The 56,886-nt window shown below is 61.1% G+C and carries 52 protein-coding genes (1 of these 52 only partly in view); 27 read left to right on the top strand and 25 right to left on the bottom strand.

The genetic code is table 11. From position 1 onward, the window contains the following. The 3 genes from ACYP2A_RS14170 to ACYP2A_RS14160 all read left to right on the top strand — a co-directional run. A protein-coding gene (locus ACYP2A_RS14170) for an acetyl-CoA carboxylase biotin carboxylase subunit (protein WP_459745814.1) crosses the window boundary here: on the top strand, positions 1-198 show its final stretch. It extends 1,218 nt beyond the left edge of the window; only the last 198 of its 1,416 coding nucleotides appear in the window; its start codon lies off the left edge, out of view; it ends in the stop codon at positions 196-198. 101 nt (positions 199-299) lie between these two features. Then, positions 300-2,108: a sodium-extruding oxaloacetate decarboxylase subunit alpha gene (oadA, locus tag ACYP2A_RS14165; protein WP_459745812.1), complete on the top strand. Its 1,809-nt coding sequence runs from the start codon at positions 300-302 to the stop codon at positions 2,106-2,108. 426 nt (positions 2,109-2,534) lie between these two features. Further along, entirely contained in the window at positions 2,535-2,813 is a 279-nt protein-coding gene (locus tag ACYP2A_RS14160; RefSeq protein WP_459745811.1) for a helix-turn-helix transcriptional regulator, read from the top strand. Positions 2,814-2,828: 15 nt separating this feature from the next. Here ACYP2A_RS14160 and ACYP2A_RS14155 read toward each other — a convergent pair whose 3' ends face one another. Genes ACYP2A_RS14155 through ACYP2A_RS14145 form a run of 3 tightly spaced genes read right to left on the bottom strand, consistent with a single transcriptional unit; the run spans position 2,829 to position 4,621 of the window. Then, positions 2,829-3,506 (bottom strand): GNAT family N-acetyltransferase, encoded by a 678-nt coding sequence (locus ACYP2A_RS14155; RefSeq protein WP_459745810.1) that lies wholly within the window; start codon positions 3,504-3,506, stop codon positions 2,829-2,831. Between the two features lie 34 nt (positions 3,507-3,540). After that, a complete protein-coding gene (locus tag ACYP2A_RS14150; RefSeq protein WP_459745808.1) occupies positions 3,541-3,987 on the bottom strand; it encodes an N-acetyltransferase family protein in 447 nt (148 codons plus the stop codon). A 10-nt stretch (positions 3,988-3,997) separates the two neighbouring features. Beyond that, on the bottom strand, positions 3,998-4,621 hold the full coding sequence (locus tag ACYP2A_RS14145; RefSeq protein ID WP_459745806.1) for an FMN-binding negative transcriptional regulator: 624 nt from the start codon (positions 4,619-4,621) through the stop codon (positions 3,998-4,000). A gap of 92 nt (positions 4,622-4,713) precedes the next feature. Here ACYP2A_RS14145 and pdxR point away from each other — a divergent pair, with 92 nt between their 5' ends. The 5 genes from pdxR to ACYP2A_RS14120 all read left to right on the top strand — a co-directional run bounded on the left by pdxR (position 4,714) and on the right by ACYP2A_RS14120 (position 10,946). Continuing rightward, positions 4,714-6,252 (top strand): MocR-like pyridoxine biosynthesis transcription factor PdxR, encoded by a 1,539-nt coding sequence (pdxR, locus tag ACYP2A_RS14140; protein ID WP_459745804.1) that lies wholly within the window; start codon positions 4,714-4,716, stop codon positions 6,250-6,252. Between the two features lie 349 nt (positions 6,253-6,601). After that, positions 6,602-7,813, top strand: coding sequence for a YeeE/YedE family protein (locus ACYP2A_RS14135; protein ID WP_459745801.1), 1,212 nt, complete (start codon positions 6,602-6,604; stop codon positions 7,811-7,813). A gap of 110 nt (positions 7,814-7,923) precedes the next feature. Further along, positions 7,924-8,796: a bestrophin family protein gene (locus ACYP2A_RS14130; RefSeq protein WP_459745800.1), complete on the top strand. Its 873-nt coding sequence runs from the start codon at positions 7,924-7,926 to the stop codon at positions 8,794-8,796. Positions 8,797-8,913: 117 nt separating this feature from the next. Then, the gene (locus ACYP2A_RS14125; protein WP_459745799.1) at positions 8,914-9,825 is read left to right on the top strand and encodes a hypothetical protein; all 912 of its coding nucleotides are present in this window, start codon (positions 8,914-8,916) and stop codon (positions 9,823-9,825) included. Further along, positions 9,825-10,946, top strand: a complete 1,122-nt coding sequence (locus tag ACYP2A_RS14120; RefSeq protein WP_459745798.1) for a DUF2314 domain-containing protein — start codon at positions 9,825-9,827, stop codon at positions 10,944-10,946. Before ACYP2A_RS14125 ends, ACYP2A_RS14120 begins: the two co-directional genes overlap by 1 nt. 4 nt (positions 10,947-10,950) lie before the next feature. Here the strand turns inward: ACYP2A_RS14120 and ACYP2A_RS14115 are convergent, their stop codons facing one another. The 3 genes from ACYP2A_RS14115 to aspA form a co-directional block, all read right to left on the bottom strand. After that, entirely contained in the window at positions 10,951-11,952 is a 1,002-nt protein-coding gene (locus tag ACYP2A_RS14115; RefSeq protein ID WP_459745796.1) for an asparaginase, read from the bottom strand. 19 nt (positions 11,953-11,971) lie between these two features. Next, a complete protein-coding gene (locus ACYP2A_RS14110) occupies positions 11,972-13,423 on the bottom strand; it encodes an alanine/glycine:cation symporter family protein (RefSeq protein WP_459746255.1) in 1,452 nt (483 codons plus the stop codon). Positions 13,424-13,718: 295 nt separating this feature from the next. Continuing rightward, complete coding sequence (gene aspA, locus ACYP2A_RS14105; RefSeq protein WP_459745794.1) at positions 13,719-15,143, bottom strand: aspartate ammonia-lyase; 1,425 nt, start codon at positions 15,141-15,143, stop codon at positions 13,719-13,721. A gap of 164 nt (positions 15,144-15,307) precedes the next feature. Between aspA and ACYP2A_RS14100 the strand changes: the two genes are divergently transcribed. Next, the gene (locus ACYP2A_RS14100; RefSeq protein ID WP_459745792.1) at positions 15,308-16,225 is read left to right on the top strand and encodes a LysR substrate-binding domain-containing protein; all 918 of its coding nucleotides are present in this window, start codon (positions 15,308-15,310) and stop codon (positions 16,223-16,225) included. Here ACYP2A_RS14100 and ACYP2A_RS14095 read toward each other — a convergent pair. Continuing rightward, a complete protein-coding gene (locus ACYP2A_RS14095) occupies positions 16,222-16,890 on the bottom strand; it encodes a zinc metalloprotease (protein WP_459745789.1) in 669 nt (222 codons plus the stop codon). The two genes, ACYP2A_RS14100 and ACYP2A_RS14095, sit on opposite strands and share 4 nt — an antisense overlap. 309 nt (positions 16,891-17,199) lie before the next feature. Between ACYP2A_RS14095 and purE the strand changes: the two genes are divergently transcribed. The 4 genes from purE to ACYP2A_RS14075 all read left to right on the top strand — a co-directional run bounded on the left by purE (position 17,200) and on the right by ACYP2A_RS14075 (position 19,754). Further along, positions 17,200-17,691, top strand: coding sequence for a 5-(carboxyamino)imidazole ribonucleotide mutase (gene purE / locus ACYP2A_RS14090; RefSeq protein WP_459745786.1), 492 nt, complete (start codon positions 17,200-17,202; stop codon positions 17,689-17,691). A gap of 9 nt (positions 17,692-17,700) precedes the next feature. Further along, positions 17,701-18,783, top strand: coding sequence for a 5-(carboxyamino)imidazole ribonucleotide synthase (locus tag ACYP2A_RS14085; RefSeq protein WP_459745783.1), 1,083 nt, complete (start codon positions 17,701-17,703; stop codon positions 18,781-18,783). A gap of 109 nt (positions 18,784-18,892) precedes the next feature. Next, a complete protein-coding gene (locus ACYP2A_RS14080; protein ID WP_459745780.1) occupies positions 18,893-19,141 on the top strand; it encodes a GlsB/YeaQ/YmgE family stress response membrane protein in 249 nt (82 codons plus the stop codon). 79 nt (positions 19,142-19,220) lie between these two features. Further along, the gene (locus tag ACYP2A_RS14075; RefSeq protein WP_459745777.1) at positions 19,221-19,754 is read left to right on the top strand and encodes a DUF3299 domain-containing protein; all 534 of its coding nucleotides are present in this window, start codon (positions 19,221-19,223) and stop codon (positions 19,752-19,754) included. 21 nt (positions 19,755-19,775) lie between these two features. Here ACYP2A_RS14075 and ACYP2A_RS14070 read toward each other — a convergent pair whose 3' ends face one another. Next, entirely contained in the window at positions 19,776-20,681 is a 906-nt protein-coding gene (locus ACYP2A_RS14070; protein WP_459745776.1) for a D-hexose-6-phosphate mutarotase, read from the bottom strand. 232 nt (positions 20,682-20,913) lie between these two features. Then, positions 20,914-21,312 carry an acyl-CoA thioesterase gene (locus ACYP2A_RS14065; protein ID WP_459745774.1) on the bottom strand — a complete coding sequence of 133 codons (399 nt, stop codon included), beginning with the start codon at positions 21,310-21,312 and terminating at the stop codon, positions 20,914-20,916. Between the two features lie 359 nt (positions 21,313-21,671). Here ACYP2A_RS14065 and ACYP2A_RS14060 point away from each other — a divergent pair, with 359 nt between their 5' ends. The 9 genes from ACYP2A_RS14060 to ACYP2A_RS14020 all read left to right on the top strand — a co-directional run bounded on the left by ACYP2A_RS14060 (position 21,672) and on the right by ACYP2A_RS14020 (position 37,289). After that, complete coding sequence (locus tag ACYP2A_RS14060) at positions 21,672-22,961, top strand: MFS transporter (RefSeq protein ID WP_459745773.1); 1,290 nt, start codon at positions 21,672-21,674, stop codon at positions 22,959-22,961. Positions 22,962-23,119: 158 nt separating this feature from the next. Beyond that, a complete protein-coding gene (locus ACYP2A_RS14055) occupies positions 23,120-24,106 on the top strand; it encodes a phosphate ABC transporter substrate-binding protein PstS family protein (protein ID WP_459745771.1) in 987 nt (328 codons plus the stop codon). 78 nt (positions 24,107-24,184) lie between these two features. Then, entirely contained in the window at positions 24,185-26,446 is a 2,262-nt protein-coding gene (locus tag ACYP2A_RS14050) for an ABC transporter permease subunit (protein ID WP_459745769.1), read from the top strand. Positions 26,447-26,544: 98 nt separating this feature from the next. After that, positions 26,545-28,161 (top strand): phosphate ABC transporter permease PstA, encoded by a 1,617-nt coding sequence (pstA, locus tag ACYP2A_RS14045; RefSeq protein ID WP_459746253.1) that lies wholly within the window; start codon positions 26,545-26,547, stop codon positions 28,159-28,161. Between the two features lie 35 nt (positions 28,162-28,196). Further along, positions 28,197-29,003 (top strand): phosphate ABC transporter ATP-binding protein PstB, encoded by an 807-nt coding sequence (gene pstB, locus ACYP2A_RS14040; protein ID WP_459745767.1) that lies wholly within the window; start codon positions 28,197-28,199, stop codon positions 29,001-29,003. A gap of 70 nt (positions 29,004-29,073) precedes the next feature. Continuing rightward, positions 29,074-29,835, top strand: a complete 762-nt coding sequence (gene phoU, locus ACYP2A_RS14035; protein WP_459745765.1) for a phosphate signaling complex protein PhoU — start codon at positions 29,074-29,076, stop codon at positions 29,833-29,835. A 264-nt stretch (positions 29,836-30,099) separates the two neighbouring features. Next, positions 30,100-30,975 (top strand): response regulator, encoded by an 876-nt coding sequence (locus ACYP2A_RS14030; protein ID WP_459745763.1) that lies wholly within the window; start codon positions 30,100-30,102, stop codon positions 30,973-30,975. A 124-nt stretch (positions 30,976-31,099) separates the two neighbouring features. Further along, positions 31,100-36,268, top strand: a complete 5,169-nt coding sequence (locus ACYP2A_RS14025; RefSeq protein ID WP_459745761.1) for a deaminase domain-containing protein — start codon at positions 31,100-31,102, stop codon at positions 36,266-36,268. Between the two features lie 118 nt (positions 36,269-36,386). Continuing rightward, complete coding sequence (locus ACYP2A_RS14020) at positions 36,387-37,289, top strand: peptidoglycan DD-metalloendopeptidase family protein (RefSeq protein ID WP_459745758.1); 903 nt, start codon at positions 36,387-36,389, stop codon at positions 37,287-37,289. A 101-nt stretch (positions 37,290-37,390) separates the two neighbouring features. Here the strand turns inward: ACYP2A_RS14020 and ACYP2A_RS14015 are convergent, their stop codons facing one another. From ACYP2A_RS14015 to ACYP2A_RS13995, 5 genes are all read right to left on the bottom strand, one after another. Further along, positions 37,391-38,731: a hemolysin family protein gene (locus ACYP2A_RS14015; protein WP_459745757.1), complete on the bottom strand. Its 1,341-nt coding sequence runs from the start codon at positions 38,729-38,731 to the stop codon at positions 37,391-37,393. A 110-nt stretch (positions 38,732-38,841) separates the two neighbouring features. Further along, on the bottom strand, positions 38,842-40,164 hold the full coding sequence (phoR, locus tag ACYP2A_RS14010; RefSeq protein ID WP_459745756.1) for a phosphate regulon sensor histidine kinase PhoR: 1,323 nt from the start codon (positions 40,162-40,164) through the stop codon (positions 38,842-38,844). 49 nt (positions 40,165-40,213) lie between these two features. Then, entirely contained in the window at positions 40,214-40,903 is a 690-nt protein-coding gene (gene phoB, locus ACYP2A_RS14005; RefSeq protein ID WP_056840848.1) for a phosphate regulon transcriptional regulator PhoB, read from the bottom strand. 91 nt (positions 40,904-40,994) lie between these two features. Next, positions 40,995-41,885 carry a 4-hydroxybenzoate octaprenyltransferase gene (gene ubiA, locus ACYP2A_RS14000; protein WP_459745754.1) on the bottom strand — a complete coding sequence of 297 codons (891 nt, stop codon included), beginning with the start codon at positions 41,883-41,885 and terminating at the stop codon, positions 40,995-40,997. After that, the gene (locus ACYP2A_RS13995; RefSeq protein WP_459745752.1) at positions 41,885-42,445 is read right to left on the bottom strand and encodes a chorismate--pyruvate lyase family protein; all 561 of its coding nucleotides are present in this window, start codon (positions 42,443-42,445) and stop codon (positions 41,885-41,887) included. Before ACYP2A_RS13995 ends, ubiA begins: the two co-directional genes overlap by 1 nt. 291 nt (positions 42,446-42,736) lie before the next feature. Here ACYP2A_RS13995 and ACYP2A_RS13990 point away from each other — a divergent pair, with 291 nt between their 5' ends. The 3 genes from ACYP2A_RS13990 to ACYP2A_RS13980 all read left to right on the top strand — a co-directional run bounded on the left by ACYP2A_RS13990 (position 42,737) and on the right by ACYP2A_RS13980 (position 44,221). Next, the gene (locus ACYP2A_RS13990) at positions 42,737-43,012 is read left to right on the top strand and encodes an HU family DNA-binding protein (RefSeq protein WP_459745749.1); all 276 of its coding nucleotides are present in this window, start codon (positions 42,737-42,739) and stop codon (positions 43,010-43,012) included. A 235-nt stretch (positions 43,013-43,247) separates the two neighbouring features. Then, a complete protein-coding gene (locus ACYP2A_RS13985; protein WP_459745748.1) occupies positions 43,248-43,688 on the top strand; it encodes a hypothetical protein in 441 nt (146 codons plus the stop codon). A gap of 152 nt (positions 43,689-43,840) precedes the next feature. Beyond that, complete coding sequence (locus ACYP2A_RS13980) at positions 43,841-44,221, top strand: helicase (protein WP_459745747.1); 381 nt, start codon at positions 43,841-43,843, stop codon at positions 44,219-44,221. On the opposite strand, the gene ACYP2A_RS13975 is transcribed toward ACYP2A_RS13980, so the two are convergent. From ACYP2A_RS13975 to ACYP2A_RS13930, 10 genes are all read right to left on the bottom strand, one after another. After that, positions 44,222-46,183, bottom strand: a complete 1,962-nt coding sequence (locus tag ACYP2A_RS13975) for a DUF7844 domain-containing protein (protein ID WP_459745746.1) — start codon at positions 46,181-46,183, stop codon at positions 44,222-44,224. Next, positions 46,180-46,500, bottom strand: a complete 321-nt coding sequence (locus tag ACYP2A_RS13970; RefSeq protein WP_459745744.1) for a DUF2388 domain-containing protein — start codon at positions 46,498-46,500, stop codon at positions 46,180-46,182. Before ACYP2A_RS13970 ends, ACYP2A_RS13975 begins: the two co-directional genes overlap by 4 nt. A gap of 30 nt (positions 46,501-46,530) precedes the next feature. Further along, a complete protein-coding gene (locus tag ACYP2A_RS13965) occupies positions 46,531-46,836 on the bottom strand; it encodes a DUF2388 domain-containing protein (RefSeq protein ID WP_459745743.1) in 306 nt (101 codons plus the stop codon). An 89-nt stretch (positions 46,837-46,925) separates the two neighbouring features. Beyond that, positions 46,926-47,243 carry a DUF2388 domain-containing protein gene (locus tag ACYP2A_RS13960; protein WP_459745742.1) on the bottom strand — a complete coding sequence of 106 codons (318 nt, stop codon included), beginning with the start codon at positions 47,241-47,243 and terminating at the stop codon, positions 46,926-46,928. Positions 47,244-47,584: 341 nt separating this feature from the next. After that, positions 47,585-47,797: a DUF1127 domain-containing protein gene (locus ACYP2A_RS13955; RefSeq protein ID WP_459745741.1), complete on the bottom strand. Its 213-nt coding sequence runs from the start codon at positions 47,795-47,797 to the stop codon at positions 47,585-47,587. A gap of 320 nt (positions 47,798-48,117) precedes the next feature. Beyond that, positions 48,118-49,611, bottom strand: coding sequence for an acetyl-CoA hydrolase/transferase family protein (locus tag ACYP2A_RS13950; protein ID WP_459745740.1), 1,494 nt, complete (start codon positions 49,609-49,611; stop codon positions 48,118-48,120). A gap of 181 nt (positions 49,612-49,792) precedes the next feature. Beyond that, positions 49,793-51,238: an NAD(P)(+) transhydrogenase (Re/Si-specific) subunit beta gene (locus ACYP2A_RS13945; RefSeq protein ID WP_459745739.1), complete on the bottom strand. Its 1,446-nt coding sequence runs from the start codon at positions 51,236-51,238 to the stop codon at positions 49,793-49,795. Then, a complete protein-coding gene (locus ACYP2A_RS13940) occupies positions 51,235-51,552 on the bottom strand; it encodes an NAD(P) transhydrogenase subunit alpha part 2 (protein ID WP_459745738.1) in 318 nt (105 codons plus the stop codon). The genes ACYP2A_RS13945 and ACYP2A_RS13940 overlap by 4 nt, the downstream gene beginning before the upstream one ends. Positions 51,553-51,563: 11 nt before the next feature. Next, positions 51,564-52,685: a Re/Si-specific NAD(P)(+) transhydrogenase subunit alpha gene (locus ACYP2A_RS13935; protein ID WP_459745736.1), complete on the bottom strand. Its 1,122-nt coding sequence runs from the start codon at positions 52,683-52,685 to the stop codon at positions 51,564-51,566. A gap of 373 nt (positions 52,686-53,058) precedes the next feature. Continuing rightward, positions 53,059-53,976, bottom strand: coding sequence for a LysR family transcriptional regulator (locus ACYP2A_RS13930; protein ID WP_459745735.1), 918 nt, complete (start codon positions 53,974-53,976; stop codon positions 53,059-53,061). Positions 53,977-54,133: 157 nt separating this feature from the next. On the opposite strand from ACYP2A_RS13930, the gene ACYP2A_RS13925 reads away from it, so the two are divergent. Together ACYP2A_RS13925 and ACYP2A_RS13920 are read left to right on the top strand one after the other, a co-directional pair. Continuing rightward, a complete protein-coding gene (locus tag ACYP2A_RS13925) occupies positions 54,134-55,315 on the top strand; it encodes an acyl-CoA dehydrogenase (protein WP_459745734.1) in 1,182 nt (393 codons plus the stop codon). Positions 55,316-55,338: 23 nt separating this feature from the next. Beyond that, positions 55,339-56,559 (top strand): CaiB/BaiF CoA transferase family protein, encoded by a 1,221-nt coding sequence (locus ACYP2A_RS13920; RefSeq protein ID WP_459745733.1) that lies wholly within the window; start codon positions 55,339-55,341, stop codon positions 56,557-56,559. Between the two features lie 85 nt (positions 56,560-56,644). Here the strand turns inward: ACYP2A_RS13920 and ACYP2A_RS13915 are convergent. Beyond that, positions 56,645-56,886 (bottom strand): hypothetical protein (locus ACYP2A_RS13915; RefSeq protein WP_459745732.1); only part of this gene is annotated, 242 nt, incomplete at its 5' end.

The raw sequence follows: 56,886 nt of genomic DNA, 5'->3' as shown, positions 1-56,886 counted from the left end.
GACATGCGCTTGCAGGGTGTGAAGACCACCGCCGCCTATTACCAGGAAATTTTGCGCAACCCTGAATTCCGTACTGGCCAGTTCAACACCAGCTTCGTCGAAGCGCACCCGGAACTGACCAACTACTCGATCAAGCGCAAACCCGAAGAGCTGGCCCTGGCCATCGCCGCCGCCATCGCCGCCCACGCCGGTCTATGAATGAGCAGCTGCAAGTTGTGAGCTGCAAGCTGCAAGTAAAAGCCATGCGCGCTGTTACTTGTGGCTTGTAGCTGAAAACTTGCCGCTATGAGGAGATATAAATGACAAAGAAAATCTTCGTTACTGACACCATTCTGCGTGACGCTCATCAGTCGCTGCTGGCGACCCGCATGCGCACCGACGACATGCTGCCGATCTGCGACAAGCTCGACAAGGTCGGCTACTGGTCGCTGGAAGTGTGGGGCGGCGCGACTTTCGATGCCTGCGTGCGCTTTCTCAAGGAGGACCCATGGGAGCGCCTGCGCAAGCTGCGCGCCGCGTTGCCCAACACCCGCCTGCAAATGCTCTTGCGCGGCCAGAACCTGCTCGGCTACCGGCATTACAGCGATGACGTGGTCAGGGCGTTCGTCGCCAAGGCGGCGGTCAACGGTATCGACGTGTTCCGTATTTTCGACGCCATGAACGACGTGCGTAACCTGCGCGTGGCCATCGAGGCGGTCAAGGCGTCGGGCAAACACGCCCAGGGCACCATCGCCTACACTACCAGCCCCGTGCACACCATCGACGCCTTCGTGAAGCAGGCCAAACAGATGGAAGCCATGGGCTGCGACTCGGTGGCGATCAAGGACATGGCCGGCCTGCTGACCCCCTACGCCACCGGCGAGCTGGTCAAGGCACTGAAGGACGAGCAATCGCTGCCGATCTTCATTCACTCTCACGACACCGCAGGCCTGGCCGCGATGTGCCAGCTCAAGGCGGTCGAGAACGGCGCCGAACACATCGACACCGCGATCTCCAGCTTCGCCTGGGGCACCAGCCATCCGGGCACCGAGTCGATGGTTGCCGCCCTTAAAGGCAGCGAATTCGATACCGGCCTTGACCTTGAGCTGTTGCAGGAGATCGGCCTGTACTTCTATGCCGTGCGCAAGAAGTACCACCAGTTCGAAAGCGAATTCACCGCCGTCGACACCCGGGTGCAGGTCAACCAGGTGCCAGGCGGGATGATCTCCAACCTCGCCAACCAGCTGAAAGAGCAGGGCGCGCTGAGCCGCATGAGCGAAGTGCTGGCCGAGATTCCGCGGGTGCGCAAAGACCTCGGCTACCCGCCGCTGGTGACTCCGACCTCGCAGATCGTCGGCACCCAGGCGTTCTTCAACGTGCTGGCCGGCGAGCGCTACAAGACCATCACCAACGAGGTGAAGCTGTACCTGCAAGGCGGCTACGGCAAGGCGCCGGGCGAAGTCGACGAGAAACTGCGTCGTCAGGCCATCGGCAACGAAGAACTGATCGACGTGCGTCCCGCCGACCTGCTCAAGCCGGAAATGACCAAGCTGCGTGCCGACATCGGCGCCTTGGCCAAGTCTGAAGAAGACGTGCTGACGTTCGCCATGTTCCCGGACATTGGTCGCAAGTTCCTCGAAGAGCGCGCCGCCGGCACCCTGGCGCCCGAAGCCCTGCTGCCGATTCCCGAAGCCGGCGGTGTGGCGCGTGCCGGTGGCGAAGGCGTGCCGACCGAGTTCGTCATCGACGTGCACGGCGAGACCTATCGCGTCGATATCACCGGTGTCGGCGTCAAGGCCGAAGGCAAGCGTCACTTCTACCTGTCGATCGACGGCATGCCGGAAGAAGTGGTGTTCGAGCCGCTCAACGAATTCGTCAGCGGCGGCGGCAGCAAGCGCGGCCAGGCCAGCGCGCCGGGCCATGTCAGCACCACCATGCCGGGCAACATCGTCGATGTGCTGGTCAAGGAAGGCGACACGGTCAAGGTCGGCCAGGCGGTATTGATCACCGAAGCCATGAAGATGGAAACCGAAGTCCAGGCCTCGATTGCCGGCAAGATCGTCGCGATTCATGTGGCCAAGGGCGACCGGGTCAACCCGGGCGAAATCCTGATCGAGATCGAAGGCTGACAGCCACGCACAGATTCAACGGTTAACCTCATTGGGGAGCGAATAGCTCCCCTTTTTTATTTTCTTTGGCTGACCTGTAGGAGTGAGCGAAGCTCGCGAATGCTACTTGTAAGAGGCAGCTCTGCTGGCGATTGAGCGCGAAGCGCTCACAGAAATTTCTGAAACGCTGACATTTTACGACTGCTAGTGCAGCCGATCGCGATGGTCCGGCATTCCGGCAGAGACGGATCGCCGCCCGCTCCCTCCTACATCCAATGTTTGCTGCGCGACAGCGCGGCGCCATGGCGGCGGGTGATCTCCTACGGATTCGATGTCAGACAAAATCTGCATTAAAGTGCACTTTATGTGACTGGCATGCTATTAAAAGTGCATTAAAGTGCAGATCAAGCTTCAGCTTTTCTTTAATGGCCACCACTGGACCCTGTTATGACGCTGTCCATCGATGCCCGCATTCTGCTGATCGAAAGCGTCCAGCAAGGCATTGCCGACGGCAGCCTGCAACTGGGCGAAGCGGTAAAACGCCTGCGCGTGGAGGGCGCGAAGATGCACCAGAGCGACTATGCGCGGCTGTGCAAAATCTCGGTTCGCACGCTGATCCAGATCGAGCAGGGCGAGGGCAATCCGACGCTCAAATCGCTGAATGCGCTGTTTCGGCCGTTCGGGCTGCAGATGGGCGTGGTCAGGCGTCAGCGAGAAATAAGCTGACGCCCGAACCCGCTATCAAGCATCGCTGCGCAAGGCTTCGAGGGTCTTGAGCTGCTGGCCATCGGCAAAGTTATCCACCGACAGCCAGTGTTCGAAGGCCTGTTGCAGGGCCGGCCATTCGCTGTCGAGGATCGAGAACCAGGCGGTGTCGCGGTTAACGCCCTTGATCACCATGTGCTGGCGGAAGGTGCCCTCGAAGCTGAAGCCGAAGCGCTCGGCGGCGCGGACCGAACGGGCGTTGTTGGCGTTGCACTTCCATTCCAGGCGGCGGTTGCCCAGGGCAAAGGACTCGCGGGCCAGCAGGTAAATGGCCTCGGTGCTCTTGGGCGTGCGTTGCATCGCGGCGCCAAAGGTGACGTGGCCGATCTCGATGCGGCCCTGGGCAGGCACGATGGACATCAGGCTGAGAACACCTTCGACCTTGCCGCTGGCCCGGTCGATGACGCTGTAGAACCATGGGTCAGTGTCGGCGGCATGACGTTGCAGCCAGGCATCGAAGTCGCTGCGCGCCTCGAAAGGGCCGTAAGGCAGATAGTCCCAGAGCTTGCGGTCCGAGGCCGGGCCTTCGAGCACGTCCCAGAGGTCGTCGCCATGGCGTGCCGGGTCGAGTTTTTCCAGACGGATAAAGCGGCCTTCCAGTGGCTTGACGGTCGGCAGACTTGCGGGCTGCCAGTTCAACAGGGCATCGGACATGAGCGGGCGTTCCTGAAAATGAGAAGGGACGGGATCAAAACGTCTTGCGAAACTGGATGAAACCACCGCGCTCGGCAACCCGCTCGTACAGCTTGATGGCCGTGGCGTTGGTTTCGTGGGTCAGCCAGTGGACCTTCTGGCTGCCTTGTTCCTGGGCGCGGGCGTAGACGTATTCGATCAACTGGCGGCCAACGCCGCCGCCGCGTTGCTGCGGGTCGACGAACAGGTCCTGCAAATAGCAGGCATCGCCGATGCTCCAGTTGGAGCGATGAAAGATGAAGTTGACCATGCCGATGGCCGTGTCGCCTTGCCAGGCCAGCGCCGAATGGGTCGGTTCCTGGGGATCGAGCAGGCGCTGCCAGGTCGAGGTGGTGACGTCGTCGGCCAGTTCGGTCTGGTAAAAGTGCAGGTAAGCCTGCCACAGCGCCAGCCAGGCGGCGTGGTCGTTGGCGCTGACGGGGCGGATCAGGATATCGGTCATAAAGGGGCCTTCAGCTCATCAACTGAGCGATACGTTGATTGTGTGGATCGGGGCTGGCCGCCAGGCCTTCGCGCACACCGTCGATGTCGGCGGCGCTGCGGTTCTGGCTGAGCTTGCGCTTGCCTTGAAGGCGATCGATGGGCAGAGCAAAACCGACGATGGCGCCGAGCATCTTGTCGATGTAGTCGGCCGGTGCATCGTCGATGGACCAGGGCTTGTCGCGGCCCGCTTCATGGCGTTCGCTCAGGGCACCGAGCAATGCGCGCAAGGGCGCCGCCTCGGTGATCAGTTGCGGGCGGCCCCAGGCGTGCACCGACAGGTAGTTCCAGGTCGGCACCGCTTTGCCGTGCTCGGCCTTGCTGGGGTAGAACGACGGGCTGACGTAGGCATCTTCGCCGGCAAATACCAGCAGCACTTCAGCATCGCCTGCCAGTTCGCGCCATTGCGGATTGGCCTTGGCCAGGTGGCCATACAACGTGCCGTGCGGGCCTTGATCGCGGCGCAACAGCAGCGGCAGGTGGGTGGCTATCAGGCCTGACTCGCCGTGGGTGACCAGCAGGGCCAGGCGGCAGTGCTCGATTTGCTGCCATTGGCTGTGCAGGTCTTCGTCTTTGAAGGCGGCGGGTACATACATGCGAATTCTCCCCTTGGCGGATGAGCGAATCCTAGGCAGGCTATTGGTTCTTGGTAAGAGCCATTAACGTGTCTTTTGATGGGACCAATCCGGTGAGCCATAACCCTTCGGTATTTCCTTTCGACCCGGCCGGTATTCAACTCGACCGCCGTCAGGGTTTGAGCCGCCAGTTGTATCAATGGCTGCGCGAGCGGATTCTCGACGGGCGACTGGCCAGCGGCACGCGCTTGCCGGCCAGTCGCGATCTGGCGGCGGCATTGAGTATTTCTCGTAACAGCGTGATGCGCGCTTTCGATCAGTTATATGCCGAGGGCTTTACCGAAGGACGGGTGGGCGACGGTACCTATGTGGCGCGTCTGCCCAGCCCGGCAAAACAGTTATCCACTCAGTTGTCCACAGGGTTATCAACAAGGTTATCGACAGGTTTATCCACAAAAGAGCTAAAAAAACCGTCATTGGTGCCCGAAAAAGTTATCCACAGTACGGCGCTCGATCTCCTGCAAACCCATCATTTACCGCCGCCAAAACACGGCGAACCGCGTGCGTTTCGCGTCGGTGTACCGGCGTTCGATCTGTTTCCCTTCGCAACGTGGGGCAAGTTGTACGCGGCTTTCTGGCGAAAACCCGACCTGCAACAGCTTGGTTATGGGGCGCCTGCCGGCGACGGTCGCTTGCGTGAGCTGATTGCGCTGTACTTGCGTTCTTCACGCGGGTTGTCGTGTACGGCTGAGCAAATTGTGATCACCAGTGGCGCGCAGCAAGCCATCAGCCTTTGTGCACAATTGCTGCTCGACGTCGGTGATGCGGTGGCAGTGGAGAATCCGGGCTATCGCGCCGCCGCCAATGCCTTTGCGATTGCCGGGGCACGTTTGCAGGGCATGCCGGTAGATAACGAGGGCATGTGCTGCGCGCAACTGGAGGCCACCGGCTGCACGCTGGCCTATGTCACGCCCTCGCACCAATACCCCACCGGGGTGGTGATGAGCCTGGCGCGACGGCTTGAATTACTGGCCTGGGCGCACCGCACCCACGGCTGGATCGTCGAGGACGATTACGACGGCGAGTACCGCTACAGCGGCGCGCCGCTGGCACCGTTGGCCGCCCTCGACAGTCAGGGGCGGGTGCTGTATGTCGGCACCTTCGGCAAGATTGCCTTTCCGGCGTTGCGTCTGGGGTATCTGGTGCTGCCGCAGGTGCTGGTCGAGCCGTTCGGTCAGCGGCGGGCGCTGGACATGCGCCATTCCGAGGCCGTGACCCAGACGGTCATGGCGCAATTTATCGCCCAAGGGCATTTTCAGCGGCATATCCGCCGCATGCGCCGCGCTGCCCTGAGCCGCCGCGATGCGTTGCTGGCGGGCTGGCCGCAAGCGCTGCCCGGTTGCGCGCCGATGCCTTGCCCGGTGGCGGGGTTGCATGTGGCGGTCAAGGTCGACAGCCTGGCCCGCGAACAGGAACTGGTGGCCCAGGCCGAGGCGGTCGGGGTCGAGATCAACCCGCTGAGCGATTACTGGCTGCCGGACTCGACCACGCCTGTGGATAAACGCGCCGGTCTGGTGTTGGGCTTTGCCGCGGTTCCGGAGGCGGAGATTGCGGATGCGTTGGCGCGACTGCACAAGGCGTGGATGCTGTAGGAGCGGCCGGGCGGCGATCCGCTTTAGCCGCGAAGGGGCAGACTGTGAATAAGTGGCGTGTCTTTCCCGGCTGAAGCCGGTCCTACGGGCTAATGCCGATTAGTTAAGGGCAGCACGCATCTGTAGGAGGCAGCTCTGCTGGCGATGAGGGCAGTAAAATCGGCACATCTGCTGCGTCTGTACCGCAGCAATCGCCAGCAGAGCTGCCTCCCACAAGTGCGTGCCGAAGCCTAACTGATCGGCATTAGTCCTACGGGCGTGGCAATTGTCGTAAAAACGTTAATTTCGGGCCGAACAACCACGGCGTCTTTATACTCGGCGACCTTTCTTTGCTGGCCTGGAAACATCCATGAATCATTCGCTTTCGGCCACGCCCGGTCGCCGGCTTGGCGCGCCACTGACGGCGCTGTTTCTACTGCTGATGGGCGCGCAGTTTCTGCAGCTTGCCGTCGGCGTGCGTCAGGTGCTGCTGTTGCTGGTCGGCGCGGCGCTCGGGGTGACGCTGTATCACGCAGCGTTCGGTTTCACCTCGGCCTGGCGGGTGTTTATCCTGCAGCGGCGTGGCGCCGGGCTGCGTGCGCAGATGGTCATGCTGGCCGTGGCGGTGGTGCTGTTTTTCCCGACCCTGGCGGCCGGCACGCTGTTTGGCCAGCCGGTCAACGGCCTGGTGGCGCCGGCCGGGGTGTCGGTGATTGTTGGCGCGTTCATTTTCGGCATTGGTATGCAACTGGGCGGCGGTTGTGCGTCCGGTACGCTGTTTACCGCCGGCGGCGGCAATGCGCGAATGCTGGTGACCCTGGTGTTCTTCATTCTCGGCTCGCTGATCGCCACCCACCATGTGCACTGGTGGTTCTCGCTGCCGTCCATACCGGCCACCTCCATGGTCAAGAGCCTGGGGTGGGTGCCGGCGCTGCTGCTTAACCTGACGATTTTTGCCCTGATCGCCTGGCTGTCGGTGCACCTTGAAAAGCGCCGGCATGGCCAGCTCGAAGGTGCGTTTGTCAGCGAGCATCGCGGCTGGCAGCGCTTGCTGCGCGGTCCCTGGCTGCTGGTCTGGGGCGCGGTGGCCCTGGCGTTGCTGAACTACGCGACCCTGGCGCTGGCCGGTCGGCCGTGGGGTATCACTTCGGCCTTTGCCTTGTGGGGCGCGAAGATCGCCACCGGCGTGGGGCTGGATGTCGCCAGCTGGCCGTTCTGGCAAAGCGCCGGCAATGCCAAGGCGCTGGCTGCGCCGGTGTGGCAGGACATCACCAGCGTGATGGACATCGGCATCATGATCGGCGCGTTGCTGGCGGCGGGCCTTGCCGGGCGCTTTGCGCCGAACCTGAACATTCCACGGCGCTCGCTGGTGGCGGCGGTGATCGGCGGCCTGCTGCTTGGCTATGGTTCGCGGCTGGCGTATGGCTGCAACATCGGCGCCTATTTCAGCGGTATTGCATCGGGCAGCCTGCATGGCTGGCTGTGGCTGATCGCGGCCTATATGGGCAACTGCATCGGCGTTGCGCTGCGGCCGTTTTTCTTTCCCGGCGAACGCCCGCAGTCGACACTCAGCGGCTGCTGAAACGAACCAACCCGCCATTTTGCATTCAAAGTCTCTTGCAATCGTGAGGGGCTTTGACTGACGCCCCGCGCACTTATCGATAAGCGGGGTGGCCTTTGCAAAAAATGATCATGGGAAAACTCAGGTTTGTCGGCCAGACCTTTGGCTATGTCGGCTGGTCGCTGTTCTGGCTGTTGATCTGGGACGTGATTGTCACCGTCGATTTCATGCTGTTTCTCGATTACAAATATTCGTTCCCGGCCATGCCGCTGACCCTCTTGGGTTCGGCGCTGGTGGTGCTGACCAGCTTTCGCAACTCCAGTGCCTATAACCGCTGGTGGGAAGCACGAACGCTATGGGGCGCGCTGGTCAACAGTTCGCGCAGCTTCGCCCGTCAGGTATTGACCCTGATCGAGGACGACGATGGCCCCAACCCGGTCAAGGCCATATTGCTGCACCGGCATGTGGCGTATGTAAAGTGCCTGTCGGCGCACCTCAAGGGCGGCATGTGCGGCGAAGACGTGCAAAAGCTGATCTCGCCAGAAGAGTTCGAACGCCGCCACGAGACCAACAACTTTCCCAATGACCTGCTGAGTGTCTCGGCGATGCTGATCGCCCGGGAATATCAGGCCGGACGCCTGGACAGCATCCGCCTGGCGCGCATCGAGTCGACGCTGGTCGACATCTCCAACTGCCAGGGCGGCATGGAGCGTATCGCCAACACGCCGTTGCCGTACCCGTACGTGGTCTTTCCACGGCTGTTCATCACCCTGTTCTGTCTGATCGTGCCGATCGGCCTGGTCGAAACCCTGGAATGGTTCACGCCGCTGGCCTCGACCGTGGTCGGCTTCATGCTGCTGGCCATCGAAAAGATCGGTACCGACCTGCAAAGCCCGTTTCGTGCCAGCGAGCATGAGATTCAGATGAAGGCCCTGTGCGAGAACATCGAGCGCAACCTTGATTCGATGAAGCGCGGTGTGGAGGTCGAAAGTCGTATCAACTGAAGGACGCGGTTGAGACACGGGTCACAAACCTGCGGCGCAGAGGCTTTCACGGTGAACCAAGCGAAATCCCGAGGCTCTCAAAGGCCTTCAAGTGTTCTTACAAGGAAGCAAAACATCATGCAGCCGTCGTCCTCTGCGTTGTCCCCGGGTCAATTGATCGCCACTTACAAACACGGCAAGGGATTTCTGATTTTTACCCTGGGCTTCGGCATCTTCATGCTGGGCCTGGCCGCGTTTGTCCTGTACCTGCAAACCATCCTGCCCGTGGCCGATACGGGCCCGGTGGTCATCGAGTCGGCTGGCCGACGCGGTATGACGATGCAGTTTTCCAGCCACAACATGATGATCTACTGCGCCAGCGCCTTTCTGGCGTTCGTGGCGGTGTGCCTGTTTGCCATCTACGCCTCGCAACGCAAGCTTCGCGCGCCGGTGTACGAGGTGTACGAGCACGGCATCGCGCAGATCACCGGTGCGCAGAAGGACTATGTGCCTTATGTCGAAATCGAAGACCTGTACCTGTTCGGCTCGGGGCAGACCGCGACCAGCGGCCTGGTGACCAACGTCGCGTGGCGCCGCAATGCCAGCGAACCGTTTCGCCGGGTAACGGCATCGCTCAAGGGCTTCGAAGATTTCCAGCATCAGGTACGCGAGCTGTACCTGAACGCCCGCTTGCCAGTGGTGCTCGACACCTTGCAAGCCGGCCAGAAGGTGACGTTCAACGCCATCGGCACCGGCCAGCTGTGGATCAAGCGCATCACCGGCAACTTCCTCAAGGTCACCACCCAGCCGATCTACCTGACCCGCGATGACCTTGAAGTTCAGGGCCGCAAGGTGCCGGTGTCAGTGCTGCGCAGCGTCGACCTCAACAGCTGGACCGAGAAGGTCGTGATCAGGGACGAGGCCGGCAAGCCGCTGTTTTCGGCGGTGGCCACGGCGATCATGAGCCATGACCTGTTCCTCAACACCCTCAATGTGCTGCTGCATGCTGAACACCCACAGCCTGCGTCTGGCGAGCCGGTGCTGGCCTGATGACCGAGCAGCTTATTTATACGCAGCCCGAAAGCGCTGACTTTGCCGCGGCCGTGGCCAGCGCCCAGGCGACCTTCAAGTTTCTCTGGCGCGAGATTTCCTGGGAGCGGCGGCGCATCGTTCCCGGTCTCGATATGGCGGCGGTCAAGGTGTCGTTTGCGGTCGATATAAACGACCCGTCGACGCCGTCGGTGGAGAACATGTGGGTGACTGACATTGATTTCGATGGTCAGAACCTGCACGGCGTACTGATGAACGAGCCGCAATGGGTCGGCTCGCTGCGTGCCGGCGACCCGGTCACGGTGCCGGTGGCGGACTTGAATGACTGGATCTACGTGACCTGCGGCCGGGTGTATGGCGGCTTCACCATCGACGCCTTGCGCGCAGGTATGGGGGCTGCCGAACGTGACGAGCACGACCAGGCCTGGGGGCTGGATTTCGGCGAGGTCGGGCGTATCGCGCTGGTGGCACAAGACCCGCCGGTATTGTTGGGGCGCAACCTCGACAGCCCGGCCGATCAGGCGGCGCTGGCGACGCTGGAACGCAGCGAGCACCCGATGAGCGTTAACGCGCTGGACAAGATCAAGGAAGGCCTGCGCCAGGACCCGAAGCTGGTCAACGATTTCGATGATGACGGCTGGACACTGCTGCACCGTGAAGTGCTGGCCGGCAATTTCGAGTTCGTTCGTGCGCTGGCCAAACAGGGCGCCGATATCAAGGCACCCAACCGCAACGGCCATACGCCGTTGATGCTGGCAAGGATGGCCGGCTGGCCACGCTTGATCGATGCGCTGCAAGAGGGTTTTCCGCTGTGGCCGATTGGCCTGGCGCTGGTGTTGGCTGCGCTGGGCTGGCTGTATTTTCTGGTGTGGCAGCCGTTGCAGAGCTTCTGGGGCGGCCAGCGAGGCGTCAGTATCGACGGCCCGATGCCGTTTGTGGGCGCGGTGCTGTTATTGGGAATGGGCCTGGTGTCGTGCACCGGGCCCTGGTATTTCCATCTGCGCGAGCGCACCCCGCTGTTGGGTAAATCGCGTGCGCTGGATCTGGGAGCGATGCTGCTGGGGCTGTTGCTGGCGTTTGTGCTGCACGACCAGTTGCAGGCCTACGTGCGCGGCTTCTGAGCGCTTAACGCAGTTCGCCGCACAGGTCGAGTTCGACCAGGCGGCGGACTTCGTCCACTGGCAAGCCGCTGCCCAGCAGGGCCTGCAACTTGCCCAGTACCGCTTCGCGGGTCATGCCGCCGCCAGACACCACGCCCACACCGCGTAGACGGCTGCCGGCTTCGTATACATCCAGCTCGACACCGCCTTCATGGCATTGGGTAATGGCGACCACGACAATCCCTTGTTCCTGCGCCCGCGCCAGGCTGGCGAGGAAGGCCGGGTTGTCGCTGGGACCGGTGCCGCTGCCGAAGCATTCCAGCACCAGGCCCTGCACGCCGCTGTCGATCACGCCATCCAGTTGGGCGATGCCCAGCCCCGGAAACAACGGCACGATGGCAATCGATGCTTCGGTTTTAGCCTGGCGGTAGTGCAGCGCCTCTGGCAAATCCCCCACCGGCGCGCCGCCACGCGAGCGTTGCAGGGCGGCGAACGGGTGACGGCCGAAGCTGCGAATCTTGGCGCAACGGGTCGGCTGCAGTTGTTCACCATGAAAGTACAGGTGCACACCGGCTGGCAGACCGCCGCCCAGTGCCTGCAAGGCGCCGTTGACGTTTTCCCAGGCATCACTGTCAGGCACACCGGCCGGCAGCATGGAACCGGTAAACACCACCGGCGCATTCAGGCCCAGCAACTGGAAGCTTAACGCTGCTGCGCTATAGGCCAGGGTGTCGGTGCCATGCAGCACCAGCACCGCATCGCAGCCTTCATCCACTGCTTCGATAACGGCTTCACGCAAGCGCAGCCAGTAGGCGGGGGTCATGTTGGCGCTGTCGATCAGCGGCGCCATCTCGCGAAAGCGCCATTGCGGGACGACAAGCTCCGGCAGTTCAGCCAGTTGGGCGGCCATCCGCGCCTCGAAGCCCGAGGCCGGTGCCAGGCCGTTGGCACTGGCCTGCATGCCGATAGTGCCGCCGGTGTAAAGAACCATCACGCGCAGAGCGGGTTGATGAATGTCAGGCGTCATGGTTCTTCTTCCTTACTGATTAACGGGCGCTTGGGACAGGGTCAGCGGTTTCGCCGGTCTTGACCTGCGGGGTCTGGCTCGGGTTGGCCGGCCAGGCGTTGCGGTCCAGGTCCAGGTCCGGGAACTTGCTGGAGTCGAACACCGGGGTCTTGATACCGGCCTTACGCTGGTCATCGTAATCGCGCAGGATGCGCATGGCGACCTTGAACAGCAGGGCCAGGGCGATCAGGTTGACGAACGCCAGCAGGGTCATGGTGATGTCGGCGAAGGCGAACACGGTGTTGAGGTTGACCATCGAGCCCCACAGGATCAGCACCAGCACGAGTATGCGATACGCAACGATGGCCTTGATCTTTTCACCGACCAGAAAGCGCAGGCTGTTTTCACCCAGGTAGTAGTTGTAGAGGATCGAGGTGAATACGAACAACGCCAGCGCCACGCTGATGAAGATCCGGCCCCAGTCACCGACCACGGCTGCCAGCGAGTTTTGCGCCAGGACGATGCCGTTGCCGCTGTAGCCAACGTCATAGATACCCGACAGCAGGATCAGCAACGCGGTGCAGGTGCAGATCACGAAGGTGTCGAGGAACACGCTGAAGGCCTGAACCACACCCTGAGAAACCGGGTGCTCGACCTGCGCCACGGCGGCCACGTTTGGCGCGCTGCCCAGGCCAGCTTCGTTGGCGAACACACCGCGTTTCACGCCCATGACGATAGCGCTGCCGATCAGGCCGCCAAACACCGGGTCAAGGCCGAAGGCGCTCTTGACGATAGTCATCAGCATGCCGGGAACGTGTTCGATCTGCAGGGCGATGACGTAAATGGTCACGGCGATGTAGATCAGGGTCTTGACCGGTACCAGCAGGTCGGAGATGGCCGCGATGCGCTTGATACCACCGATGAAGCCCAGGCCCAGCAGGATGGCCAGGCAGATGCCGGTGACCGTGTGGTCGATGCCGAAGGCGCCATTGAGCGAGTCGGTAACCGCGTGCGATTGCAGGCCGTTGAAGGCGAAGCCGAAGGTCACCAGCAGCAGAACCGCCATGATCTTGCCCAGCCAGCGTTTGCCCAGGCCATGCTGGATGTAATACGACGGGCCGCCACGGTACTGGCCTTCGGAGTCCTTGCGCTTGTACAGCTGGGCAAGGGAACACTCGATGAAGCTGCTGGACATGCCCACCAGTGCGGTGACCCACATCCAGAACACAGCGCCCGGACCACCCAGGGTCACGGCCAGGCCGACGCCTGCGATGTTACCCGCACCGACACGGCCGGCGAGGCTGAGCATCAGGGCCTGAAACGAACTCAGTTGACCGGAGCTGCTGCGCAGGCTGTCGCGGAACACCGCGAACATGTGGAGGAAGTGACGGAACTGCACGAAGCGCGAGCGGACAGTGAAGTACCCACCAAGGCCAACGATCAGTACGATCAGTACTTTTCCGGAAAGGAAGTCGTTGGTGACTTCCAGCACGTGGTTCATGAATTCCAGCATCTTATTATTTCCTCGCTACTTTTTGAGGGGGCGCACTATACCGGTGCAAATAGTCAACGTCTGTAGCCGCTTTCTTGTGTATCTAAAAATTCATCTGCGGCCCTGGGACGAATGCTTTCGTAAGGGGTGTACGAAAGCGCTGTGCCGAAATTTGGTTTCCTCCTTGAAAGTCGGTATTCGGCGTTTAAAAAAAGGGCCTGGAGCAACCGCTCCAGACCCTCAAAGGAAGAGGGGTGTCTAGGCCCTCAGCCTGGTGATCGATGTACGCACAGCCTCAAGCCTTCAGCGGCGCCAGGCGCGGTGCAATCATGTTCTCGGGGCGCAGGATGTCGGCCAGGACTTCGTCGTCCAGCAGGCCTTCTTCACGCACCAGCTCCAGCACGCCGCGGCCTGTTTCCAGGGCAATACGGGCGATACGTGTGGAGTTTTCGTAGCCGATGTACGGGTTCAGCGCGGTGACCAGACCGATCGAGTGCTCGACCAGCTCGCGGCAGCGTTGCTCGTTGGCGGTGATGCCGACGATGCAGTGCTCGCGCAGCATGTCCATGGCGCGTTGCAGCAGGCGGATCGAGTCGAAGATCTTGTAAGCGATCAGCGGCTCCATCACGTTCAGTTGCAACTGGCCGCCTTCAGCAGCGATGGTCAGTGCCAGGTCGTTGCCGATGATGGCGAAGGCCACCTGGTTGACGGCCTCCGGGATCACCGGGTTGACCTTGCCCGGCATGATCGAGCTGCCTGGCTGACGCGGCGGCAGGTTGATTTCGTTGATGCCGGTGCGTGGGCCGCTGGACAGCAGGCGCAGGTCGTTACAGATTTTCGACAGCTTGACCGCGGTACGCTTGAGCATGCCGGAGAACAGCACGAAGGCGCCCATGTCGGAGGTCGCTTCGATCAGGTCGGCCGCCGGCACCAGCGGCTGGCCGCTGATGGTCGCCAGGCGCTGCACGGCCAGGTTCTGGTAGCGCGGGTCGGCGTTGATGCCGGTGCCGATGGCGGTTCCGCCCAGGTTGACTTCGGTCAGCAGCTCCGGTGCCAGGCTGCGCAGACGGTTGAGGTCTTCGGTCAGGGTGGTGGCGAAGGCGTGGAATTCCTGGCCCAGGGTCATCGGCACCGCGTCTTGCAACTGGGTACGGCCCATTTTCAGGACGTGGCTGAACTCTTCGCTCTTGGCGCTGAACGCATTGATCAGGCTGTCGAGGCTGGCCAGCAGGGCGTCATGACCGAGCAACAGACCCAGGCGGATGGCCGTTGGGTAGGCGTCGTTGGTCGACTGCGCCATGTTCACGTCGTTGTTGGGGTGCAGGTACTTGTACTCGCCTTTTTCATGGCCCATGGCTTCCAGGGCAATGTTGGCGATGACCTCGTTGGCATTCATGTTGGTCGAGGTGCCGGCACCGCCCTGAATCATGTCGACCACGAACTGATCGTGGAAATCGCCACGCACCAGGCGGGCGCAGGCTTCACTGATAGCGGCGTGCTTGGCTTCGTTGAGATGGCCCAGCTCGTGGTTGGCATCGGCTGCCGCCTGCTTGACCATGGCCAGGGCCACGACCAGTTTCGGATAGTGCGAAAGAGGAACGCCGGAGAGGTGAAAGTTGTTCACCGCACGCAGTGTCTGGATTCCGTAGTAGGCATTGGCCGGTACTTCAAGAACACCCAGCAGGTCTTTTTCGATACGCGATGATGCAGGCGAGGACATGATAGAACTCATCTCAGGAAAGGCATGAATGATGCCGGAACACCGCGATAGTGGGCCTCTGCGCGATTCTTGACTAATGCTGTTACACACTGCCCCATGCAACAACGGCATAATGTCGTGTGACTCGACTATGCATGTGACCCAAAGAGTGTCCGGAGGATGCGATGAACCTGGAAAGCAAATGGCTGGAGGATTTCAGCGCACTGGCCGCGACCCGCAGTTTTTCCCAGGCGGCCGAACGTCGTTTCGTCACCCAGCCGGCCTTCAGCCGGCGGATTCGCAGCCTTGAGGCAGCCTTGGGGCTGGTGTTGGTCAACCGTTCGCGCACCCCTATCGAGCTGACTGCCGCCGGGCAGTTGTTTCTGGTCACCGCGCGAACGGTGGTCGAGCAACTGGGCGAGGTGGTGCGCCATCTGCACCATCTGGAAGGCGGGCAGGGCGAGGTGATTCAAGTGGCGGCAGCGCATTCGCTGGCGCTGGGCTTCTTTCCGCGCTGGATCGCGCACTTGCGCAACGACGGGCTGAACATCGCCACCCGCCTGGTTGCCACCAACGTCGGTGAGGCGGTGCATGCCCTTCGCGAAGGCGGCTGCGACCTGATGCTGGCCTTCTACGATCCCGATGCGGCGTTGCAGATGGACGCCGAAATCTTCCCGTCGCTGCACCTGGCGCACAGCGAGATGCTGCCGGTGTGCGCCGCCGACGAGCAGGGCCAGCCGCTTTATGACCTGGAAAATGGCAGCAGCCTGCCGTTGCTGGCCTACAGCGCCGGCGCCTTTCTGGGGCGCTCGGTGAACCTGTTGCTGCGCCAGAGCAACCTGCGCTTTACCACGGTGTACGAGACCGCCATGGCCGAAAGTCTCAAGTGCATGGCCATGGAAGGTCTGGGTGTGGCCTGGGTGCCGCGCCTGAGCATGCGCGCCGAACTTGAGCGCGGTGAGCTGGTGGTCTGTGGCGGACCGCAGTGGCATGTACCGCTGGAGATCCGCCTGTACCGCTGCGCACTGGTGCGCAAGGCCAATGTGCGGCTGCTGTGGCGCAAGCTCGAGGGCGGGATGGTCCAGCCCGCCGGGCAGGCTTAAGGTGCGGCGTTACCATTCAAATACTCATGAATGGCCTGCCGGTTCTTGTCGCTGAACACGAAGCAGTTGGCGAACAACGCTGAATGTTCGGGGTACATCAACGTTCGGCAAGGCGGGAAGGAAAGCAGGCGGGTTTCGGCATTCTCGTGGGTGGCGCCCAGCATGTGGCCGATTTCATGGCCGATGGTGTTGTAGGCCCTGATCGAGGCAATGGCGATGCCTCTGTTGCTGTACGCCACTCCCATGACCTCCGGGGTCACGTTGTGGCGGGTGATCAGCAGGTATTTGTGGTATTTGGTCGACAGCGGCAGATTGCGGGCCTCGATGTAATCCAGCACACGGTTTTGCCACTCGCGCATGGTCTGCGCGTCATCCCCTTGTCGATAGCCGAAGTCGGTCATGCCCGGTGTGTTGACTACCCGGATCACATTGACCCGACGACCGGTAACCTGAGTCAACTCCTTGAGAAACCATTCCAGGTAGTCCGGCCCAAGGTCAGCGACTTCTCTGGGGTCCAGCTGGTCATGAATGAAAAGGGTCAGAAAAATCGGCGCGGGGGCGCCGGCATCGACGCTGTCGGGGTCAGGTTCCGGGGGCGCTGCCAGCGCGGTGGCGCACAAGAGCAGGGCAAGGCACAGCAGCAGGATCAATCCTTTGATGTTCATGGTTCATGATTCCATTCGTCGAACGTGAGAAATGCCAGACAGAAGGTCCGGCTTCACGACGCAACTAATCGCATTGCCGGGCAAAATGTCAGTGCCCAAAGCCTGCAGGATCACTTGCCGATGTCGATGCGTTTTGTAGGGCGATGCCCGGTACAAAACGGGGTGCTTTTGTTCTTGCACTTTGCGCTATACTGCGCGGCCTTTGGCCGGCCCGACCGGTCATTTTTCGTACAACAAGCCACGCCGGTCGCCCTGCGTGGCTTGTTGTTTTTAGACGCGCCTGCGGGCGCCCGATGAAGAGGCACGACGATGAGTGCACTGGTTGGCGTGATCATGGGCTCCAAGTCCGATTGGTCCACCCTTAGCCACACCGCCGATATGCTGGAAAAGCTCGGCATTCCTTTCGAAGTCAAGGTGGTGTCTGCGCACCGTACGCCGGACTTGCTGTTCCAGTACGCCGAAGAGGCTGAGGGCCGCGGCATCGAAGTGATCATCGCCGGCGCTGGCGGCGCTGCCCACTTGCCAGGCATGTGCGCGGCCAAGACGCACCTGCCGGTGCTGGGCGTGCCGGTGCAGTCCTCGATGCTGTCGGGCGTCGATTCGTTGCTGTCGATCGTGCAGATGCCCGCCGGTATTCCGGTCGCGACCCTGGCCATCGGCCGGGCCGGCGCCATCAACGCCGCCTTGCTGTCGGCCAGCATCCTGGGCGCCAAGCACCCGCAGTTCCATGCCGCGCTCAAGCAGTTCCGTACCGAGCAGACAGAAACCGTCCTGGACAATCCGGACCCGCGCAACGCCTGAGGTGTTTCCATGAAGATCGGTGTTATCGGTGGCGGCCAGCTGGGCCGCATGTTGGCACTGGCGGGCACTCCGCTGGGGATGAGCTTCGCCTTTCTCGACCCGGCGCCGGATGCGTGTGCGGCGTCTTTGGGCGAGCACTTGCGTGCCGATTACGGCGATCTGGATCACCTGCGCCAACTGGCCGACGAAGTCGACCTGGTGACGTTCGAGTTCGAAAGCGTGCCGGCTGAAACCGTGGCTTTTCTGTCACAGTTCGTGCCCGTCTACCCGAGTGCCGAGTCGCTGCGCATCGCGCGTGACCGCTGGTTCGAGAAAAGCATGTTCAAGGACCTGGGCATCCCGACGCCTGAGTTCGCCGACATTCAGTCGCAGGCCGACCTGGACGCTGCCGTGACCCGTATCGGCCTGCCGGCAGTGCTCAAGACCCGTACCCTGGGCTACGACGGCAAGGGCCAGAAGGTTCTGCGCAGCCAGGCCGATGTGACCGGCACCTTTGCCGAACTGGGCAGCGTGCCGTGCCTGCTGGAAGGTTTCGTGCCGTTCACCGGTGAAGTGTCGCTGATCGCCGTACGCGGTCGCGACGGTGAGGCGCGCTTCTATCCGCTGGTGCACAACACCCACGACAACGGCATTTTGCGTCTGTCGATTGCCAGTACCGATCATCCGTTGCAAGCGCTGGCCCAGGATTACGCCGGGCGGGTGCTCAAGCAACTCGATTATGTGGGCGTGCTGGCGTTCGAGTTCTTCGAAGTCGACGGTGGCCTGAAAGCCAACGAGATCGCGCCACGGGTGCACAACTCCGGGCACTGGACCACCGAAGGCGCCGAGTGCAGCCAGTTCGAGAACCACCTGCGTGCCGTGGCCGGCCTGCCGCTGGGCTCTACCGCCAAGGTGGGCGAGAGCGCGATGATCAACTTCATCGGTGAAGTGCCGGCGGTCGAAGCGGTGCTGGCGGTGGACGATTGCCATCTGCACCACTATGGCAAGGCGTTCAAGGCCGGCCGCAAGGTGGGTCACGCCACCGTGCGCAGCGCCGACCTGGCGACCCTTGATCGTCAGGTCAAAAAGGTTCAGGCGCTGGTCAAGTCCTGAGCCCCACCGGTCGTTCCCCGGAACCATCTGCTTCCCCCATCCTCAGATAGCGGTAAGCCAATGCCGTTATCGGGGTTGGCGTGTGCAACTCATGAAGAGGGAAAGCGTTATGGGGATTCTCGGGACTATTTTTATCGGTTTGATCGTGGGCCTGCTGGCGCGCTTTCTGAAACCGGGCGATGACAGCATGGGCTGGATCATGACCATCGTGCTGGGTATCGCAGGCTCTCTGGCCGCCACCTACGGCGGTCAGGCATTGGGCATCTACCGGGCAGGCGAGGGCGCAGGCTTTTTCGGCGCACTGGTCGGCGCGATCATTCTGTTGGTGATCTACGGTTTCATTAAAAAGAAATCATGAAACCTGCGTTCCGGCCCCCTGCATTCGCGAATGCAGAGGGCTAGAATGCGCGGCTTCCATCCTCTTGCCGAGCCCTTCGATGCGCCGCTTCCTGTTGCTGACCCTGCTGCTGGTATCCACGCTGGCTCGCGCCGAACTCCCTGAAACCGACTGGCTGGAGCTGATGCCAGCATCGGATCAGCGTGCACTGGAGGCGATGCCGGAGATCGAGCACGATTCGCCCGAAACCCAGGGCACCTTCGACAGCAAGGGCGGGCTCAAGCAGAGCAAGGGCTTGCCGGCGGTGATGTATTCGGCCAAGACCGTGGCTGCCATGAACGGCAAGACCATTCGTCTGGGCGGCTACCCGGTGCCACTGGAAACCGACGCCAAGGGCCACAGCACGCTGTTTTTCCTGGTACCGTATCCGGGCGCCTGCATCCACGTACCGCCACCGCCGCCCAACCAACTGGTGCTGGTGCGCTACCCCAAAGGCCTGAAGCTGGACGACATCTACACGCCGTTGTGGGTCGTTGGCACCCTCAAGGTCGAGAAGATCAGTAACGATCTGGCCGATGCCGCGTATGCCATGGATGCGTCGAAGGTCCGCGTCGTAGTCGACTCGGACCTTTAGGGCACCCTTTGAACTCTCAAGTTAAGCCGGGAGCGGTTCGCTCCAGAGGCTGACGCTCAGGACATGCATGTCGTCGGGCGCCAGCGTCACCACGTCGCTCATCACATTCGCGGTTTCAACGCACAGCATGCGCTGCCAGCCATCGTCGGCCATGTCGGGCAGGGCTTTGGCGCGGGCTTCCCACGGGTTCCAGACCACGGCAGAGTTCGAGCCGCTGGTTTGAATCAGAATGCGGCGGTTGAAGTCCGGGTCGTTGATGGCCAGTACATTCGGGGTATCGAGGTAGATGCGGTCGGTTTCGCCGGTAAAGGTCAGGTCGCCCGATTGCTCGCGCTCTTGCCAGTTGTCGAGGGTTTCGATGTAGCGCAGGCCGTCGACGCCTTGCAGGCTGACGTTGCGTACATCGCTGACCCTGAAATAAGTGTGCAGTGCCTGGCTGAGGGTGACGGTTTCAGTGCCGCTGTTATAGCTGACCAGGCTGACGCTCAGCGCCTGGTCCATGCGGATGCTGAGTTTCAGGGCGACGTTGTGCGGCCAGCCGGGCAACTGGCCTTCGGCCTGGGGCAGGATGAATTCGATCAGCAAGGCATCGCCATCTTCGCCGATACCCAGCAATTGCCAGTCCAGGATGCGCACTTCGCCGTGGGCGTTGGCGGGATCGCTGCTGTCGCGCATCGCCTGCACACTGTCGGGGTTACGCGCCAGATTGCCGAACCATGGCCAGCACACCGGGATGCCGGCGCGGATCGGCGTGCCGTGCTTGAACACCGCACCATCGTTGAGCCAGACCAGCGGCTCCTGGCCATCGACCTGATAGCTGAGAATGTGTGCGCCCTGCTGGGCCACCAGCAGTTCGGCGGCGCCATGGCGGATGCGCCAGCAGTTCAGCTCATCGAAAGTAACGGATTCAACTTGGGGCGTCGGCATGGGAAGCTCTCTCAAGGGCAATAAAGCCATCGAGTTTAGCGCCAACTGGGCACCTCTAAAAACTACCTGCGTTGTCATCGCTGCGTTAAAAACAGGCTCGGGCGCGAGTCCGATCAAAATGCTCATTTACAATCCGTAAACTCCGCTTTCTCGCCTGTTTTTTCCTGGCGCTGACTGCCTCGCCTACGTTTTTAGAGGCACCCAACTGCCGCCGCTGTGACCGCCGATCGTATCAGCGCCGTGGCACCGAGCGGGTGCGACCGTTGACGTCGATGGCCACGAAGACGAACGCAGCCTCGGTGACCTTGCGCCATTCGCTGGTCAACGGGTCGTCGCTCCAGACTTCGACCTGCATCTTGATCGAGGTGCGGCCCACTTCCAGGGTGCGGGTATAAAAGGTCAGCTGTTCGCCAACCGCCACCGGCACCAGGAATGCCATACGGTCGATGGCCACGGTTGCCACACGTCCGCCGGCAATCTTGCTGGCCATGGCCGTGCCCGCCAGGTCCATCTGCGAGACCAGCCAGCCACCATAGATATCGCCGAAGCCGTTGGTTTCACGTGGCAATGCCGTGATTTGCAATGCCAGGTCGCCCTGCGGGGTTGGATCTTCTTGTTCAAGCTCGATCATGCCTGGGGTGCCTCTGACCCATGACTCTCATAAGTAGCTAAAGGGAAATTCTGCCAAAACCACGTACTAGACACGTTTTGGCGCAATATCCCCAGCGTGCGGGGAGTATATCGGTCGTTACCCTGTGCGACGACCGCTGAGTCCGATTTGTAACAGCCATCTCGGCTTACAATGAGTTTTTTGCAACATTTTGCTATCTTGCTCCACCCGTACCGGTAACAAGACTACTCGTACAGGCAATTTTGATGCCCATCCGCACCGATTGCCCCGGACTTTCGCTTCTGCGCGCCACCGCATCGCAGCCAGCGTTGCCGTCGCTTGCCCCTCATAGATAGAAAGTACCCGAGAGAAGCCTTGTCATGTCCTCTGTAACTTCGAATTCCGCGCAGCCACAGCGCCCCCTCACTCGTAGCGACTATAAAACCCTGTCGCTGTCGGCCCTGGGTGGCGCCCTGGAATTCTACGACTTCATCATTTTCGTGTTCTTCGCCGCCGTGGTCGGCAAGCTGTTCTTCCCGCCCGACATGCCCGAGTGGCTGCGCCTGATGCAGACCTTCGGCATTTTTGCCGCCGGTTACCTGGCACGGCCGCTGGGCGGCATCGTCATGGCTCACTTCGGCGACCTGCTGGGCCGCAAGAAGATGTTTACCCTGAGCATCATCATGATGGCCGTCCCGACGCTGATCATGGGTCTGCTGCCGACCTATGCACAGATTGGCCTCTGGGCGCCGATGCTGCTGCTGTTGATGCGCGTGATTCAAGGCGCGGCCATTGGTGGTGAAGTGCCGGGCGCCTGGGTGTTCGTGGCCGAGCACGTGCCGTCCCGTTATGTGGGTTACGCCTGCGGTACCCTGACCGCCGGCCTGACGGCGGGCATTTTGCTCGGTTCGCTGGTTGCGACACTGATCAACAGCATTTACTCCGCCACCGAGGTCTCGGACTACGCCTGGCGAATTCCGTTCCTGCTGGGCGGTGTTTTCGGCCTGATGGGCGTGTACCTGCGCCGCATGTTGCACGAAACCCCGGTATTCGCCGAATTGCAGCAGCGCAAGGCGCTGGCTGCCGAAGTGCCGCTCAAGACCGTGCTGCGTGAGCATCGCGGCTCGGTGGCGTTGTCGATGTTGCTGACCTGGCTGCTGTCGGCAGGCATCGTCGTGGTGATTCTGATGACCCCGACCTTCCTGCAGACCGGCTACGGCTTCCCGGCCGCCACAGCGCTGAAGGCCAATAGCCTGGCGATCGTGTTCCTGAGTATCGGCTGCGTGGTGGCCGGCATGCTGGCCGATCGCTTCGGTGCGGGCTGGGTGTTCATTGTCGGCAGCACCGGCCTGCTGGTCAGTTCGTGGACCTTCTACCACATGCTGGGCGCGCATCCCGAGTTGCTGTTCCCGCTGTATGCCGTCACCGGCGCCTTTGTCGGCACCATCGGTGCGGTGCCGTATGTGATGGTCAAGGCCTTCCCGCCGGTGGTGCGCTTCTCGGGGCTGTCGTTCTCTTACAACCTGGCGTACGCGATCTTTGGTGGCCTGACGCCGATGATCGTGACCCTGCTGGTCAAGCAGAGCCCGATGGGGCCATCGTGGTATGTCGCGGCCCTCAGTGTGCTGGGCATCGGCCTGGGTGTTTTCCTGCTCACCAGGAAGCGCTGATCGCCCCCCGATGCTGCACCTGTAGGGTATTTCTGAAAAAGGCCGTCATCTGTCAAGGTGGTGGCCTTTTTCATCTTATTGTCATAATCAGTTCATACAGTAGTCATCCGTCCTGTAGGCAGGGCGTGATTGGTGGGCATTTGCCGGGAGCGCGGGGCATGACACTCAAGCATTGCATCGCAGCCCTGGCGCTTGCGGTGGCCAGCATTGGCGCGACTCAGGCCGTAGCGGCCGTCGACCCGTCGATTGCACCGTATGCCCGTATCAGCGGTGTTTCCGGGACGCTGTCGAGCATTGGTTCCGACACCCTGGCCAACCTGATGACCTTGTGGGCCGAGGCCTACAAGCGTGAATACCCTGGCGTGAACATCCAGATTCAGGCCGCAGGCTCCTCTACCGCGCCGCCGGCACTGACCGAAGGCACGGCAAGCCTGGGGCCGATGAGCCGCCGCATGAAAGACGGCGAGGTCGCGGCTTTCGAGCAAAAGTACGGCTACAAGCCGACGCCGGTACCGGTGGCGGTCGATGCCCTGGCAGTGTTTGTGCACAAGGACAACCCGATAAAGGGCCTGACCCTGCAACAGGTCGATGCGATTTTCTCGGCAACCCGGCTGTGCGGCGCCAAGAGCGAAGCGTTGAAGTGGGGCGATGTGGGGGTGACGGGCAATCTGGCCGGCAAGCAGATCCAGTTGTTCGGGCGCAATTCGGTGTCCGGTACCTACGGTTACTTCAAGGAAGAAGCGTTGTGCAAAGGCGACTTCAGGGCCAGCGTCAACGAACAGCCGGGTTCGGCTTCGGTGGTCAGCGCCATCAGCAGTTCGCTCAATGGCATCGGTTATTCGGGGATCGGTTACAAGACTTCCAGCGTCAAGCCGGTCGCGCTGGCCCGCGTGGCGGGCAGCGGTTTTGTCGAGGAGACCGAGGCCAATACGCTCAATGGCAGCTATCCGCTGTCGCGCTTTCTGTACGTCTATGTCAACAAGGCCCCCAACACGCCGCTGGCGCCGCTGGAAGCCGAGTTTCTGAAGCTGATCCTGTCGCGGCAAGGGCAGGAAGTGGTGATCAAGGATGGCTATATCCCGCTGCCTGAGCACGTGGTGATAAAGGCACTGGCTGATCTGGGGCTGCAAGCACCGGGCAGATAGCAATTCATTGCTGTCAAAATTCTGCAATCTTTCTGTCATGCGACGCGCAGGCGCAAAGAACAAGTCGAACAGGATCAGATGAATCGTAGTTCAGCTCCCGAAGGCATTGACTTCAACACCCCCGCGATGCAGCGCAAGCGCCGTCTGCGGGCGCTCAAGGACCGTCTGACCGGCTGGTATGTCGCGGTCGGCGGCCTTGCCGTGCTGGCAGCCATTACCCTGATATTTTTCTATCTGGCCTGGGTGGTCGCGCCCTTGTTCAAAGGCGCCAGCCTTGAGGTGGCCAAGCCCTTGCAGCCGGCCTGGCTACAGGATGCCGGGCAGCCGCTGATGATCAGCATCGAGGAGCAGAACCAGATCGGCATGCGTATTTCCGATCTGGGCCAGGTGATCTTTTTCGATGCCACCGATGGTACCGAGCTGAAGCGGGTCGACCTGCCGCTGCCGCCTGGGGTGAATGTCACCTCCTTCGGCAAGGACCAGCCCGGCACGCCGCTGGTTGCGGTGGGTCTGTCCAATGGTCAGGTGCTGGTATTTCGCCACGCTTATCAGATTACCTGGCCCGATAATCAGAAGCTGATTACCCCGGCCATTGCCTGGCCCTATGGCCAGGCACCGTTCGTACTGGACGAGCAAGGTCAGCCCATCACCCATGTCACGGTCAGCGTCAACGCTAATCACCTGCGCCTGGCCGGCTCCAGCGGCACGCAGTTGCATGTGCAGGCGCTGGAAATCGGCGAGAACCCGCTGACCGGCGAGGCGACCCGTGAGCAGAGCCGCATCGAGCTGCCGCAGTTGTCCGCTGAAGTCAAAGCGCTGTATATCGACCCGCGCCAGCAATGGCTGTACGTGATCAATGGCCGGGCTCAGGCCGATGTGTTCAGCCTGCTGGATCGCACCCTGAATGGCCGTTACAAGCTGCTGGAAAATGCCAACGCCGAAATCACCGCCAGCACTCAATTGACTGGCGGCGTGTCGTTGCTGTTCGGCGACTCGCGCGGGGGCATCAGCCAGTGGTTCATGGCCCGCGATACCGACGAAGAGCCGCGCTTCATGCGCATTCGCGACTTCCACCTGGATGCCGCGCCCATCGTCCAGATCAGGGCCGAGCAACGCCGCAAGGGCTTTGTCGCCCTGGACAGCAGCGGTCGGCTGGGGGTGTTTCACAGCACTGCGCAGCGCACGCTGCTGATCGAAAAGGTGGTCGACACTGCGGGTCTTGCCACCTTGTCGCCCCGCGCCAACCGCGTGCTGATCGAAGCCGGTGGCAAGCTGCAACCGATCAGCCTCGACAACCCGCACCCGGAAATTTCCTGGAGCGCGCTGTGGGACAAGGTCTGGTACGAAGGCTACGACGAGCCCCGGCATGTCTGGCAGTCGACTGCCTCCAACAGCGACTACGAACCCAAGCTGAGCCTGGCGCCGCTGACCTACGGCACGCTCAAGGCGGCTTTTTATGCCATGTTGCTGGCCGCGCCGCTGGCCATTGCCGCTGCTATTTACACTGCTTACTTCATGGCACCGGGCATGCGCCGCAAGGTCAAGCCGGTCATCGAACTGATGGAAGCCATGCCTACGGTGATCCTCGGCTTTTTCGCCGGGCTGTTTCTGGCGCCTTACCTTGAAGCGCACTTGCCCGGTATCTTCAGCCTGTTGCTGCTGACCCCGCTGGGCATTCTGCTGGCGGGTTTTGTCTGGTACCGGCTGCCTGACGGGCTGCGCCTGCGGGTACCCGATGGCTGGGAAAGCGCGCTGCTGATTCCGGTGGTGCTGCTGGTCGGCTGGGGCTCGCTGGCCGTCAGCCCGCACCTGGAAGGCTGGTTGTTCGGCGGCGACATGAGCGCCTGGCTCAACGATGAGCTGGGCATCACCTACGACCAGCGCAATGCGCTGGTGGTCGGACTGGCCATGGGCTTTGCGGTGATCCCCAACATCTATTCGATTGCTGAAGACGCCATTTTCAGTGTGCCGCGCAGCCTGAGCCTGGGTTCGCTGGCGCTGGGCGCAACACCTTGGCAGACCCTGACCCGCGTGGTGTTGCTGACCGCCAGCCCCGGCCTGTTTTCGGCGCTGATGATCGGCATGGGCCGCGCGGTGGGTGAAACCATGATCGTGCTGATGGCCACCGGCAACACGCCGATCATGAACATGAACCTGTTCGAGGGCATGCGCACCCTGGCGGCCAACGTCGCCGTGGAAATGCCGGAGTCCGAAGTCGGTGGCAGCCACTACCGCGTGCTGTTTCTGGCAGCGCTGGTGTTGTTGATGTTCACGTTCGTGATGAACACCCTTGCGGAGCTGATTCGTCAGCGCCTGCGCAAGAAATACTCGTCGCTTTGAGGTCCTGAGTGAAATTGAATCCTCTTAAAGGCAGCCTCGAACGCCCACGCAAGGGTTCGCTCAAGGGCTGGATCAGAAGCGGCGCGCCCGGTGTATGGATGAGCGCGGGTGCGGTGTCCATCGCCGTTATCCTCACCATCGGCCTGCTGACCTTGCTGGCGGTGCGCGGCCTGGGACATTTCTGGCCGGCCGATCTGGTGCGTGCGCAATACAGCGTGCCGGGCGAAGCGCCCCACGTGCTGATCGGCGAGCGTGTCGAGCAAGAGCGGGTGCCGCGTGCTCGTGTGCTGGGCGCCGGAGTGCCAGTGGAGGCCGAAGGTTCGCTGTTCATGAGCCGCGAGCTGTTCAAGGTCGGCAACCGTGACCTGACCCGCAGCGATTTCACCTGGGTGGTCAGCGAGTGGTTGACCCAGCGTGACACGCCAGCCGAGTTGATGACCCTGGAGCGCCGCGAGTGGGGCAACTTCTATGGTTACCTGGTCAACGTCAAGGAAAGTGGCCGGGTACTGGCCAACGGCGAGGCGGGCTGGCCGCAGCTGCGTGAGCGGCTTGAGCGCGTGCAAGGGTTGAGCTCCGAGCTGCATCGCCTGGAAAAGAAAGACATCGTGGCCATCAACAACGGTTTCGAGCGCCTGCGCCTGGACACCCGGCAACTGGAAATCGACGGTCGTCTGGATGCCGTTGCGCAGGCCGACATAGCGGTCGAGCGCGCCGAACTGCAAGCCCGTTACAGCGAGGCCGAGACGCGCCTGGCCGAGCTGCGCCAGGCCATTTCACGCGACAGCCTGACCGCCCGTGATGCCGAGGGCCGACAGGTCGAGATCAATCTGGGCAAGGTGGTGCACGCCTATCAGCCCAATGCCATGGGCGTGGTGGCCAAGTCAGGCTTCTATTTCCAGAAGCTTTGGGAGTTTTTAAGCGAGGACCCGCGTGAAGCCAACACCGAAGGCGGGATTTTTCCGGCTATTTTCGGCACGGTGATGATGACCCTGATCATGGCCGTGATCGTCACCCCGTTCGGTGTGCTGGCGGCGGTTTATCTGAGTGAATACGCCCGTCAGGGCGTGGTGACCCGTTTGATCCGCATTGCCGTGAATAACCTGGCCGGGGTACCGGCCATCGTTTATGGCGTGTTTGGCCTGGGCTTTTTTGTGTATGTATTGGGTGGCTCGCTGGACCGGCTGTTTTTTCCTGAAGCGTTACCGGCGCCGACCTTTGGCACACCGGGCCTGCTGTGGGCCTCGCTGACCCTGGCACTGCTGGCGGTGCCCGTGGTGATCGTCTCGACCGAAGAGGGGCTGGCGCGCATTCCGCTGAGCCTGCGCGAAGGTTCGCTGGCGCTGGGCGCGACCAAGGCCGAGACGCTGTGGAAGATTGTCTTGCCGATGGCCAGCCCCGCGATCATGACCGGTCTGATTCTGGCCGTGGCCCGCGCCGCTGGCGAGGTGGCGCCGCTGATGCTGGTGGGCGTGGTCAAGATGGCGCCGGCGCTGCCGGTGGACGGTAATTACCCGTATCTGCATCTGGACCAGAAGATCATGCACCTGGGCTTTCATATTTATGACGTGGGTTTCCAGAGCCCGAATGTCGAGGCGGCCAGGCCGCTGGTGTACGCCACCGCGCTGTTGCTGGTGCTGGTGATTGCCTTGCTCAACCTGTCGGCGGTCGCGATTCGCAACCACCTGCGCGAAAAGTACAAGGCGCTGGATAACTGACCTTATGAACCGAATCGTTCCATCAGGAGCCATGCATGCCGCTCGATAGCCGCAACCGGGGCGCCACGCTCAATGCCCGGCCCCCCGAGGCCGTCGCCTTCGAAGTCGCGGGCCTGAATCTGTTTTATGGCGAAAAACAGGCCTTGTTCGACATTGGCCTGGATATTCCGAGGCAGAAAGTCACCTCGTTCATCGGGCCGTCCGGGTGTGGCAAGTCGACCTTGCTGCGCACTTTCAACCGCATGAACGACCTGGTCGACGGTTGCCGGGTGCAAGGCGAGATCAAGCTCGACGGGCACAATATCTACAGCAAGGGTGAAGAAGTCGCCGAGCTGCGCCGGCGCGTGGGCATGGTGTTCCAGAAACCCAACCCGTTTCCCAAGACCATTTATGAAAACGTGGTGTATGGCCTGCGCATCCAGGGCATCAACAAGAAGCGCATGCTCGATGAGGCCGTCGAGTGGGCCTTGAAGGGTGCAGCGTTGTGGGATGAGGTCAAGGATCGCCTGCATGAGTCGGCGCTGGGACTGTCCGGCGGCCAGCAGCAGCGTCTGGTGATCGCCCGCACCATCGCCGTGGAGCCCGAAGTGTTGCTGCTCGACGAGCCATGTTCGGCGCTGGACCCGATTTCGACCCTGAAAGTCGAAGAGCTGATCTACGAACTGAAATCCAAATACACCATTGTGATCGTGACTCACAACATGCAGCAGGCGGCGCGGGTCTCGGACTACACCGCGTTCATGCACATGGGCAAACTCGTCGAATTCGGTGATACGGACACGTTGTTCACCAATCCGGCAAAGAAGCAGACAGAAGATTACATCACTGGTCGCTATGGTTAGGGCCAGGGGTTGTCAGGCCTGAGCTACCGCTGCGATTTCGCATCAACCGGACGTTTCAAGGACACCCAGCATGATCCACAAAGACAGCCTCACCCATCACATCTCCCAACAGTTCAACGCCGAACTCGAAGACGTGCGCAGCCACCTGCTCGAAATGGGCGGTCTGGTCGAGAAGCAGGTAAACGACGCCGTGACCGCCCTGATCGAGGCCGACTCGGGCCTGGCCCAGCGCGTTCGCGAGGTCGACGACCGCATCAACCAGATGGAGCGCAATATCGACGAAGAATGCCTGCGCATTCTGGCCCGTCGCCAGCCGGCGGCATCGGACCTGCGTCTGATCATCAGTATTTCCAAGTCGGTGATCGACCTTGAGCGCATCGGTGACGAAGCGACCAAGATCGCCCGTCGCGCCATTCAGTTGTGCGAAGAAGGCGAAGCGCCGCGTGGCTATGTCGAGGTGCGTCATATCGGCGACCAGGTGCGTAACATGGTGCGCGATGCACTGGACTCGTTCGCCCGTTTCGACCCGGAGCTGGCGCTGTCGGTCGCGCAGTACGACAAGGTCATCGACCGTGAGTACAAGACCGCGTTGCGTGAGCTGGCGACCTACATGATGGAAGATCCGCGCTCGATCTCGCGCGTACTCAACGTGATCTGGGTTTTGCGTTCGCTGGAGCGTATCGGCGACCACGCCCGCAATATCGCGGAACTGGTCATCTATCTGGTACGTGGCACCGACGTGCGGCACCTGGGCCTCAAGCGCATGCGCGAAGAAGTGCAGGGCCATGCGAGCGAAAGTCCTAATGTTCCTGACGCAACTGACGATAAATAAGACTGCCTGCCAAAAACGCCCGGCCCGTGCTGGGCGTTTTGCATTGCGAGGATTACTATCTGTCGTCGGCGTCAGATGGGCACCCGGATGCCGGCGGTGTACCTCGTCGCACCCTGTTCGACGAGTGTTGTAGCAAACCCGATACCAGGGTTCAGTCATTCAATGTGGCCGTTGGCCATGCGTCAACGGTATGCTTGCCGAAACAAGGGGCGTGCTGGCATACCGCAGTTCACCCGACAGGTGAATACGTCCGCAGGAGCGTCGATGAGTAAAGTCAGTGTATTGGTCGTGGATGACGCGACCTTCATTCGTGATCTGGTCAGAAAAGGGCTGCGCAATTTTTTTCCCGGAATTCATACCGATGAAGCCGTCAACGGCCGCAAAGCTCAATTGATGCTGAGTCGTGAGTCTTTCGACCTGATTCTTTGCGATTGGGAAATGCCGGAAATGTCAGGTCTTGAGCTGCTGACCTGGTGCCGTCAGCAGGAAAACCATCTCAAGACCGTGCCGTTCATCATGGTGACCAGCCGTGGCGACAAGGAAAACGTCGTGCAGGCGATCCAGGCGGGTGTCTCGGACTTCATGGGCAAACCGTTTACCAACGAGCAACTGCTCGGCAAGGTGAAAAAGGCCCTGATCAAAGCGGGCAAGCTCGAGGCTGTGATGTCCACCGGGCCTACCCGTGCCAGTTCGCCCTTGAATGACTCGCTCAACGCCCTGACCGGCGGCAAGGCCGAAGTGCTCCGTCCGACCGTCGCAGCCCCCAGCCCGAGTGCGGCGCCAGTCGGCAGTCAGAGCCTGAATGGTCGCAGCCAGGCGCAATTGCGTCTGCCCAGCGGCAACCAGACGTGCATCATCAAGAGCCTGACCCTCAAGGAAGGCCAGCTTGTCGTACGGCGCAGCGAAAACCTGCCGCAAATTCTCGAAAGCGCAGTGCTGGACCTGGAGCAGGGCGAAAGTAATGAAGTGGCGCGCCTGAACGGGTATGTCCACGCCATCACGGCCCATGAACCCAAGCCTGACAGCGAGTGGTTGCAGGTGACCTTCCGCTTCGTCGATCAGGACACGCAAAAGCTCGATTACCTGTCACGCCTGATTGCCCGCGGTACCAGCCACAAGCAGTTCATTCCTGGCGCTTGATGCTGGCTGCACAAGCGTGCGCTGATCTTTCCTACGTTATGAATCCGGTCTGTCCGATTGCACGGGCCGGGTAATGTCTATTGGGTGCTACCAGTCGCTTCATCAATGACTGGAACAACTGCCCATGACTGCCACTGCGCTGCAACCGCTGACGATTCATAGCATCAAGACCGGTCGATTGTTTTACAACATCGACCTGGCGCTGGGCCTCGTTCCCTACTCTGTTGCCGTCGAGAGTCATTCAGACGCTGCCGATGTCTCGCCGCAGGAGCACTTTCGTGTCGCCAGGCGGGTACTCGTACACTTGCTGGGCGATGACATCGGCTTCTCGAATGGCAACCCCGCGCTCCCCGATACGGCCCAGGAATACAAGCTGTGGCTGCTTTATCAAAGTGACAAGGCCTGGAAGCTGTATGCCGATGCCGTCGGCACGCCGCTGTCCGAGATAACCCCTTGGCTGATGCACCGGTTTTTCGCACGCATTGCCTGGCTTGATGAGTCGGTCATCAGCAGTGAGGCTGCGCGTGCGCAGTTGCAAGACTTTGTCTATGGGCTGCGGCCTTATCGGGATACCGGCGTGGTCGTGGACCTGGAGGACTATCCGCTGCTGGGTGAACTGGTGGAGCCGGTGCCTGAGGATTTGCGTCACTGGATGGTGCAGTTCAAGCGTGGCGGGCAACTGATGCCGCTTGGCGAGTGGATTGCGCGCAGTACAGGGCACGCGCTGTATAACGGCATCTTTGCCCAGCGCCATGAGGCCACGCGTCCGTCACTGGATGTATTCAGCGATGCGGTTGCAGCCATGGTCCCGGCAGGTGAATACCGCGACAAGGCCTTGTCGGGCGCACTTGCCAAGGCCATCGGGTCGCTCGCGACATGGTTGACGATTGTCTACGATCTGAAGGCGATTCCCGAGGGCGACCGTCCTGACAGCCGCTTGCAGCTCGATGTCTTGACGCCAACCTCTATCGACAGCCGGGCCGGTTTTTTGCGCAAGGTCGCGGTGTACGTGTTGAACCCGGCCGATGAGGACTGGCTGACGGTGGCCATCGCCAACGCGCGCATGGCGCCGGGCCTGCAAATACTGTCGCTGGCAAGTGCATTGCGGTTCAGGCATGCACAGCTCAGGTTCGAGCCAGCCATGGCGATGGCCACGTTGCTGTTGCTGCCGGGCCTGCAATTGGGACGTGAAGCGGGTGAGGCGCTGTCCACGGTCCGGGCCTTGAGCGTGACTGTCCCGCGCCTGGACAGCTGGAGCACGTTGCGCAGTGCCAATGAGCTGTTCCGGCAGGCCGGTATCGGCTTGCTGTTCAAGGCTGAAGGCGCACCGAATGTGCTGCGCTGGCGAGCGTCGCAGACCTGGCACATGTTGATGCAGACCCGCCAGTTCACCGTGCTGTTTGCGCCAATGCTGGTTCAGATGCAGTGGTACACCGGCGGGCTGCAGCAACACGCCTCGCCGCAGGTCACCCAGGCACTGGCCGGCCGGGCCATCGTCGACTATTTCCTGGGCGCCACGTCTACCTTTGCCGAGCCGCTGGCCGCGACGTTACGGGGCGCGTGGCTGGCCGATTACAGCCATGCACAACTGTGTACCAGGGTGCGCGCCGCTATTGAGGCCCGCCAGCCCGATGCATCTTCAAGCACCCTCGACATGCTGTTTTACCTGTTGCTGCGCGAAACGCTGCCGGAACTGCTGGTCGAAGACGTGCCCGATCACCTGCAATACGCGCGGTCGCTGCAAAGCGTGGCGTTGATGCATGGCGTGGCTATGGTTGAAGGCCTGCGACAGGGACAGCCGCTGGTGTCACGCTTCGATGATCTGGTGGGCGTCAGCGCCGGCCTGACACAGTCGAGCGATCCAGGTGTGCACGCCTTGTGGGCCCGGACCCTGATCGTGCCGGCGCTGCGCTATGCCACGGCACACGGCGCCATTGAATGGTCAGGCGCTGTAGATATCGAGCGGGCCAGCGCTGCGCAAATCAATCAGGCGCTGACCCTCCTCACGGCTCAACAGACGCTGCATGCCGCCGAGCTCAACACGCTGTTGGCCCTGAGGCCGCCAGACCGTAAACACCTGGCGCAGCAGATGCTGACCGAGGCGGGGATGGACCGCAGGACGTGGGATCTTGCCATCAAGGTTGAGCATTGGCCCATCCTGCAAGAACACGGTTTTACCCTCTCGGCCACTTACTCGCTTGACCGCTTGCTGGCGGTGGGACGCCCGCAGGCGACCATTGTCGAGCTGGTGATGATGGGTGAGGCGTACCTCGGCGCCCAGCCCACGGTGCCCCAGGCCTGGGCCCGTGCATTCGAGGCCTATCGGCAGGCCATGGTGCAGGCGCAAGCCCCGATTATCAGCCGCCTGCTGTCCGAGATGAGCGCCACGGATCGTACGGTGCTATTGGGCTCGACCTGTGAAGTGAGCCGGGTGCTTTTCGATAAAGAACAAGGGGCCCAAGGGCTGTTCATCCGCTGTCAGCCGGGCGATCACCGCGCCGACTTTCATGATCATACGGTCGCTGGCGAAGTGTTTCTGGAGATCATTCCGGCCAGTGGTGTCGTGCGCAGAATTACCCAGCGTTTTGAATACAACGTCGAACTCGAACCGGATTTGAGCGATAACCCTGTCGTAGCGCTGGACACCGAGAAGCGCAATGCAAAAAAGAAAGCTGATGCATTGATCACCCCGTTGTTGCCCTTCGACAGCGACGGCTACCTCAAGGGCGCTGCCTCTCGCGTTTCTGCGGTGTATCCGACCCCTCTTAAAGGCACATTGGCACCGTGTACCGAGCTGATTTACACCTCGCAGGGCAGTGACCAGAGCCGGTTCGATGCCTTTGCCCAGGTTGCCGCAGGCCATCAGTTGGCCAGTTTGCTGGAGCAGAGCCGCGTTTTGCACAGCCATGACACCGCGTGGGAAGCACTCTGGGCCAAGGAGCGCAGGTTCGCCGACATGGCCGCACGTCTGGTCATTCCGTTCTATGGCTGTATCAGTGACCTGGTTGCCGGCAAGCATTCGGCCGGGGTGATTGTCGGTTGTGTGGTCGATGCCGCGTTTGCCCTGATCCCTTTTGGACAGTTTGCAGGCTCCACGGCGCGTATTGTGCTGCGCGCCGGTGAGCTGAGCGTGTTGTCAGTGATCGAGTCGACCGGCAAGGCAGTGGGGCGTCTGATTGTCGGCCTGGCCGAGCAAAGCGCCCTGTTTGTGGTGCGCGACGTCGGCAAGTGGGTGCTGAAACTGGGTCGCCTGGGCTGGACGAAGTTACTGGAGGAGGTGCCGGCGCTGAAAAAGCTGTTCTCTTCGGCTGACCTGTTCCAGGACGCTGCCAGTCAGGTCAGACGTGCGCTGGTCGATGGCCGGCCCAATGTGGCGGTGCACAATGTCGGCACCCCTGAGGCGCCGGATTTCAGGCTGTTTGATACGCAGGCCGGCAGCGCCTTCGGCAAACGCCTGAGCCCTGTTTCGGCCGGCGATCCGCTGGAGTTTTCAATACTGTCGACCCTCGAGCGCATCGGCCCCGATCACTACCCGGCCATTGTGCCGGTGACCTCGGGTGCTGAAGGTTGGCGTGAGATCAACATTGCCGAGGGTTGCAGCGTAAGAGCCATCGAAAGAGAAGAAGGCGTCTTTACTGTCCTGATCGATGCCGAGGTTTACCATCTGGACACCACCGCAGCGAATGCGGCGATGCGCAAGCTGGTGGTCAACAACCTGTCTTCTGACGCCGACTGGCTGAGTGAAGTCGAAAACCTGTGCCGCCCGCGCCGTAATCTGGAACCGGTGCCTTGTGCGACGGGCGTGAAGCTTGCAACGCCCAAACCCGAGCCCGTTTCAGCTGGCTCGACCTCTCCCACGCGTACTGGCAAATACCCCAGCCATGCCATGGACGCACGTGAGTTCAGCCTGGCCCGATTGTCTGCTGGTGCTGGCGATGTTTCGCAAGACGTTGATGTCTTTGTCTACGAAGGCAAGTTCAGCAAATGGGCCGAACCGTCTGAAGCCACGGCCTCGACTTCGACGCAAGTGCCGGTTGCAAAGACGGTGGTTGCGCTTTCGGAGCAGGAGCGGGCGCTGTTTGCGCTGCCTGAATCACCGGCCTATCTGCCGGTACTGAAGGGCAAGCTGGCCAGTGATGGCGTGTTTGGCTTGCCGGAAAACTTTACCGGTTTCGACACTTTATCGATCTATGAAAACGCCCCGGTCATCGAGCTTGGGCCTGTGGCTGCCGGCATCAATGATGCCCGTACCTTGCGCGGTATCCGGATGAAGCAGACGGATGTCGACTGGATCTTCGTCGAGCCCGATACGGGTATTTTTTATAAGGCGCTTACCCCGAAAACGCTCACCGTCGACCTGAATTTTTCGCGGGTGAATGAGGTCGCTGAAATCAATGAATTCATTCGGCTGTCCGAGCAATACCGGCTGGTGCGGGAGCGGCCAGGGGTGCTGACCGATCAGGAGAACATTGCCCGGCTGCTGTTCGATCTGCTCGATGAGTCCGAGCGTGAGGCCTGGCGCGTTTCGTGGGGTAAGGAAGTCATCACCTATGACGACTATGTCGCGATGTGCATCGCCAAGGGTGAGGCGAATGAGCTGATGACGTTTGCGAGCAACATTCTGGCAGGTGAGGACATTCAGAAAAACTTCGTCGAACTTGCCAGACAGAGCCTTCCGGACTTCAAGAAGATCGCCGAACGCACGGTGCCCGAGCAACAGCATATTGTCGAGGTGCTCAATGGCTTGATGCCGGTTCAAGGGTCAAAGTACCCGTGGACAGCGTTGAGCCTGGCCGATATTGCGCAGCCCAAGGCTTATAAAAGCATCCTGAAGCAGATCAAGGGTGCCAACCTTTCTTTCGTGCAGGTCTATACCGAAGCCGGCGAGCGGGTGGTGTATTACGCGCTGTCGGGGGGCGAAAAAGCCAAAGACCTCAAGTTAAGCCTCGACACTGCCGAGACCACCGAGCATGTCATCGACGGAGTGATTTTTCGCGATGCCAGGGCGCGCATGGCCGGCCGGTTGCCTGACCCATCGTTTACCAGCTTGCCGGTGGTGAGAGATGCCAGCCGTCTTGTGGTTCGCGATTTTGGCCGCCAGCTCGACTCGGAGCGGCTGATTGCGACGGTGCTCAAGCAAGACATGGCTGCAACGAAATTGAGCCATATCAAGTTCTTTACCGTGCTGGATACGTGTCGCTCGTGTGGCGGGTTTGTCTTGCCGCGCCTGAAACTGGACTTTGCGCAGGCGCAGTTTTCCGTGACGTACCTGAAGGATTACACCTTGTCCTGACGAGTATGGCGCGTGTTTATTGACGCCTGTACACAAGCCGATTGAGACCGTTGAGTGCTTATTTGCCATTAACACTGCTAGGCTTGCTGCCCATCGCCCAACCGCCTTGATGATGCCGATGCCCGAACGTTTATTGATCCTGTGCGCCCTGCTGCTGGCTTGCCAGACCGCGGCGGCAATCACCATCTATAAAACCACCAACGCCGATGGCGTGGTGTCGTTCAGCGACCGGCCGGCGCCGGGGGCTGCGGTGGTGGTGTTCAGGGACCGGATGGTCGAGCGTATCGAGCGTCAGGTGCATCTCGATGTGCGCAAGGACAAGGGCACAGACAGCCTGTATGTGCGCAACGATCTGTATGCGCCGGTCGAGATCGAGTTACGCCTGTCAGGTCTCAAGAACGTGCTGGGTGTCGACGGCGAGGCGACGACTCTGCGCCGTACCGTGGCGGCGCGCAGCACCGAGCGAGTGCTGGTGCTCAGCCCTGAACAGGCCGGCCAGCCGATGCGCTACAGCTCGAAGCTGACCTCGACCCTCGGTGCGCCGAACGTGGCCATCAATGCCTACCGCTACCCGTTGCCGTGGGTCGGTGGGCCGTTTCGCCTGACCCAGGGGCCGGGCGGCAAATACAGCCACACCGACGTCAAGGGCCGTTACGCCATGGACATCGCCATGCCCGAAGGCACGCCGATCATCGCGGCGCGGGGCGGTACGGTGATCAAGATCGAAAACGAGCAGAGCGGGCGAGGCTCCAATGCCTCGGGCAACTTTGTCAGGATTCTGCACGAGGACGGCACCATGGGCGTGTATCTGCACCTGATGCGCGGTTCGGTGCTGGTCAAGGAAGGCCAGCGGGTCAGCGTTGGCAGCGCCCTGGCGCGCTCGGGCAATACCGGCAACAGCACAGGGCCCCATCTGCACTTTGTGGTGCAGCGCAATACCGGCCAGGCGCTGGTGTCGATCCCTTACGAGTTCGCCCAGCCCCTGCAGAACCTGCCCGATTTTGCGGTGGGTGGCAATTGAACGCGCGCTTGAAATGGTCGTAGGAGCGGTTTTAACCGCGAAGCAGGCGCCACAATGTTGCGGTGATGCCTTCGCGGCTAAAGCCGCTCCTACGGTTTGTTTCAGTCGAGTTTGAGCACCTTGGCCAGGACGATTTTCGGGCCTTTCATCTTCTTGATGATGATGCGCAGGCCTTCGACTTCCATCTGCTCTTCTTCTTCGGGCACGCGCTTGAGCGAGTCGTAAATCAGGCCGGCCAGGGTCTCGGCCTCGATATGGTCAAGGTCGATGCCCAGCATGCGCTCGATCTTGAACAGCGGCGTGTCGCCACGCACCAGCAGTTTGCCGGGCTGGTAGGCGAGGATGCCGCGCTCGACCTTGCGGTGTTCGTCCTGGATATCGCCGACCAGCACTTCAAGCACGTCTTCCATGGTCAGGTAGCCGATCACCTTGCCGTCGGCTTCTTCGACCAGGGCAAAGTGCGCGCTGCCGTGGCGGAACTGTTCCAGCAGGTGCGACAACGGCATGTGCCGCGAGACCCGTTCCAGCGGACGGATCAGGTCGGCAAGGTTGAATGACTCGGGAATGTGCTCCAGATCCGCCAGTTCCAGCAGCAGGTCCTTGATGTGCAACAGGCCGACGAATTCGCCGCGCTCGGCGTCGAGCACCGGGTAGCGGCTGAATTTGTGCCGGCGAAACAGCGCGAGGATTTCCTTGAGCGGCGCATGGAAATCCAGGGTGATCATGTCTTCGCGCGAGTTGGCCCAGTCGACCACTTCCAGCTCGCCCATTTCCACCGCCGAGGCCAGCACGCGCATGCCCTGGTCGCTGGGGTCCTGGCCACGGCTGGAGTGCAGGATCAGTTTCAGTTCGTCGCGGCTGTAGCTGTGCTCGTGGTGCGGACCGGGCTCGCCCTGGCCTGCAATGCGCAGGATGGCGTTGGCGCTGGCGTTGAGCAGGTAGATGGCCGGGTACATCATCCAGTAGAACAGGTACAACGGCACCGCCGTCCATAGCGACAGCAGTTCGGGTTTGCGGATCGCCCAGGATTTGGGCGCCAGCTCACCGACCACGATGTGCAGGTAGGAAATGATGAAAAAGGCGGTGAAGAACGACACGGCCTTGATGATTTCCGGGGTGTCGACGCCGGCGGCGGCCAGCAGTGGCTCCAGCAGGTGGGCAAAGGCCGGCTCACCGACCCAGCCCAGACCCAGCGACGCCAGGGTGATACCCAGCTGGCAAGCCGACAGGTAAGCGTCAAGTTGACCGTGCACCTTGCGCAGGATACTGCCGCGCCAGCCGTGCTTGCCGGCGATGGACTCGACCTTGGTCGAGCGCAGCTTGACCATGGCGAACTCGGCTGCAACGAAGAAGCCGTTGAGCAGCACCAGCACCAGAGCAAAGAGAATCATGCCGAAATCGGCGAAAAGAGAAGCCAGATCGATAGCGGGGGAAGGGTCCATGATGGAGTTTTACAGTGTCCGTTTTGATCGAGAGAGGGCGTTTGACCTTGAAACAAGTAAGGCCATGAGCAGGGCAATGTAGCGGCTGCGCTCAAGTGTGACAACGTATATCAGAGATCGTCGAATTCATCGTCGAGGTCCGCCAGCTGGGCCGGCGCGAAGTGGCAGACGAAGACGCTGCCCTTGCCGGTGACGCTATTGATCTCCAGCGTGCCGCGATGGCGCAGCAGCACGTGCTTGACGATGGCCAGGCCCAGGCCGGTACCGCCGGTGTTGGAGGCGCGGCTGGTATCGACCCGGTAGAAGCGTTCGGTCAGGCGCGGCAGGTGTTTGGTTTCGATACCGATACCTGAGTCCTGCACGCTCAGGTGCGCGCCACGGATATCGCGCCACCAGCGAATGCGGATCGTGCCGTCGGCGGGGGTGTATTTCACGGCATTGAAGATCAGGTTGGAAAACGCGCTGCGCAGCTCGCTTTCGCTGCCTTTGAGGCCTATGTCGCTTTCGATGTCCAGGCTGATCTGGTGATTGTTATTGCCCGACAGCGCCTGGGCATCGTGGGTGATGGTCTTGAGCAGGGCGTTGACCGCCACCGGCTGGCTGTCGGAGGGGTAGTCGGTGGCTTCCAGCTTGGCCAGCAACAACAGGTCGTTGAGCAGGATCTGCATGCGGCTGCCTTGCTGGTGCATCTGTTGCAGCGCACGGGCCCAGCGCGGGTTTACGTCTTCGCAGTTGTCGAGCAGGGTTTCCAGATAGCCGAAGATCACCGTCAGTGGCGTACGCAATTCGTGCGAGACGTTGGCCACGAAGTCTTTGCGCATCTGTTCCAGTTGGTGAATACGGGTGACATCACGCACCAGCATCAGGTGTTCGTTGTTGCCGTAGCGGGTGATCAGCATCTGGATGCGCAGCCGGTCGTTGCCGGGCGAGGGGATTTCCAGCGGCTCGGCATAGTTGCCCTGGGCGAAATATTCCTTGAAGCGCGGATGGCGCACCAGGTTGGTCACTGGCTGGCCGCTGTCTTGCGGGGTCTTGAGGCCCAGCAGGGTTTCGGCGGCGCGGTTCCACCATTCGAGGTTGCCCTCGGCGTCGAGCATGATCACCGCATCGCGCAGGGCGGCGGTCGATTCCTGGACACGGTCGATGACGGCTTGCAGGCGTCCGCGCACGCGCTGGTCGCGGCGTTGCAGGTGATAGATGCTGTCGAACACATCGCCCCACAGGCCATAGCCGTCCGGTGGTGGCTCGTCGGCCTTGTGGCTGCTCAGCCAGGCGTGCAGGCGCAGCAGTTGCTTGAGGGTCCAGGCCAGGTACAGGCCCAGCCCGACCGACAGGCTCCAGCCATATTCACCGCTGATCAGGCCGACCAGCAGGCAGACGGTGACCAACAGCAGCATGTGGCGGATCAGGGTGCCGTGCCAGTTCGGGTTCAATTAAAGGTACATCCTTGTCTGTACAGCACGGCAAACCGGTAAACAGGGTTCAGCTTTTGGTAGAGAACCGGTAACCGGTACCGCGCACGGTCTGCACCAGATTTTCGTACGCATCGCCCAGCGCCTTGCGCAGGCGGCGGATGTGCACGTCAACGGTACGTTCTTCGACATAGACGTTTCCTCCCCAGACCTGGTCGAGCAACTGGCCGCGGGTGTAGGCGCGTTCCTGGTGAGTCATGAAGAATTGCAGCAAGCGGTATTCGGTAGGCCCCATCTCGGCCGGCTTGCCGTCGATGGTCACACGGTGGCTGATCGGGTCGAGCAGCAGACCGCCGACTTCGATCGGCGCTTCGCCGTCGGTCGGGCCGGTGCGGCGCAGCACGGCCTTGAGCCGGGCGACCAGTTCGCGCGGCGAGAACGGTTTGGTGATGTAGTCGTCGGCGCCGACTTCCAGACCCTGGATCTTGTTGTCCTCTTCGCCTTTGGCAGTGAGCATGATGATCGGGATGTCACCGGTCAGCTCGTCACGCTTGAGGCGCCGGGCCAGCTCGATGCCGGAGGTGCCGGGCAGCATCCAGTCGAGCAGGATCAGGTCGGGCTTGCGGTCGATGATGATCGCGTGTGCCTGTTGCGAGTTTTCGGCTTCGATGCAGTCATAGCCGGCCATTTCCAACGCAACGGCGATCATTTCACGAATGGGCGCTTCGTCGTCAACGATCAGAATGCTCCTGCCAACCATGCTCGAACCTCTTGTCATTTAACTGTCTTGGGGCGCATTAGATAACGGAATTATTGCAGTCGTGTGACATCTGTCCATCGCCCGTGTTTGTTCAGCGAATGGCATAGTCGGCCACGATGCCGACAAAGATCAGCAAGCCTGCCCAATGGTTATGCAGAAATGCCTTGAAACAGGCGTCGCGGTCGCGGGTTCGGGTGCTGTGCCATTGCCAGGCAAAACAGCCGGCAGCGCCCAGCAGGCCCAGATGAAACGGCGTACCCAGGTCGAAGCGCGCACCGGCCAGCACCAGGCACCCCAGGGCCAGGCCTTGCAAGGTCAGGATAATGGTGCGGTCGGCGTCACCGAACAGCACGGCGGTGGATTTGACCCCGATTTTCAGGTCGTCGTCGCGGTCGACCATCGCGTAATAAGTGTCGTAGGCCACGGTCCACAACAGGTTGGCGATGTACAGCAGCCAGGCGGCGGCCGGCAGGTCACCGGTCTCGGCGGTGAACGCCATCGGCATGCCCCACGAGAACGCCGCGCCCAGCACCACTTGCGGGTAATAGGTGTAGCGCTTCATGAACGGGTAGCAGGCCGCCAGCGCCAGGCCGCCGAACGACAGCCAGATGGTCGTGGAGTTGGTCAGCAACACCAGCAAGAAGCTCAAGGTCACCAGAATGGCGAACAGCACCAGGGCTTCACGCGATGTGACCTTGCCGCTGGCCAGCGGGCGCTGTTGGGTGCGCTTTACATGGCCGTCGACCTTGCGGTCGGCAAAGTCGTTGATCACGCAACCGGCGGCGCGCATCAGGAACACGCCGATGACGAAAATCAGCACGTTGGCCAGCGACGGACTGCCCTTGCCGGCAATCCACAATGCCCACAGCGTCGGCCACAGCAGCAGATAAATGCCGATCGGCTTATCGATGCGGGTCAACTGGACGAAGTCCCAGGCGCGGGGATTAAGACGATTGAGGGATTTGAGCAGCGACAGGTACATCAACGGTGGTCCTCTGTTTGTAGCGCATTCCAGAACGCAGGCAAAAACACTTCGGCGACCAGAATGCTCAAGAAGCCGCGCCGAAAGCACGAACGCCGCGCCCACAGGCCTTCGACGCGGTCGGCTTCCGGCAGCCACTGGTCTGGATAGCCGCGCACCTGCAGCGGGCCGCGATCGAATGCCGGGTCGCTGAACAGCAGCTCGCCCAGCGAGCGGGTGCCCAGTTCATCCATGTGCAGGCCGCTGTGCAGCAAGGCTTCACGGCCGGCAACGCTGCGCGCGAACACCCATTTCTCGTCATGCCCGCGCAGATACACCTCGCGCACCCAGCCCTGGCTGTCGACAGGCAGGCCCAGGGCTGCACATTCATCGTCACGCAGGGTTTGCCAGCCTTCGAGCACCGGTGTGACACTGAAACCGTCATGGGACAGACGGGTCAGGCGGCGGGTCAGGGAGTCGTTATTGAACAGCCAGTCGCGCGTGCGCGAGTCGGGCGCTGTGCTCAGGTGCGGGTGTTCAAGCCACTGATCGGGCTGGCAGGCAGAGATAGGCTGGGTCACGGCAAGTCATGGGCGCTAATCATTGGGGCGCCGAGCTTAGCATGGCCGATGTTGTCCCGGATTGCTGCGGCCCGATTGGCGCTGGCATACCGTTGGGGAGATTGCCCGGCATTTTGTCGCTCGGGGCACGGTTTTATTTGAATATTCAGCCTACCCCCACTGGCGCGGGCCTTTGCGCCGTGCCATTCTGCGATTCGACTGCCGCTGCGAGGAGCCGCAGCGGTACCTGATTGCTGCTCGGATTGGGTAGCGCGGGACATAAAAACAAAAACCGTACAAGAGGCTTAGTACATGCGTAAACCAGATCTAGCAGCCGCTATCGCTGAAAAAGCGGACCTCACCAAAGACCAGTCCACTCGCGTTCTCAACGCCATCCTTGAAGAAATCACCGGCGCACTGCACCAGAAAGACAGCGTCACCCTGGTTGGCTTCGGCACCTTCCTGCAACGCCATCGCGGCGCACGCACCGGCAAGAACCCGCAAACCGGCGAGCCGGTAAAAATCAAGGCCAGCAACACCGTGTCCTTCAAGCCTGGCAAGGCGCTCAAGGACAGCGTCAATCCCTGATCCGCTTTCTCGCCCAAGCCGGGCGAGCAGCAGCAAAAAACGGGCATTCCAGTCGCATGGAATGCCCGTTTTTTTATGCGTCCAATCTCTCACGGCGCGATAGGAAAAATCCCACAAAAAACTGTAATAAATCGCCGCTGTTCGCAGAAATTCCTGACTTTTTTCTGGTGCATCTCCCCTTAAAGTGCGCGTCCGCTGCACCGCTTGAAAATCACATCACACTTGGGAAAACAACATGAAAAAGTTCTGGATGTCTGCTGCCGTCATCACTCTGATCGCAACCACTAGCGGCTGCGTCAGCTACAACGTCAGCCAGCCGTCGGCGGCGCTTGAAGGCACCGTCAAGACCGACCTCAAGGCCGATGTCAAAGTGGGCGGGCCGATCTCGGGTCAATCCTCGACCAATATCCTCTTCAACTTCCTGACTTTCGGTGGCGACAACGAATACGCCGATGGCGTGACCTACGGCGGTTCGGCCGGTGGTGGCCTGGCGTTGGGGCTGCCAGACCCGGTCTCTACCACCAAGGCAGCGGCGGCCTACAAGGCGGTAAAATCTTCGGGTGCCGACCTGATCGTGGCGCCACGTTATGAAGTGAAGGTTCAGGACTACTTGATCTTCAAGAAGGTCGACGTGAAAGTGACCGGTAGCCAGGGCAACATCAACAGCATCCGCTGATAGCCCGACGCCGGTCGTAGCCTTGTGCTGCGACTGGCGTTTTGCTGCTATGAAATGGCGGTTATCTGCGCTGAAAACGCAGGTAATGGCCGGGTTAAACCGCTAGACTGCCGGCGCTTGTCTTCTCTGGATGTTCGCTGAGGCAGTAAGTCATGAAATTTCGTTTTCTTCTCTGGGCGCTGGGCCTGTTGATGGCCCGAGCCAGTCGCAACAACCCCGACTTTCAACAGCAACTGGCCGACAAGGCGCTGACCTTCCAGTTGCAGACCGCCGACGGCAAGGTGGCGCGGCACTATGTGGTACGTGATCAACGCGTGCGCAGTGCGGGCGGCCTGGCCAGTGATCCTGCGTTTAGCATCGTGTTCAAGGATGCGGCCTATGGCCTGGCGACCCTGAATGCCAGTAACAAGCAGTTGGCATTCATGCAGGGCATTCAGGACAAACATATCCAGATCAAGGGCAACCCGGCCCTGGTGATCTGGTTTCAGGGCCTGACCCGCTACCTCAAACCGAAAAAGAAAAAAGCCGCCTGATCAAGGCAGCTCAAGGCCGCCTGCCGCTCTGTGCAGGGCGCGCAGGTGTTCGCTCATCTGCTTTAGGTTCTCTTCGCTGGCGGTAATTTCGGCGGCGCGTGCCGGCTCCAGCAGGGCACGCACTTCGCTGTCCAGATCACCGGTCAGGCGCTTGAGCGTTTTCTGCCGCTCGCTGCTTTGTGCCTCCAGCCGTTGCCATTCATTGGTTTGCGGCAAACCGTAGCCGTCGCTGCCGAGCAATTCGGCCGGCCGGCTGAGAAAGCCGCTGTTGGCCAGAATGTCCTGCAAAGTGCCGGTGGCGCGTGACACTCGTCCGTCCTGTTGCTCGCGAGCGGTCAGGTAGCGTTGCTTGACCTCGTCCTGGGCCAGCAGTAACTGGCGGCGCAGGCTGGCCTGCTCCAGCAGCAGGATAGCGGCGCTGGTGCGCAGGTCGGCGCGGGCGAACCATTGGCGGCGCTCGCTGGCCGGTTGTTGCAGCCAGTCTTCGACGGCGTTTTGCTGGATCGGCAGGTTTTTCTTCAGGACCGCGAACATGGCCTGGTAACGGTCGCGGTAAGAGTCGAAGCGGTAACCCAGGCGCAGCGCTTCCTTGGGGTTGTCCAGCACACTGGTGTCGGCCAGACCCCGGCCCTTGAGCACTTCAAGCAGGCCGTTGGGCAGGATGCTGTCCAGCGCGGTCAGCTCAGGGTTGTGAGTGCCGCTGCGCAACAGTTTAAGGGTTTCGACCGCACAGTTATTGGACAGGAAGTAGTAATCGCCGTCGTAGCTCCAGTGCATTTCGGCCGAGTGCTCCACCAGGCTGTCGATCTCCTGGCGCGACAGCTTCAGCGGCACCGAGGCCAGGCTGCGCAATTCGGTCTTGGTGTATTCGTCGATCACTTGCGCCAGTGGCAGCACGAACAGCCGCGAAGGGTAGGCGCCGGTCAGGCCGTCCCAGCTCGACAGTTGCACATCGCCGACGAACGCCCGGTACGACAGTACCAGGTGCTGGTCCAAGTCGAGACGACAGTCCGGGCCGCGTGGCCGGCCCGGTTTGCAGATCACCAGGCGCAACATGCTGTGGCCCCAGCGGCTCATCATGTTCTGGTTGGCTTCGGCCAGCAGGTAATCCACGGCGTAGACCCGCTCGGGGTCGAGTTTGCCCAGCGGCTCGCGGCCAAAGTCGTTGCCGGCGTTCAGGTAGGGATAAAACGTCGGGCAGTTTTGTTGCTTGGCCGGCGCCCAGCCGAACTGCTCCTTGTACCAGCGATACAGCGCCGGGCGGCGGCAGGCGTAGGCCGGGTCGAGGAGAAAGTACTCCATGTTCACCGCGACGAATTCCAGCGGGCTGCTTAGCTCGTAGCTGTCCGGGCTGCGCACGCCCTGGCCGTTGTGTTGCTCGCGCTCACCGCGGCGGCCGACATACTGTTGCCAGCCGGCCAGGTCCAGCAGGCGCGGGTCATCGCTCAAGGTGAAGCGTCGTTCGGTTTGCCCGCGACACTCATCGGCCAGGCCGACCTTGCCCAGCGAGCTGTGCTGGCGCGCGCAGCGCACGATCAGCGTGCGTTGTGCAGCCGGCCACAGGCGGGCGCGATCATAAACGTGGGTCAGTTCGTGCAGCACCGTGGCCAGCAGTTCGCGGCGCACGGTGCCATGCGGGCGACCGGTCTGCGCGGTGGCCGCCGAGCCATCGGTCAGCGAAGGCAGCAAGCGGGTATTGAGGTACAGCTGGTAAGGGCCGGCCGCCTGGCCATAGGCATTGGCGGGCATGTCGGCAGACCAGCTCACCTGAATGCGCCGGTCCAGGCTCTGGATCAGGCGCGGCGGCAGCGCTTGCAGGGCTTCATCGAGCAGCGTCTGGCTGGCCTGGCGCTGGGCCGGGCTGAGTTGATCGCCTTGCAGGTTCAGTTGCAGGTCGGCGAACGCGGGCAGTGCCGCGAAGCTCAGTGCCCAAGCCAGCAGCCAGACGCCGAGGCGCCTCACAGTGCGAGGATGGCTTCGGCCAGGGTCTGGTCGCTCGCGGTGCGGGCTTCGGGGACGCGGCTGCGCAGGGTGTCGAAGGCGGCATCCAAGCGCGCGCCATGAATATCACCGCCACTGGCCACATAACTGGCCGCGTCGTCGCGAGCCTGTTGCACGACCTTGGAGTCGCGGATCGAGGTGGTGGTGTCGGAGGTGAAATCGATGGTACGGCCAAAGGCACGCACGATGATGTTACTGGTGGCCACCACAGTCTGAGCCTGGGCCACATCAACCAGCAACAGCATGCCCAGGGTCGCGGCAATCAACGGGGTGCGCATGTAAGTCTCCACTACACAAGAATAAAGTGATTATTGGACGAGGATTGCCTGTGCCAGTTCAAGGTCGCTGGCACGAAGTTTTGTATCGCGCTGGCGCAGCAACTGCAGGGCCGATTCAAGCTGTGCACCACGCAGTTGACCGTTGCTGGCGACAAAGGCCGCCGCATCGTCGCGGGCCGCCAGAATCAGCTTGTTATCGAAGGGCGCCGTGGTGACCTGGGTGGTGACGTAGCCGCTGATGACCACGCCCTGAGTGCTGGTGTCGAATGCCTGGGCCTGGCCGATAAACGTCAGGCTGGCCAGAGTCGCCAGAAACGACAGATGCAGTAAACGCATAAGTATTCGATAGGGATGGCAAAACGAGGCCCAAGGCTAACGCAATGCCTTGGGCAGGGCTACCCCGCCGGCAGGCGGGGCAGATTGAATCAGAGGGCCAGAATGGCTTGGGCGAGTTGGGTGTCGCTGGCTTGCAGGGTCGGCTGCTGCTGCCGGATATGGCTCAGCGCGCCTTCAAGGCGTGCACCACGGATCTCACCGGCACTGCCGACAAAGCTGGCGGCGTCGTCACGGGCGGCGCGCACGATCTTGTCGTCACGAAACGACGAGCTGATGTCGGAGGTGGCGTCGGTCGAGGCGGCAACAGCGCCGACCAGGGTGTCAGTGGTCACGACGAAGCTGGTTGCATGGGCGCTGGCAGCAGCGCTCAACAGCATGGCAGTACCAAGAATTCGCAGAAAGGACATGATGGAGTTCCGTTTGGATGAATGAAGCGATCTTCAAAAGGTGGTTGCTAGCCTATCTCAGCTAATTGCCGGGTGCTATCGCAGCGCTTGGCCAGCGGCATATAACAGTTTTATTGGTTGTATGATTTTATTAAACTGTACTGTTCCGTAGGAGCTGCTTTAGCAGCGAAGCAGGCACCGCGTAACGGCTTTCCCGGCTAAAGCCAGTCCTACGCAATTGCAGGCCAGCCATTTCCAGCGTCCAGAAACGACAAAGCCCGTCAGCAGTTGCCTGCGACGGGCTTTGGGGAGATTCGGTGGACTGGAAGGTGGCCTTCAGGCCTGCTCCAGTACGCGCCGTATCAACGCCAGAACGGTTTGCTCAGTTCTTCGTAGCGCTGGGATTCGCTGATACCGGCGTCAGCCAGCAGGCGAGTGTCCAGACGAGCCAGTTGACGGCGGCTCGACAGGCGACGTTGCCACAGCATCAGGGTCGCGAAGGCGCGCAGAGGCAGGGCAGACTGGTTGGAAACGGTGCTTTCGTTGAACAGCTCGGAACTGACTGTACGTTCCATGGTGTGACTTCCTTCCGCTTGTGGCGGGATTAGAGATTGGCTTGACTGGTGCCTATCTTCCTCTCGTTCGGACCATCTCTACAGACACAGTTCATTTGTATTGTGAGAGTTCAGTTAACTGTTTATAGGCACTGTTTTGTTCATAAATGGGGCGACTGTACTGGTCTGCACATTAATGGTGCATTTTATCTCGCCGAGGTCGCGAATCTGTCAGTTAAAGGCGATTTTTTACCAGTACAGAAGTACAGTTTTTGTCGGTGTGCTGTTTCAGTTTTACAGTTGTGTGCAAAAAGCATCTTGCAGCTGTTCAACTGTGTTCGTTATGCGGGCAGCATGCGTCCGGTCTCTTCCAGATTGATGTGCCACTTCAGTGCCTCGCGCAGCAAATGCGGGGTGTGACCCCCCAGTTGGCAGGCGGCGGAGAAGTAATCGTTGAGCGCCTCGCGGTAGTCCGGGTGTACACAGTTGTCGATGATCACACGTGCCCGCTCGCGCGGGGCCAGGCCGCGCAGGTCGGCCAGGCCCTGTTCGGTAACCAGAATGTCGACATCATGCTCGGTGTGGTCGACATGGCTGACCATGGGCACCACGCTGGAAATCGCGCCGCCCTTGGCGATTGACTTGGTGACGAAGATCGCCAGGTGCGCATTGCGTGAAAAATCCCCCGAACCGCCGATGCCGTTCATCATCCGCGTGCCGCACACATGGGTGGAGTTGACGTTGCCGTACAGGTCGAACTCCAGCGCGGTGTTGATACCGATGATGCCCAGTCGGCGGATGACCTCCGGGTGGTTGGAGATTTCCTGCGGGCGCAGCACCAGCCGTGACTTGTAACGGTTGAAGTCGGCGAACACTTGCGCATGCTTGGGCGCCGACAGGGTCATGGAGCTGCCCGAGGCGAAGTCGAGTTTGCCGGCATCGAACAGGTCGAAGGTCGAGTCCTGCAGCACCTCGGAGTACATGGTCAGGTTCTTGAACGGCGAATCCAGCAGGCCGTGCATGACCGCGTTGGCGATGGTGCCGATACCGGCTTGCAGGGGCATCAGGCTTTCGGTCAGGCGCTGGGCGCGGACTTCGTTTTTGAAAAATTCGACCAGATGATTGGCGATGGCCTGGGTCTCGGCATCCGGTGGCAACACGGTGGACGGCGAGTCGGGCTGGTCGCTGATGACGATGCCGACGATTTTTGCAGGATCGATCTTGACCGCCGAGGTGCCGATGCGCGAATCGGCTTCCAGTACCGGGATTGGCAAGCGTGTCGGGCGGTAGCTGGGGATGTAGATGTCGTGCAGGCCTTCAAGCTCCAGCGGCTGCGACAGGTTGATCTCGACGACGACCTGTTTGGCGAGGATGGCGAAGCTGGCCGAGTTGCCGACCGAGGTGCTGAGTACCAGATGGCCTTCTTCGGTGATCGCCACGCATTCGATGACCGCCAGGTCCACCGCCTTGATCTGCCGATTGCGCAATTGTTCGACGGTGTCGGACAGGTGCTGGTCGATGAACATCACCTCGCCGGCATTGATCGCCTTGCGCAGGGTGCTGTCGACCTGGAACGGCATGCGTCGCGACAGCACGCCGGCTTCGGTCAGTTGCTTGTCCAGATCGTTGCCCAGACTGGCGCCGGTCATCAGGCTGATCTTCAGCGGCGTCTGGCGGGCGCGCTCGGCCAGCGCGTGAGGCACCGCCTTGGCTTCACCGGCGCGGGTAAAGCCGCTCATGCCGACGGTCATGCCGTCTTCAATCAGGCCTGCGGCATCAGCCGCGCTCATGACCTTGCTCATCAGGCTTGGCATGCGGATACGATCACGGTACATATTTTATTATCTCGGGGGATGCAAGAAAGCGCCAAGTCTAGTGGCTAAGGGGCGCTTCGTCCTCCGACCAAGGTCGTAGGAAATGGCTCTAATTGGCGGGTTTCAGCGCAAAACACTGTTACGTAAAATGTAAAAAAGCCCCGGCTGCGAACAGGCCGGGGCACTTTTAAAGCGTTCTGGATCAGTGTGCTTCGACGGCCTTGACCATGTCTTCGATGACTTTCTTGGCGTCGCCGAAGACCATCATGGTCTTGTCGAGGTAGAACAGCTCGTTGTCCAGGCCGGCATAGCCGCTGGCCATCGAGCGTTTGTTGACGATGATGGTCTTGGCTTTATAAGCCTCCAGAATCGGCATGCCGGCGATCGGCGACTTGGGATCGTTCTTCGCTGCCGGGTTGACCACATCGTTGGCGCCCAGCACCAGTACCACGTCGGCCTGGCCGAACTCGGAGTTGATGTCCTCCATCTCGAAGACCTGGTCGTAAGGCACTTCGGCCTCGGCCAGCAGTACGTTCATGTGCCCCGGCATGCGCCCGGCCACCGGGTGGATCGCGTACTTCACGGTGACGCCATGGTGCACCAGCTTCTCGGTCAGCTCTTTGAGCGCGTGCTGTGCACGGGCCACGGCCAGGCCATAGCCGGGCACGATGATGACCGTGTCGGCGTTGGTCAGCAGGAACGTGGCATCGTCTGCCGAGCCCGACTTGACCGGCCGCTGTTCCTTGCTGCCACCCGCTGCACCGGCATCCGCCACTGCACCGAAGCCACCGCCGATGACGTTGAAGAACGAGCGGTTCATGGCCTTGCACATGATGTGCGAAAGGATCGCGCCGCTGGAGCCGACCAGGGAGCCGGCGATGATCAGCATCGAGTTGTTCAGCGAGAAGCCGATACCGGCCGCCGCCCAGCCCGAGTAGCTGTTGAGCATCGACACCACCACCGGCATGTCGGCGCCGCCGATGGGGATGATCAGCAGGACGCCGATCACGAAGGCCAGCACCAGCATGATGGCGAAGGCGGTGAGGTTGCCGCTGAACATATAGGTGAGGCCAAAGAACAGCGTTGCCAGGCCCAGGATCAGGTTCAGTTTGTGCTGGCCGGCGAACTGTACCGGCGCGCCTTGAAACAGGCGGAATTTGTACTTTCCAGACAGCTTGCCGAAGGCGATCACGGAACCTGAGAACGTCACTGCACCGATGGCGGCACCGAGGAACAGCTCCAGGCGGTTACCGACCGGGATAGCGTCACCCAAGTGGGCCACGATACCCAGTGACTGCGGTTCGACCACCGCCGCGATGGCGATGAACACCGCCGCCAGGCCGATCATGCTGTGCATGAAGGCTACCAGCTCTGGCATCTTGGTCATTTCGACGCGCCTGGCCATGATCGAGCCAGCGGTGCCGCCTACCAGCAGGCCAATGAGGATGTAGCCGATGCCGGCACTGGTACCCACGGTGCTGGCCAGTTTGTAGACCAGGCCGATGGTGGTCAGCACCGCCAGGCCCATGCCAAGCATGCCGAACAGGTTGCCGCGCCGAGACGTGGTCGGGTGCGACAGGCCCTTGAGTGCCTGGATGAAGCACACGGCCGAAATCAGATAAAGCAGGGTGACGAGGTTCATGCTCATTTCTGCACCTCGTCCTTGGCCTTGGCTTTCTTCTTGAACATTTCCAGCATGCGCCGGGTAACCAGGAAGCCACCGAACACGTTAACTGCAGCCAGCGCCACGGCGAGGGTGCCCATGGTTTTGCCCAGCGGCGTGACGGTCAGCGCTGCAGCAAGCATGGCGCCGACGATCACGATGGCACTGATGGCGTTGGTCACGGCCATCAGCGGGGTGTGCAGGGCCGGGGTGACGTTCCAGACCACGTGGTAACCCACATAGATGGCCAGAACGAAAATGATCAGGTTGTAGATACCGGGGGAGATCAGCTCTTGCATGGTGATTGTTCTCAGCCGTTTTTACGGAGGATCTGGCCGTCGCGGCACATCAGGCACGCGGCGACAATGTCGTCTTCGAGGTTGATCGAGAGCTGACCGTCCTTGTCGAACAGTAGCTTCATGAAGTCCAGCAGGTTGCGCGCATACAGCGCCGAGGCATCGGCCGCCACCAGCGCCGGCAGGTTGGTGTGGCCGACGAGGGTCACGCCATGCTCGACCACGACCTGGTCGGCCACGGTCAGCGGGCAGTTACCGCCCTGGGCGGCAGCGAGATCGATGACCACCGAGCCTGGTTTCATCTGGCTGACGGTGTCGGCGCTGAGCAGCACCGGTGCCTTGCGGCCTGGAATCAGTGCCGTGGTGATGACGATGTCCGACTGCCTGGCGCGCTCGTGTACGGCAACGGCCTGGCGCTGCATCCAGCTGGCCGGCATCGGCCTTGCGTAACCGCCGACGCCTTCGGCGCACTCGCGCTCTTCATCGGTCTCGTAGGGCACATCGATGAATTTGGCACCCAGCGACTCGATCTGTTCGCGCACTGCAGGGCGTACATCGGAGGCTTCGACCACGGCGCCCAGGCGCTTGGCCGTAGCAATAGCCTGCAGGCCGGCAACGCCGGCGCCGAGAATCAACACGCGGGCGGCCTTTACCGTGCCGGCGGCGGTCATCAGCATCGGCATGAAGCGCGGGTAATGGTGCGCGGCCAGCAGCACCGACTTGTAGCCGGCAATGTTGGCCTGCGACGACAGCACGTCCAAGCTTTGTGCGCGGGAGGTGCGCGGTGCAGCTTCCAGGGCGAAGGCGGTGATGCCGCGTTCGTTCATCCGGGCGATGGTGTCGTTGCTGAACGGGTTGAGCATGCCGATCAGCAACGTGCCGGGCTTGATAAGCGCCAGTTCCGCATCGCTGGGTGGGGTCACCTTGAGAATCAACTGGGCGGCGAATACCTCGGTCGCGCTGCCGATGACTGCACCGGCGGCCGTATAGGCGCTGTCCGGCACACCGGCATGAATACCGGCGCCGCTCTGTACAGTCAGCGTATGGCCTTGGCCGATCAGTTTCTTGATGGTTTCCGGGGTGGCGGCCACCCGGGTTTCGCCCGCATGGGTTTCAAGAGGAACACCAATGTGCACGGCAAGTCTCCTGCGCGATCTTTCTTGTCTTCATGAGTGAGCCCGCAGACGGCGACAGGCCCGGCGCGGCGCATTGTGCAGGTGAGAATAGCGGCCCTTCAACACATTCTGTAACGAGACTGGAAATTAACTACAAGTCATCCTGTGACCTATTGTCGCAACGAATCGGCCAAGACCTTTATTTATAAGGCTTACAGCAAATTCCATTGATTTAATGTGGGAAAGAATAATTTTTCGTTCAGGACCGAAGTTGAATGGATAAATGCCCTGAAACCCTTGTAAATAAAGGGGATAAGTGCTTTTGTAGGATGATCTGACAACAGTTTTATAATAGCGACAAATAGTTATATCTGTAGTGCTTTATAAGGGCTTGCTACCGGGTTTCATCCCGCTCCTGCGGCAATGTGTAGCGGTGCGCCTGATCGATCAGCCAGTTGCGAAAGGCCTGGAGCGATACAGTCTCGGTTTTTCGTTCGGGAATCATCAAGTGATAGGCTTTTATGCTGGTTAATTCGTGTGGGTTGGCGATCACCAGACGCTGTTCCTGCAGTTCGCGTTGAATAAGAAACGGCGGGATCAACGCAATCCCCATCTCGTGCATGGCGGCCTGGGCCAGCATGGAGAATAGCTCGTAGCGTGGGCCGGTCATGTCGCGGGGTATTTGCAACTGACGATCGTTGAACCACTGACGCCAGGCGTACGGCCGAGTGGTCTGTTGCAGCAGCGGCAGTTCGGCGATTTGTTCGGCGCTGAGTTCATTCAAGCCCTCCAGCAGCGCGGGGCTGCACACCGGCATGGGGTTTTCGCCCATGAGTCGATAGGCCTGGGTGCCGGGCCAGTCGGCATCACCAAAGTAGATGGCTGCGTCGAAGTCGGTGTCGGCGAACAGGAACGGGCGGGTGCGATTGGTCAGGTTGACCGTAACTTCCGGGTGGCGTAGCTGGAAATCCTTGAGCCTGGGCAGCAGCCATTGAGTGCCGAAGGTCGGCACTACGGCCAGTTCGATCACACTGGTGCCATGCTGGCCCATGATCGACAGCGTGTCGCGCTCTACCGCATCGAGCTGCGAGGCAACGCGGCGGCTGTAGGAGAGCCCGGCATCGGTGAGCTTTACCCCGCGCCTGGAGCGCTTGAACAGCTCGATGCCGAGAAACTGCTCCAGGCTGCCGATCTGCCGGCAGATGGCGCTCTGGGTCAGGGACAGCTCCTGCGCCGCCTTGGTGAAACTCTCGTGGCGAGCCGCTGACTCGAAGCTGACAAGCGCGGCCGTGCTGGGAATTTTGCGACGCATATACCAAGTCCTCACTGGTTTGATCGGTAATCAGCCGTCTGGCTGGCTCACGGAGTGAGAAATTAGCACAACATCTTGCGTAATCGTCGTTTGTCCGGCGTGCGATGCAGGGCTAGGCTTGTTGCACAACATTGGTTTTCAGGGCGAGGCATCAACCATGAGTGGCAAGGCAAGCTTTAACTGGATCGATCCCCTGTTGCTGGATCAGCAACTGACTGAAGAAGAGCGCATGGTCCGTGACAGCGCCGAGCAGTTCGCCCGGGACAAGCTGGCGCCACGCGTGCTTGAAGCCTTTCGTCATGAACAGACCGACCCGCATATTTTTCGCGAGATGGGCGAAGTTGGCCTGCTGGGCGCAACCATTCCCGAAGCCTATGGCGGCAGTAACCTCAATTATGTGTGCTACGGGCTGATTGCCCGCGAGGTGGAGCGCGTCGACTCGGGCTATCGCTCGATGATGAGCGTGCAGTCATCCCTGGTGATGGTGCCGATCAACGAGTTCGGTACCGAAGCCCAGAAACAGAAGTACCTGCCGAAACTGGCGTCTGGCGAGTGGATCGGCTGCTTTGGCCTGACCGAGCCCAACCATGGCTCCGATCCGGGCTCTATGGTGACCCGCGCGCGCAAGGTGGATGGCGGCTATCGCCTGAGCGGTGCGAAGACGTGGATCACCAACAGTCCTATCGCCGATGTGTTCGTGGTGTGGGCCAAGGACGATGTCGGCGATATCCGCGGCTTTGTTCTGGAGAAAGGTTGGGCCGGGCTCAGTGCGCCGGCCATTCATGGCAAGGTCGGCTTGCGGGCGTCGATCACTGGCGAGATCGTCATGGACAGCGTGTTTGTGCCTGAAGAGAACATCTTCCCCGACGTGCGCGGCTTGAAAGGGCCGTTCACCTGCCTTAACTCGGCACGCTATGGCATTGCCTGGGGCGCGCTGGGGGCGGCGGAGTTCTGCTGGCACACCGCACGACAATATACGCTGGACCGCCAGCAGTTCGGCCGGCCCTTGGCGGCCAATCAGTTGATCCAGAAAAAGCTCGCCGACATGCAGACCGAGATCACTATGGCCTTGCAAGGCTGCCTGCGTCTGGGGCGGATGAAGGATGAAGGCACGGCGGCGGTAGAGATCACCTCGATCATGAAGCGCAACTCCTGCGGCAAGTCGCTGGAGGTTGCACGGCTGGCGCGGGACATGCTGGGCGGCAATGGCATCAGCGATGAGTTCGGCGTGGCCCGACACCTGGTCAACCTGGAAGTGGTGAATACCTATGAGGGCACTCACGATGTGCACGCGCTGATTCTGGGGCGTGCGCAGACCGGCATTCAGGCCTTCTATTAATAGACGCACACGGAGGGCTGGCCATGGGCGCGCTGTCGCATGTTCGAGTGCTGGATTTGTCGCGGGTTCTGGCTGGCCCCTGGGCAGGGCAGATCCTGGCCGACCTGGGTGCCGATGTGATCAAGGTCGAGCGCCCGGTCAGCGGCGACGATACCCGCGCCTGGGGGCCGCCCTTCCTTAAGGATGCTGCCGGAGAGAACACCAGCGAGGCGGCGTACTACCTGTCGGCCAATCGTAACAAGCAGTCGGTGACCATCGACTTCACCCGTGCCGAGGGTCAGGCTTTGGTGCGTGAACTGGTGGCGCACTCCGATATCCTGATCGAAAACTTCAAGGTGGGTGGTCTGGCGGCTTATGGTCTGGACTACGCAGCACTGAAGGTGATCAATCCTCGACTGATCTATTGCTCGATCACCGGCTTCGGGCAAAGCGGGCCTTATGCCAAGCGTGCCGGCTACGACTTCATGATTCAGGGGCTGGGCGGGCTGATGAGCCTGACCGGACGCTCGGAGGCAGAGGAAGGCGCCGGGCCGGTCAAGGTCGGTGTGGCGCTGACCGATATTCTCACCGGGCTGTATTCGAGCACGGCGATTCTGGCGGCTCTGGCGCATCGCGATCAGACGGGTAGGGGTCAGCATATCGATATGGCGCTGCTGGATGTGCAGGTGGCGTGCCTGGCCAACCAGGCGATGAACTACCTGAGCACCGGCGTGGCGCCTCGCCGGTTGGGCAATGCGCATCCGAACATCGTGCCGTATCAGGATTTTCCAACGGCCGACGGCGACTTCATTCTGACGGTGGGTAATGACAGCCAGTTCAGGCGGTTTGCCGAGGTGGCCGGCCATCCTGAGTGGGCCGACGATCCGCGCTTCAAGAGCAATACCTTGCGGGTGGCGCACCGTGCCGAGCTGATTCCGCTGATTCGTCAGGCGACGGTGTTCAAGACTACGGTGCAGTGGGTAACGGAGCTGGAGACGGCCGGGGTGCCGTGTGGGCCGATCAATGATCTGGCCCAGGTGTTTGCTGATCCACATGTTATTGCGCGGGGGCTGGCGATCGAGTTGCCTCATGCATTGGGCGGAACAGTGCCGCTGGTGGCCAGCCCGATAAGGTTGTCTGAAACACCTGTGGAGTATCGGCGAGCGCCGCCTTTATTGGGTGAGCATACACAGACAGTGCTGCGCGATGTGCTGGGTATGAGTGAGGAGGCGATAGCTGCACTGCGTGAAGCGCAGGTTCTGTAGATTCCTTCTATATAGAAGGAATCTGTTTTTAGGGGCTGCAGGCACTTAATTTCATTATATTGAAATTAAGTGTTGACGCCCCGTCTCAGCGCTCTATAATGCGCACCATTCCCGCCGCGGAAGAAACTGAAAACTCCTTGAAGATCAACGAGTTAGAAGCGAAAACGGCGAGGGAATGGTGCAGGCCTCCGGGCCCGGCGGTGAAAAAGGCAGTTGACAGTAACTTCGGTTGCTGTATTATTCGCCTCCCGCTGACGAGTTGGTCGAAAGATCGCTCGGCACGCAAGTGATCGAAGTTTGGATGTGTTGAAAACTTCTGAAAATAAT

It is taken from the genome of Pseudomonas sp. 3A(2025), from assembly GCF_054589175.1.
The sequence above is the reverse complement of the archived record's forward strand: the minus strand, read 5'-3'. Positions and strand labels throughout refer to the sequence as shown.

Excerpts from the sequence above, each read along its gene's own strand:
- aspA (WP_459745794.1), bottom strand. The coding sequence starts at position 15,143 with ATGTCCTCGCCTGCATCATCGCGTATCGAAAAAGACCTGCTGGGTGTT.
- ACYP2A_RS14060 (WP_459745773.1), top strand. The coding sequence starts at position 21,672 with ATGTCCTCTGTAACTTCGAATTCCGCGCAGCCACAGCGCCCCCTCACT.
- ACYP2A_RS14160 (WP_459745811.1), top strand. The coding sequence starts at position 2,535 with ATGACGCTGTCCATCGATGCCCGCATTCTGCTGATCGAAAGCGTCCAG.
- ACYP2A_RS14150 (WP_459745808.1), bottom strand. The coding sequence starts at position 3,987 with ATGACCGATATCCTGATCCGCCCCGTCAGCGCCAACGACCACGCCGCC.
- purE (WP_459745786.1), top strand. The coding sequence starts at position 17,200 with ATGAGTGCACTGGTTGGCGTGATCATGGGCTCCAAGTCCGATTGGTCC.
- ACYP2A_RS14120 (WP_459745798.1), top strand. The coding sequence starts at position 9,825 with ATGACCGAGCAGCTTATTTATACGCAGCCCGAAAGCGCTGACTTTGCC.
- ACYP2A_RS14030 (WP_459745763.1), top strand. The coding sequence starts at position 30,100 with ATGAGTAAAGTCAGTGTATTGGTCGTGGATGACGCGACCTTCATTCGT.
- ACYP2A_RS14115 (WP_459745796.1), bottom strand. The coding sequence starts at position 11,952 with ATGACGCCTGACATTCATCAACCCGCTCTGCGCGTGATGGTTCTTTAC.
- ACYP2A_RS14135 (WP_459745801.1), top strand. The coding sequence starts at position 6,602 with ATGAATCATTCGCTTTCGGCCACGCCCGGTCGCCGGCTTGGCGCGCCA.
- ACYP2A_RS14020 (WP_459745758.1), top strand. The coding sequence starts at position 36,387 with ATGCCCGAACGTTTATTGATCCTGTGCGCCCTGCTGCTGGCTTGCCAG.
- ACYP2A_RS14080 (WP_459745780.1), top strand. The coding sequence starts at position 18,893 with ATGGGGATTCTCGGGACTATTTTTATCGGTTTGATCGTGGGCCTGCTG.
- ACYP2A_RS14125 (WP_459745799.1), top strand. The coding sequence starts at position 8,914 with ATGCAGCCGTCGTCCTCTGCGTTGTCCCCGGGTCAATTGATCGCCACT.
- ACYP2A_RS13950 (WP_459745740.1), bottom strand. The coding sequence starts at position 49,611 with ATGTACCGTGATCGTATCCGCATGCCAAGCCTGATGAGCAAGGTCATG.
- ACYP2A_RS13990 (WP_459745749.1), top strand. The coding sequence starts at position 42,737 with ATGCGTAAACCAGATCTAGCAGCCGCTATCGCTGAAAAAGCGGACCTC.
- ACYP2A_RS14055 (WP_459745771.1), top strand. The coding sequence starts at position 23,120 with ATGACACTCAAGCATTGCATCGCAGCCCTGGCGCTTGCGGTGGCCAGC.
- ACYP2A_RS14050 (WP_459745769.1), top strand. The coding sequence starts at position 24,185 with ATGAATCGTAGTTCAGCTCCCGAAGGCATTGACTTCAACACCCCCGCG.
- pstB (WP_459745767.1), top strand. The coding sequence starts at position 28,197 with ATGCCGCTCGATAGCCGCAACCGGGGCGCCACGCTCAATGCCCGGCCC.
- ubiA (WP_459745754.1), bottom strand. The coding sequence starts at position 41,885 with ATGTACCTGTCGCTGCTCAAATCCCTCAATCGTCTTAATCCCCGCGCC.
- ACYP2A_RS13985 (WP_459745748.1), top strand. The coding sequence starts at position 43,248 with ATGAAAAAGTTCTGGATGTCTGCTGCCGTCATCACTCTGATCGCAACC.
- ACYP2A_RS14155 (WP_459745810.1), bottom strand. The coding sequence starts at position 3,506 with ATGTCCGATGCCCTGTTGAACTGGCAGCCCGCAAGTCTGCCGACCGTC.
- ACYP2A_RS13960 (WP_459745742.1), bottom strand. The coding sequence starts at position 47,243 with ATGTCCTTTCTGCGAATTCTTGGTACTGCCATGCTGTTGAGCGCTGCT.
- ACYP2A_RS13920 (WP_459745733.1), top strand. The coding sequence starts at position 55,339 with ATGGGCGCGCTGTCGCATGTTCGAGTGCTGGATTTGTCGCGGGTTCTG.
- ACYP2A_RS14015 (WP_459745757.1), bottom strand. The coding sequence starts at position 38,731 with ATGGACCCTTCCCCCGCTATCGATCTGGCTTCTCTTTTCGCCGATTTC.
- ACYP2A_RS14145 (WP_459745806.1), bottom strand. The coding sequence starts at position 4,621 with ATGTATGTACCCGCCGCCTTCAAAGACGAAGACCTGCACAGCCAATGG.
- phoB (WP_056840848.1), bottom strand. The coding sequence starts at position 40,903 with ATGGTTGGCAGGAGCATTCTGATCGTTGACGACGAAGCGCCCATTCGT.
- ACYP2A_RS14025 (WP_459745761.1), top strand. The coding sequence starts at position 31,100 with ATGACTGCCACTGCGCTGCAACCGCTGACGATTCATAGCATCAAGACC.
- ACYP2A_RS13945 (WP_459745739.1), bottom strand. The coding sequence starts at position 51,238 with ATGAGCATGAACCTCGTCACCCTGCTTTATCTGATTTCGGCCGTGTGC.
- ACYP2A_RS13970 (WP_459745744.1), bottom strand. The coding sequence starts at position 46,500 with ATGCGCACCCCGTTGATTGCCGCGACCCTGGGCATGCTGTTGCTGGTT.
- ACYP2A_RS13940 (WP_459745738.1), bottom strand. The coding sequence starts at position 51,552 with ATGCAAGAGCTGATCTCCCCCGGTATCTACAACCTGATCATTTTCGTT.
- ACYP2A_RS13965 (WP_459745743.1), bottom strand. The coding sequence starts at position 46,836 with ATGCGTTTACTGCATCTGTCGTTTCTGGCGACTCTGGCCAGCCTGACG.
- ACYP2A_RS14095 (WP_459745789.1), bottom strand. The coding sequence starts at position 16,890 with ATGAACATCAAAGGATTGATCCTGCTGCTGTGCCTTGCCCTGCTCTTG.
- ACYP2A_RS13925 (WP_459745734.1), top strand. The coding sequence starts at position 54,134 with ATGAGTGGCAAGGCAAGCTTTAACTGGATCGATCCCCTGTTGCTGGAT.
- ACYP2A_RS14070 (WP_459745776.1), bottom strand. The coding sequence starts at position 20,681 with ATGCCGACGCCCCAAGTTGAATCCGTTACTTTCGATGAGCTGAACTGC.
- pstA (WP_459746253.1), top strand. The coding sequence starts at position 26,545 with ATGAGCGCGGGTGCGGTGTCCATCGCCGTTATCCTCACCATCGGCCTG.
- oadA (WP_459745812.1), top strand. The coding sequence starts at position 300 with ATGACAAAGAAAATCTTCGTTACTGACACCATTCTGCGTGACGCTCAT.
- ACYP2A_RS14085 (WP_459745783.1), top strand. The coding sequence starts at position 17,701 with ATGAAGATCGGTGTTATCGGTGGCGGCCAGCTGGGCCGCATGTTGGCA.
- ACYP2A_RS14130 (WP_459745800.1), top strand. The coding sequence starts at position 7,924 with ATGGGAAAACTCAGGTTTGTCGGCCAGACCTTTGGCTATGTCGGCTGG.
- ACYP2A_RS14075 (WP_459745777.1), top strand. The coding sequence starts at position 19,221 with ATGCGCCGCTTCCTGTTGCTGACCCTGCTGCTGGTATCCACGCTGGCT.
- ACYP2A_RS13955 (WP_459745741.1), bottom strand. The coding sequence starts at position 47,797 with ATGGAACGTACAGTCAGTTCCGAGCTGTTCAACGAAAGCACCGTTTCC.
- ACYP2A_RS13980 (WP_459745747.1), top strand. The coding sequence starts at position 43,841 with ATGAAATTTCGTTTTCTTCTCTGGGCGCTGGGCCTGTTGATGGCCCGA.
- ACYP2A_RS14100 (WP_459745792.1), top strand. The coding sequence starts at position 15,308 with ATGAACCTGGAAAGCAAATGGCTGGAGGATTTCAGCGCACTGGCCGCG.
- phoU (WP_459745765.1), top strand. The coding sequence starts at position 29,074 with ATGATCCACAAAGACAGCCTCACCCATCACATCTCCCAACAGTTCAAC.
- ACYP2A_RS14065 (WP_459745774.1), bottom strand. The coding sequence starts at position 21,312 with ATGATCGAGCTTGAACAAGAAGATCCAACCCCGCAGGGCGACCTGGCA.
- ACYP2A_RS13930 (WP_459745735.1), bottom strand. The coding sequence starts at position 53,976 with ATGCGTCGCAAAATTCCCAGCACGGCCGCGCTTGTCAGCTTCGAGTCA.